Raw genomic sequence first — 54,575 nt, 5'->3', positions numbered from 1 at the left:
GGCCGAGTAGCCGTGGCCACCGTTCTGTTGCTCCGCCACGGGCGGACCACCGCCAACGCCACCGGTGAGCTCGCCGGCCGGCTGCCGGTCGAGCTCGACGAGGCCGGCCGGGGCCAGGCCCAGCGGGTCGGTGAGCGGCTGCGCAAGCTGCCGCTCGCCGCCGTGGTGACCAGCCCGCTGATCCGCTGCCGGCAGACCCTGGAGCTGGCCCTGCCGGACGTCGTGCCGGAGGTCGACGAGGGCCTGATCGAGTGCGGCTACGGCGACTGGGAGGGCCGCCCGCTCAAGGAGCTCACCGGCGAGCCGCTCTGGCCGGTCGTCCAGCAGCACCCCAGCGCGGCCGTGTTCCCCAACGGCGAGGCGATGGCGGCCATGTCGGCCCGCGCGGTCGCGACCATCCGCCGCTGGGACGCCCGGGTCACCGCCACGCACGGCCCGGAGGCGCTGTGGCTGGCGTGCAGCCACGGCGATGTGATCAAGGCCATCGTGGCCGACGCGATGGGCCTGCACCTCGACGAGTTCCAGCGCCTGGTGGCCGATCCGGCCTCGGTGAGCGTGATCCGCTACACCCCGACCCGCCCGTTCCTGGTGCGGCTCAACGACACTGCGGATCTCTCGGCGCTGATCCCGCCGAAGCCCGCGGAGGGCGCGCTGCCGGAGTCCGACGCGGCCGTGGGCGGTGGCGCGGGCGGCGGAGCATGAGCACGTTCGGTAACCGTCGTGTTACCACAGCGTGTGCGCGCTTTGCGCCCTCGGCGAACCCCGCCGGTGGGCTGAGCACTCGCGCGCGCGGGCGGATAGGGTCGAACCCATGACCCACCAGGTGCATGCCTTCGAGCCGCCCGAGCGGTTCGTCGCCGGGACGGTGGGCGAGCCGGGGGACCGGACATTCTTCCTCCAGGCCCGCGGTGGCGGCCGGGTGGTCAGCGTGGCGCTGGAGAAGGTCCAGGTGTCGCTGCTCGCCGAAAAGCTGGAGGAGCTGCTCACCGAGGCCAGCCGGCGGTTCGGCGTCGACCTGCCCGAGGCCCCCGTGCTCGCGATCAACGACAACGAGCCGCTGGACACCCCGGTCGACGAGGAGTTCCGCGTCGGCACGCTCGGTCTCGCCTTCGACGTCGACACCACCACGGTCGTCATCGAGGCGATCGAGGCCGGCGAGGGCGACGCGGAGGTCGAGCTCGACGAGGACGACGAGGACTCCGACGACGACCCGATCGCCGACGACGAGGACGACGAGCCCGACGACGACCTCGACCGGCTGCGCGTCCGGCTGACCCCCGAGGCGACCCGCGCGTTCATCGACCGCGCCCGGCGCGTGGTCGCGGCGGGCCGCCCGCCGTGCCCGCTCTGCGGCCAGCCGCTGGATCCGGCCGGCCACCTCTGCCCCCGGCACAACGGCTATCACCGGTGACGACGGAGCCGGCCAGCGTGCTCGCGGAGGACGACGCCCTCGAGCTGCTCGCCCGCGGCGAGATGGAGCTCGAGGGCCGGCTCGTCGACGCCTCGAACACCACCCTGCGCGCCGAGATCACCCTCGACGGGCTGACCCGCCGCTGCGTCTACAAGCCGGTGCAGGGCGAGCGCCCGCTATGGGACTTCCCGGACGGCACCCTCGCCGGACGTGAGGTGTCGGCGTTCCTGGTCTCGCAGGCCACCGGCTGGGGGCTGGTGCCGCCGACGATCCTGCGGGACGGGCCGCTCGGCCCCGGCGCCTGCCAGCTCTGGATCGACGAGCCGGCGGACGCCGAGTCGCTGATCGGCTTCGTCCCGGCGTACGACGTGCCCGCGGGCTGGTTCGCGGTCGCCTCGGCCCGCGACGAGGACGGCGACGCGTACGCGCTGGCCCACGCCGACGACCCGCGACTGTCCCGCCTGGCCGTGCTGGACGCGGTGATCAACAACGCCGACCGCAAGGGCGGCCACGTGCTGTACGCCCCGGACGGCCGCATCCACGGCGTCGACCACGGCGTCTGCTTCCACGTGGAGAACAAACTCCGCACCGTGCTGTGGGGCTGGACGGGCAAGCCGATCCCGGCCGACTCCGTCGAGGTCCTGACCAGGCTGGGCGAGCAGCTCAACGGCGCGCTGGGTGCGGCCCTCGAGGAGCACCTGACCCTGACCGAGGTCCAGCACGCCCGGCTGCGCGTACGCCGGCTGTTGCGCGCCGCCCGCTTTCCGAAGCCCCCGCAGGACTGGCCGGCCGTGCCCTGGCCGCCGGTCTGAGGCTTTACTCACGCCGGGCGGATTTCTGTCGGTGGCGCTGGATAGGCTCCTGACCATGGACGCATGGACCGGGCACGAGGTGCCGAAGCTGCCGGGGACCGCGACGCCGCCGGCGCTGTACGACTCGGCCCGCCGGTCGGTGCAGCCCACCACCCCCGGCGACGCCGCCACGATGTACGTCTGCGGCATCACGCCCTACGACGCGACCCACCTCGGTCACGCGGCCACGATGATCACCTTCGACCTGGTTCAGCGGGCCTGGCGCGACGCCGGCCTCGACGTGCGTTACGTGCAGAACGTCACCGACATCGACGACCCGCTGCTGGAGCGGGCCGCCCGCGACGGTGAGGACTGGGTGGTCCTGGCGATGCGCGAGACGGCCCTGTTCCGCGAGGACATGGAAGCACTGCGGATGATCCCGCCGGCGCACTACGTCGGCGCGGTCGAGTCCATCCCGGCGATCGCGGCGCACGTGCGCGAGCTGCTCGACTCCGGCGCGGCCTACCGCCTGGACGACGGCACCGGCGACGTCTACTTCACGATCGAGGCGGCCCCGCACTTCGGCTACGAGTCCAACCTGTCCCGCGAGGAGATGCTGGTGCTCTCGGCCGAGCGCGGCGGCGACCCGGAACGCCCCGGCAAGCGCGACCCGCTCGACCCGTTGCTGTGGCGCGGTGCCCGCGACGGCGAGCCGGCCTGGGACGGCGGCGACCTCGGCCCCGGCCGCCCCGGCTGGCACATCGAGTGCGCCACCATCGCCCTCGGCCTGCTCGGCGACACGATCGACGTCCAGGGCGGCGGCAACGACCTGCTCTACCCGCACCACGAATGCTCGGCCGCGCACGCCGAACGCCTCACCGGCACGGCACCGTTCGCCCGGCACTACGTGCACGCCGGCATGATCGGCCTGAACGGCGAGAAGATGTCGAAGTCCAAGGGCAACCTGGTCTTCGTCTCCCGCCTGCGCGCCGACGGCGTGGACCCGATGGCGGTCCGGGTGGGCTTGCTCGCCGAGCACTACCGCAGCGACCGCCAGTGGACCGACGACGTCCTCAAGGCAGGTCAGCAGCGCCTGGCCCGCTGGCGCGAGGCCGCGACGGTCCAGGCCGGTCCGTCGGGCGAGGGGTTGCTGGCCGCGGTCCGCGAGGCCCTGCACAACGATCTCGACACGCCGGCGGCCCTGGCCCTGGTCGACGCCTGGTCCGAGGCCGCGGTGTCCGGCGCGGGCGATGACGCGCAGGCCCCGGCACTGATGGCCCGGACGGTCGACGCACTCCTCGGCATCCGCCTCTGAGCGCGACAGTGCGGAAGCTCGCCCGCTCCGTGGCGACCGCGGAACGGGTCTCCTCGGGGGGTGACCGTCTTCCTCGGTCGTCTCTACGGCCCTGCGCACACCGATGTGTTCGATCTGCGGCAGGGCGTCGCCCTGGGGTGGCGTGAGCTGGGCGGTATGACGCAGTCCGGGGAGCTGCTCACGCTCCTGCGAGCCGAGCTGCCTTCGTTGCGCGAGCGGGTCAGCGCGTCAGGGCTGCCTGGTTCCGCAGTGGCGGTCGCGGCACTGGACGTCATCGGCGCCTTGACGGACGACCCTGAGCGCCTCGCCCCGCTCACCGCTCATGCGCTGCGGGTGGCGGCAGAGCTGGATCGGGCATCCGTGCCCGCGCCGCGAGGGCATGAGCAATCGATGGCCTACCGCAACGGCACGAAGGCCCTGGGACAGTCCTAGAGATCGAGCACGACCGGCCCGCGCGGACGCGAGGAGCAGATCAGCACGTCCCCGTCGGCCGGCGGATCGACCGGTTCGGTGGTGTAGGCGACCTCCCCGGCCAGCAGCCCCGTCTCACACGTGTGGCAGACCCCGGACCGGCACGACCACCGCACCGGCACGTCGCAGGCCTCAGCGAGCTCCAGCAGGCTGTCCCGCCCCTCGGCCCAGGGCACGGTCAGCCCGCTGCGCGCGAAAGACACCGCCGGCCCGTCCCCCGCCTGGCCTGCCGGAGGGTGCGGGGCCCGGGTGGCCACCGCGCTGATCCCGGGCGTGATCCCCGGCCCGGCCCCGAAGACCTCCGTGCTGACCCGGTCGGCTGCCACCCCCGCCTGCACCAGCGCCGCGGTCACATCGGTGAGGAAACCGGCCGGGCCACACAGGTAGGCGTCGGCGTCCACCGGCACGCCGAGCGCACGAAGGGCGTCGAGCGACAACCGGCCCGCGGTGTCGTAGTCGCGGCCCAGGTGGTCCAGCGCGGCGCGGGGACGACTGAAGAAGACGTGGGACCGGGCGTGGGGGAGAACCGCGAGCAACTCGGCCGTCTCGGTCGCGAACGGCCGGTCCGCGCCGTCCCGGGCGGCCTGCAGCCACCAGACCTCCCGCTCGGACCGCTGCGCCGCGAGCGCGTACAGCATGGCCAGCATCGGTGTCGCCCCCACGCCCCCGCTGATCAGCAGCACCGGCGTCGACGCCGGCCGCAGCACGAACGTCCCCCGCGGCGCGGCCACGTCGATCAGGTCACCGGGGTGGACCCGGGCATGCAGATAGGCACTGGCCACGCCGTGCGGCTCCTGCTTGACGCTGATCCGGTAGCCGCTGCCGTCAGGTGGCCCGGACAGTGAATAGCTGCGGACCACCGGCGGCTGCTCGTCGTCCGGTCGCAGCCGTACGGTCAGGAACTGTCCGGGCAGCGGGGCCGGGACCGGCTGCCCGTCCGGGTCCGCCAGCCGTACCGAAGCGATCGTGCTGCTCTCCGGCTCGACCGCCGTCACCCGCAGCGGCCGGAATCCGGCCCAGGCCGGCGGCGGCGCGACAGCGACGAGCCCGGCGTTGCCGGTCGTCGCCGCGGGCCGGCTCACCATCGCCCGGAAGGAGCCCTGCCAGCCGGGGCTGAGCGCGGGAATGCGCAGCGCCCGCTCGATCCGGTCGGCGGGGTGGCCGGGCAGGTACAGCAGACCGTCCACTTCGGCCACGGTCATCCGTTCCGGGCCGTCGGCGACCTTGAGGATCTCGTCGCCGGCCCGGATGTCTCCCTCCCGCAGCACCCGGAAGTAGAAGCCCGGCCGGTGGTGCTGCACGAGCAGCGCCGGCATCCGGGGGTCGTCCAGCCGGATCCCGACCCGGTAGCAGGTGACCCGCGGCTGGGTCACCTCGAACAGTGCCGTACCGATCCGATAGCGGTCACCGATGCACACCTCGTCGTCGGGCAGCCCGGCAACGGTGAGGTTCTCGCCGAACTGGCCGTAGCCGAAGTCGTCGCGGCCGAGCAGCCGCTGCCAATACCGGTACGACTCCAGCTGGTACACGAAGACAGCGCGATTCTCACCGCCGTGCCCACCGAGGTCACCCTGGCCGTCGCCGTCGATGTTCAACCGGCGCACCGTGGCCGCGCCGCCGACCGGCTGTTTCCAGATGCCGGTGTGGACCGTCCGTCCCTGCCAGAGCACGTCCTTGGGCAGACCGACGTTGACCGAGTGCAGCATCGCCACCCCGCCATCCTCCACCCGTCCCGCCCGGCAGGGAACAACAACGGACCGCGAGAATGGCGCCATGACCTCAGCGAAGCGGGGCGCCGCCTACTTCGACCAGTGGTACGCCGACATGGCCGCCTCGCCGGTCCGCGACGCCATCATCGCCCGCGCCCTGCGGCTGCCGCCGGGCCTCCACCTCACCGGCGTCCTCCCGGGCCCGGCCGTGACCACGCTGACCGAGGAGCTGGGCCTGTCCGAGGGCGGCCTGCTGCTCGACATCGCCTGTGGCCGCGGCGGCTACGGCATCGAGGTCGCCCACCGCACCGGCAGCCGCCTGATCGGAGTCGACTTCTCCGCCGAGGCGCTCAGGCAGGCGACGTCGCTGAGCACCCGGCGTCTGCCCACCGGCCGAGCCGAGTTCCGGCTCGGGACTCTGGTCGCCACCGGCCTTCCCGCGGCCGCAGCGGACGGGCTGATGTGCGTGGACGCGGTGCAGTTCGCCGAACCGCCGCCGGCCGCCCTGATCGAGTTCCGGCGACTCCTGAGGTCCGGCGGCCGGCTGGCCCTGACCTGCTGGGAGGCGGCCGACCCGGCCGATCGGCGGGTGCCCGCCCGGATCCAGGCCGTCGACCTGCGGCGCGACCTGCCCCGGGCCGGCTTCGTCGACGTGCGGGTGCGCGAGCAGCGCGACTGGCGCGAGGCCGAGCGCACGCTGTGGCAGGAGGCCGTCGCGGCGGACGGCACCGACCCGGCGGTGCGGTCGCTTCAGGAAGAGGGCCGCCGTTCGCTGGACACCTTCGACTCGCTGCGCCGTGTCCTCGCCACCGCCACCGCGCCGTGACCGGTCACCCTTGGCCGGCCCGGACCAGGCCGGACTCGTACGCGTAGACCACCGCCCGCACCCGGTCCCGCAGCCCGAGCTTCATCAGCACCCGCGCCACATGGGTCTTGACCGTGGCCTCGCCCACCCCCAGCTCCGCCGAGATCTCCGCGTTGGACATCCCCCGGGCCAGCAGCCGCAACACGTCCACCTCGCGCGGGGTCAGCTTGTCCAGTTCGGGTGCCGGCGCCGGCCCGGGACGCCCCGCGAACGCCGAGATCACCCGTGTGGTGACGGCCGGGTCGAGCAGTGCCTCACCGCCGGCCACCACCCGGATCGCGGTGATCAGGTGCTCCGGGGAGGACACCTTGAGCAGGAAGCCGCTCGCCCCGGCCTGCAGCGCCCGGTACAGGTTCTCGTCCGTGTCGAAGGTGGTCAGCACGATGATCCGGGGCGGGTGCGGTGCCGCCAGCAGGGTCCGGGTGGCGCTGAGCCCGTCCTGGCGGGGCATCGCGATGTCCATCAGCACGACGTCCGGGCGCAGGCGCCGCACCACGCTGACCGCCTCGGTGCCGTCGCTGGCCTCGCCCACCACGGTCAGATCCGGCTCGGTCTCGATGACCATGCGCAGCCCGGCCCGCAGCATCCGCTGGTCGTCCGCGATCACGACGGTGATGCTCATCGGCTCACCCGCGCCGGCACCGGCAGCCGCGCCCGTACCGAGAAGCCGCCCTCGGGGCGCGGCCCGGCCGTCAGCTCGCCGCCGAACAGCGTCACCCGCTCGCGCATCCCGATCAGCCCCTGACCCCCGCCCGACGGGGAGTGCGCCGCCTTGCCGTCGTCCTCCACCGTCAGGTGCAGCCCGTCCGTCCCGAAGTCGACCGTGACCGTCGCGCTCGCGGCGCCGGCGTGTTTGAGCACGTTGGTGAGGGCCTCCTGGACGATCCGGTACGCGGACAGATCCACCGCCGGCGGCAGCGTCACCGTCTCGCCCCCGCGCCGCACGCTGACCGCCAGCCCGGCCTCGCGTACCTGGGCCACCAGCTCGTCGAGCCGGTCCAGCCCGGCCGGCGGTGCCGTCTCGGCGGCGTCGCCGCGCAGCAGTCCCAGGGTGCGGCGCAGCTCGCCGACCGCCTCGCGCCCGGACACCTCGATACTCCGCAGCAGTTGCGGGTCGACGTCGAGCCCGGCGTCGAGGCGGCGCCGCACCACCCCGGCCTGGATGACCATGACGGTGACGCTGTGCGCCACCATGTCGTGCAGCTCGCGGGCGATCCGGACCCGTTCCTCCATGACCGCCTCGCGGGCCTGCTGTTCACGGATCGACGCGCGGACCGCGGCTGTGTCGGCCACCCGCCGGTTCTGCCACGCGACCGCCACACCGAGCGCGTAGGGCGCCAGGCTGAAGAAGAACGCGGCCATCGGGTCCGTGCGGTCGTTCTCCCAGTAGACGACGCCGGTCAGGAGAACGAAGAGCCCGGCGGCCGCGGCGCGCAGCCGGGTCCGGCGGTCCGCGTCCGGCGCCGGGAAGATCTGCCCGGCCGTGTACGCCGCGATGATCATCGCCACCAGCTGCCACAGCCGGTAGCTGACCGGCGAGTCGTCGTAGAACACCGAGCTCGCGCTGACACTGCTGGCCGCCATCGCGAGCACCGGCACCAGCCGCCGCAGCAGCACCAGAGCGGCGAACAGGGTCAGCGCGTACGGCCACCACGCGCCCGGCATCCGGACGACGTACTCCTCGACGAGGGCGAATACCGTGAAGGCCGCGGCCAGGGCGAGATCGAGCGGCCGCAGCCGCCCGGCGAGCGTCCGGAACACCCCCTGACCGTACGGGCTGAGCCCCGTCCCGGAGACCGCCTCGAGGCGGATACGCCGTCCACCTCACGGGGGACGCGCGGTCCCTCCCGGTACGGGCGACGCCGGCCCTCGCCGTTCGTAACGTCTGCCGCCGACAACCGGTGAGGACAAGGAGATTCACGATGTGGCGCAAAGCTGCCGCCGTCAGTCTGGTGACGGCGCCGATTCTGCTGGCGGTGGCGACCGCCGTCGACCCGGCTCTCGGTGCCGACCAGGGCTACGGCGTCTACCGCCAGCACCCGGCGGCGACGCAGTGGCATTCCCTGCTGCTGCACTGGGCCTGGGTGCTGTTCGTGCCCGGGCTGCTGGGCCTGCTCGCCCCGATCCGGCGCCGGGGCGCGGTCCTGGCCCGGATCGGCTGGGTCACGGTGGTGCTCGGCCTGGCCACCTTCTCGGCGCTGATGGCGTTCGACTTCTTCCTGCTCGCGCTGGAGCAGACTCTGCCGGACGCGCAGGTCGCCGCGGTGGACACCCGGTTCCAGGAGCAGTGGCCGACGGTGGCCGGCTGGCAGTGGCCCGGGCTGGTCGGCTGGGCGTTGTCCCTGCTGCTGGTGCCGATCGCCGCCGCCCGGGCACGGGTGATCAACTGGTGGACCGCGGCGGCCGCGCTGGTGGGTACGGCGCTGTACTTCGCGTTCGCCATCTCGCCCGTACCGGTGAATCTGCTCGGCCCGGTGGTGCTGATCGGCGCGTACGCGGCGGCGGCCCGGCAGTTGCTGCGGCCGCGGCCGGCGGCCGCCGAGCCGGACTCCTTCGGTGCCTCCCGCCGCCGCGTGAGCTTCGCCTGCCTGTACGCCGCGCCGGTGTTCTTCGGCGCCGGCCTGGCCACGGCCCCGGCCGGTGACTTCGTCGCGCGGCCCGGGCAGACCCAGGTCAGCGCGTTGCTGCTGCACCTGGGCTGGCTGCTGTTCGTCCCGGCGATGCTGGTCGTGGCGTCCCGCGGCCGGCGCTTCACCCGGGTCGCGGCCGGGATCACCGTGCTGGCCCTGCTCAACTTCAGCGCCCTCATGGTGGGTGACACCGCGGATCTGTCGGCGCGGCAGGTGCTCGGTGCGGGCCCGGCCGACCGGGTGGCCGACGCGCTCGGCGGCCTGTCGTTCTTCACCTTCGGCTGGGCGCTCCCGGGCATGGTGCTGAGCCTGCTCGGTCTCATGGCGGTGCCGATCGGCGCGGCGGTGGACCGGCTGACCCGGTGGTGGGTGGCGGTCCTCGCGGTCGCCGGGGTGGTGATGTTCCTCGTCGTGCCCCTGGGTCCGGCCGGGGTGACCGGGCCGCTGCTGCTGCTCGTCGCGTTCGGCCTGCTCGGCCGCGATCTGCGCCGGGCGCCCGATGCCGCCGCCGAGCCGGTCCCGGTGGTCGCCGCCGCGGCGTGAGGGCCGCCCGGCAGCCGAGGGGCTGCCGGGCGGCACCGGTCACGCGGCGTTCAGCGCCGGGTAGTCGGTGTAGCCCTCGTGGTCGCCGCCGTACGCCTTGCCGTAGTCCGGGGTGTTGAACGGCCCACCGGCGGCCAGCCGCTCCGGCAGGTCCGGGTTGGCCAGGAACAGCGCCCCGTACGAGATCAGGTCCGCGTCGCCGTTCTCGATCTGCTTGAGCGCCTCGGGCCCGGTCCAGGCCCCCGGGGTGTACGGGTTGAGGATCAGCGTCCCGTTCCAGCGCGCCCGCAGCACCGGCGTGAACTCGGTGTCCGGCCCCTCCGCCAGGTGCAGGTACGCCAGCCCCAGCGGCGCCAGCGCGTCGACGAGGGCCAGGTACGTCTCGCGGTGGTCGTCCTCGGCGATGTCGTTGAACGGGTTGGCGGGGGAGACGCGCAGCCCCAGCCGGTCCGCGCCGATCGCCGCCGCGACAGCCTCGGCCACCTCGACCGTGAGCCGGATCCGGCCCTCGACGGTGCCGCCCCAGTCGTCGTCGCGCCGGTTGGCGTTGGTGGACAGGAACTGGTGCAGCAGGTAGCCGTTGGCGCCGTGCAGCTCCACCCCGTCGAAGCCGGCCTCGATGGCATTGCGGGCCGAGGCGGTGAAGTCGGCGATCGTCGCGGCGATGCCGTCGGCATCCAGCGGCTCGGGCTCGACGAAGTCCCGCGGGCCCTCGGCGGTGTAGACCTGGCCGGCCGCCGCGACGGGGGAGGCGCCGACGGGGGTGGCGCCGTGCAGGGTCGGGTGCCCGATCCGGCCGGTGTGCATGAGCTGGGCGAAGATCAGGCCGCCGCGCTCGTGCACCGCCGCGGTGATCGGTCGCCACGCGGCCACCTGCTCGGGCGTGTGCAGGCCGGGGGTGTTCATGTACCCCTGTCCGACCGGCGAGGGCTGGGTGCCCTCGGTGATGATCAGGCCCGCGCCCGCGCGCTGGGCGTAGTACGTGGCCATGAGCTCGGTGGGGGTCGCGCCCGGCCCGTACGCCCGGCTGCGGGTCATCGGGGCCATCACCACCCGGTTGCGCGTCGTGTACCGGCCGAGCGGGGCCTCGTCGAATGCGCTGATCATGACTATCTCCTGTCCTGGACAGCTAATTTGCTGTCTAGGACAGGTAAACGCGGCGCCGCCGCGTTTATTGCCGGGCCGACGGGTGATCAGGGACACAGCTCCGCCGGTCTACGCTGAGCTGCATGGATGAGCGATCGGGGGCCCCGAGTGCCGCCGCGGGCGGGCCGATCAGCCACACCATCTTCCGGCTGGCCCGCATCCACTCGCAGCTGGCCGGCCGGCTGCTGCGCGAGGCGGGCCTGCACGCCAGTCAGGAGCTGATGCTGATGGTGCTCTGGGACGCCGGTCCGCAGCGGCAGACCGACCTCGGTGCCGAGCTCGGCATGGACTCGGCCGGCACCACGCGCGTCGTGCACCGCCTGGAGCAGGCCGGCTTCGTCCGCCGCCGGCCCGACCCGGGCGACCGCCGGGCCACGCTGGTCGAGGTCACCGCGGCCGGGGAGTCCCTGCGGACGCAGGTCGAGCGCATGTGGACGCAGCTGGAGGAGCTCACCGTGGCCGGCCTGTCGCCGGCCGAGCAGCAGGTGGCGCTGGACACGCTGTTGCGGCTGGAGCGCAACGTGCTGGAGACCGTGCCCGGCAGCCGCGCCGGTCCGGCGGCGGCCAGGCGCAGCGTCACGCGAGAGTGAGGCCCGGGTCCGGATCCGGCTCGGGTACCGGCGCCGGGATGCGGTATTCCTCGGTGAGCGTGGTCATCGGCCCCGGCCAGGTCGCCTGGGCCACCTCGATCGGCTTGCGGGTCTCGTCGAACGCCACGTGCAGCAGGTGCAGCACCGGGGTGTCCGGGCGGATCTGCAGGATCTCCGCCTCCTCGCGGCTGGGCTGCCGGGCGCTGATGGTGTCGGTCGCCGACGCGTAGCGCCGCCCGATCGCCTCCTCGGCCTCCTGGTAGAGCGGCCGGCCGAACGCCTCGGCCCGTTCCAGTGACGTCCCGGTCGCGTCGGTCACCCGGAACCATGACGCGCCGACCTCGACGGTGGCGTCGTCGGCGCGGACGAGATGCCGCCGGACCAGCATCTCCGTACCGTCGCGGACCCCGAACGCGTCCGCCACCTCGGGCGGCGCGGCCTCGCGGCCGACGCCGGCCAGCTGCTGGCGGTAGCGGGCCGCCAGGTCGGCGTGGTAGCCGCGGTGGGCTCCGTAACGGCCGCGGGAGAGCCGGTTGAGCCGGCGCCGGGTCCCGCGCACGTATGTGCCGGAGCCCGGCTTGGTGATCAGGATGCCTTCGACGCGCAGCTGGTCGACGGTGCGTTGCACGGTCTGCTTGGCCACGCCGAACATCTCGGCCATGGCGGGGATCGAGGGGAGCCGCTCACCGGGCGCCCAGTCACCGCGGCGGATGCGTTCCCGCAGCTGGGCGGCGATCTGCCGGTGCGGGAACTCGGCGGCGCCGGGATTGATCGTCATGGCGGTACCTCCAGACCCTAGGTTCCTAGGATGACTCACGCAGCGTGTGCCACGGGACAGCGACACGCGGAAAACTCGATCGACCCCGGCGGCGCGGGCATCGAGCATGGTCAGCATGCTGAGCCCCGAGATCCTCGAGTACTACGAACGCGGCGGCGAGCGGCTGCGCCTGACCGCCGGCACCGGCCGCCTGGAGTTCCTGCGCACCTGGGACGTGTTGAGCAGGGTGCTGCCACCCGCGCCGGCCCGGATCGTCGACGTCGGCGGGGCCACCGGGGTCTACGCGCGCCCGCTGGCCGAGGCCGGTCACACCGTACGGGTGATTGATCCGGTCCCGGACCACGTGGCCGCCGCGGATGCTCTGCCCGGAGTGTCCGCTGTCCTGGGTGACGCACGGGCGCTGCCCGAGCCCGACGCCGGCGCCGACGCGGTGCTGCTCTTCGGCCCGCTCTACCACCTGCCCCGGCGCGCGGACCGGATTGCGGCCTGGCGCGAGGCGGCCCGCGTCGTGCGCCCGGGCGGGGTGGTCGTCGGCGCCGTGATCAGCCGTTTCGCGTCGCTGTTCGACGGCGTGGTCAAGGGCTACTACGCCGAGCCCGAGTTCGTGTCGATCGTGCGGGGGGCGCTGGACGACGGCGTGCACCGCAACGAGGGCGGGCAGTCGCGGTGGTTCACCAGCGCGTACTTCCACCGGCCCGAGGAGCCGGCCGCCGAGGCGTCCGAGGCCGGGCTCACCGGGACGCGCACGGTGGCGGTCGAGGGCCCGGTGTGGATGACCGGTCCGCGGCTGACGGAGTTCCTGGCCGACGAGCGGCTGACCGGCATCATGCTGGACATGCTGCGCCGGGTCGAGGACGAGCCGAGCCTGTTCGGCGCGAGCAGCCACCTGCTGACCATCGCCCGCCGGGCCGCCCCCTAAGCTGTCCCCCGTGGAGGCTCTGCGGTTGATTCTGCGCTATGCGCACCTGATCGGTTTCGCGCTGCTGCTCGGCGGGGCGATCGCCCAGTTCGTCTCGGCGAAGCTGCGCATCAACCCGGCGATGCTGTGGGGTTCGATCATCCAGGTCCTCACCGGCCTGGCGCTGTCGGCGCCGCTGCGCGGTGGCGGCGACGACGAGCCCGCCCCGGCGAAGCTGGCCGTGAAGCTGGTCCTCGCGATCCTGATCTTCATCATGGTCTTCGTGCCGCGCAAGCGCACCGAGGTCAACCGCGGGCACTTCATCGGCATCATCGCCCTGACGCTGATCAACGCCGCGGTCGCCACCTTCTGGCGTTAATCCCCGGCCGGCATCAGCTCTCCAGGACGGGTGTGAGTCCGTCCAGGAGGCGTTGCAGGCCGAACTCCATCAGCCGGTCGACGTCGAACTCGAGCGCCGGGTCCGTCACGGCCCGGTGCATCAGGGGATAGCGGCCGCTGCCGAGAATGTCGCCGAGCCGGTGTTGCTGGGTGTCCAGCCACTGCGCGTCGGTCAGCCCGGTCTCCTGCTCGGCCTGGGCCTCCTCCTCGATGTTGACGGCGGTGCCGCGGATGTAGTTCGCCACCGTGACCGCCGCCAGGAAGAGCACATCGGGGGCGAGGCCGTGCCCGTCGAGGGCACGCATCGTCCACTCCGTGTGGGCCATCGCGCGCGGGGCGAGCAGCGGCCGGGTGAACGAGACCGCCTGGGCCAGCCAGGGGTGGCGCCGGTACATCGACCACTGCAGCCGGGCCAGTGCCTCGACGCAGGTGCGCCAGCCGTGGGTGCCGGGGGAGAGCTCGGGCAGGGCGTCGGCGGCGAAGACCGTGTCCATCATGAACAGCAGCAGCTCCTCCTTGCCGGACACGTGCCGGTAGAGCGACATCGTCGGCATGCCCAGCTCACCGGCGAGGCGGCGCATGGAGAGCACGCCGAGGCCCTCCGCGTCGGCGATGGCGACGGCGGTGCGCACCACCCGCTCGCGATCCGGCGGCCCGGCGGTCCCGGCCCGGTCCGACTGCGTCGGCTTCGGCCCTGCCCGGCCCGGCCCTGCCTGGCCCGGCCCTGCCTGGCCCGGCCCTCCCTGGCTCGGCGGCGGGAGGCTCGGCTGAGGGTGGGCCGGGGTGGCGACGACTGTGCCGACGCCGGGCCGGGGCTGGACCAGGCCCTGCTCGCGCAGGGTCGCGATGACCTTGGTGGCGGTCGCCATGGCGATGCCGTGATCGGCGATCAGCTGCCGGGTGGACGGGACCCGGTCGCCGGGCGCGAGCTCACCGGCGGCGATCCGGGCGGCGATCCCGGCGGCGATCCGGCGGTACGGCGGTACGGCGCCCATCACCCCTCCTCTGCACTAGTGCGCTCCACCTTAGTGCACTAGTGAGCGCCGATGAATACGGGTGCTAGCACCACTTGAGGCCATGATAGTGCGCTCGTACGGTGTACCAAGACGCCCACAGGGAGGCCCGTGATGACCGACGCCGTACGCCTCGAGACGCTGTACAAGACCTATGACGACACCGGCACCGCCGTCACCGCGCTCGACGGTGTGACGGCCTCCTTCGGCGCGGGCACGTTCACCGCGGTGATGGGCCCGTCCGGTTCCGGCAAGAGCACCCTGCTGCAGTGCGCGGCGGGTCTGGACCGTCCCACCGCCGGCCGGGTGTTCCTGGCCGGCACCGAGTTGGCGGCCGGCAAGGACACCGCGATGACCAGGTTCCGGCGTACCCGGGTCGGTTTCGTGTTCCAGGACTACAACCTGCTGCCCGCGCTGACCGTCGAGCAGAACGTGCTGCTGCCGTCCCGGCTGGCCGGCCGCCGCGCCGACCATGCCCGGGCCCGTGCGGTGCTGGACCGCCTCGGCCCGCTGGACCGCCGTGACGACCTGCCCGAGCGGCTCTCCGGTGGACAGCGGCAGCGGGTGGCGATCGCCCGGGCGCTGATCGGGGAACCGGCTGTGATCTTCGCCGACGAGCCGACCGGCGCGTTGGACCTGCGCAGTGCCCGCGAGGTGCTGACCCTGCTGCGGGCGGCGGTGCACGAGCACGGCCGTACCGTCGTGATGGTCACCCACGATCCCGTCGCGGCCGCGTACGCGGACTCGGTGCTCTTCCTGGCCGACGGCCGGCTGGCCGGCTCGCTGAGCGCGCCCACCGCCGAGGCCGTCGCGGAACGCCTGGCCCACCTCGGGGATCTGGTCGGCGCCGGTGCGGAGGCCGTCGCATGATCGCCGTCGCCCTGCGTGGCCTGCGGCACCGCCCGGGCAATTTCGTGGCCACGTTCCTGTCGGCCTTCCTCGGTGCCACCCTGCTGATGACCTTCGCGGCCATGCTCGACACGGCCGCGGACGCCGACCCGGTGAGTGCCGAGTCCCTGTCCACGACCGCGATGGTGGCGGGCGGCTGGTGCCTGATCATCGTGATCTTCGCGGTCACCTCGACGCTCAGCCTCGCGGTGCGCCGCCGCGCGGAGCAGACTGCTCTGCTGCGCCGGCTCGGCGCCACCGGTCCGCAAGTGGGCCGGATGATCGTCGGCGAGGCCGCCGCGGTGGCGGTGCTGGCGTCGGCGGTGGCCGTACCGGTCGCTCTGGTTCTGGGCCGGCTGCTGCTCACCCTGATGCAGGACACCGGCCAGGTCGCCACCGCGGTCGGCTACGCGTTCGGGCCGGTCGCGCTGGGCGTGGGCTTCGGCGTCACGCTGCTGGGCTCGGTCGTCGCGGCGGTGGCGACGGTCCGGCGGACGGCCGGACCGGCCGGCGCCCGCCCCGAGCGCCCCCGCGCCCGCCGCATCGCCGGGGTGGTGTTCCTGCTGATCGCCACGAACTGCTCGGTGCTCACCGCGACCCTGATGGATGGCAAGGGCATCGACGCGATGCAGACGGCCGGCCAGGCCGGCATCTGGGCGTCGATCGGCTTGACCCTGTTCGCGCCGGAACTGCTGCGCCTGGTCACGGCGGTGCTGGCGGGCCCGGTGAGGCTGGCCGGCGGTGCGGCGGGAGAGCTGGCGGTCCTGGGGGTACGGCAGCGCACCCGCCGGCTCGCCGGCGCGGTGATGCCGGTGGCCCTGTTCACCGGTATCGCCACCGGCACGGTCTACATGCAGGGCATCGAGGACGACGCGGCGGCGGGCACGATCCAGCCCGCGTACGCCCGGGACATCCAGACCCTGAACTACGTCGTGGTCGGCATGATCACGGTGTTCGTGGCGGTCATGCTGGTCAACACCCTGATCGCCGCGACCACGCACCGGCGCCGCGAGTTCGCCCAGCAACGACTGGCCGGCTCCACGCGGGGTCAGCTGCTGGCCATGGTCGGGCTGGAGGGCCTGCTGGTGACGGCGACCGGGGTGCTGTCGGGCTCGGCGGCGTCACTGTTCACGATCCTGCCGTTCGGCGCGGCCCGGGCCGACCGGGTGTGGCCGGACGCGACGCCGGTCGCGTACGTGGTCATCGTGGCGGTGGCGGTCGCGTTGACCGGGCTGTCGCTGCTCGGCACGACCCGCCGTACCCTCCGGGGCCCGGCCGTCGCATCGATCAGGTCCTGAGCGTCAGTTTCCCGAACGGCCTCCGCCCATGGGCGGAGGCCGTTCTCCTGTCGTGACGGTTTCATTCTTCCGGGGGACAGCAATGCTCGCGCCGCGTCGGCCGGTGACGATCCCACGGGTGGGTTCGTTGTAGGGATCGCATGCAACTTGCAGTACATTCTGGCTGCGCCGTGACTATTGTCTTGCCGATGCGAAGACCGTGCGCAGACAAATTTCTCTCAAGCGTCAGGCGTTTGGGTGGCGACAAGGCGGGATGGCATGGAAACCGTAAGGCCTGAGCCGCCCACTGTCGCCCGGCGACGGGTGCGTCTGGCGCTGCGTGACGCTCGACTGGCTATCGGCATGCGTCAGACGAGTGTCGCCGACCAGCTCGGCTGGTCGGTGTCGAAGGTCCGGCGCATCGAGAGCGGCGACGTCGCGGTTTCCCTCACCGATCTGCGTGCGCTCCTGACCATCTACGGTGTGCGCGACCCGGTGCTGATCGAGCAGCTGACCGATGCGGCGGCGGTCTCACGCCGGCAGCGCTGGTCGATGCCCGCACAGTTTCGCACCCACTTGACGCCCGGTCTGGTGGAACTGCTGCAGTACGAGCGGGAGGCAACGGCGGTCCGGGCATATCAGCCGTTCCTCTTCCCCGGCGTGCTGCAGACCCCGGCGATGGCCGGCCATCTGCTCGGCTCGGTCGACGAGTCGCTGTCCGAGCAGGCTCGCAGAGTCCGCCTCGACGTCCGCATGATGAGGGCGAGGCAGATGACCGGGTCAACCGATGCACCGACGTATTCGGTCATGGTGGACGAGAGCGTCCTCAAGCGCGTGGTAGGCGGCCCCGAGGTGCTGGCCGACCAGCTCGACGCCGTCGTGATCGCCGCCCAGCGTCCCCATGTCCACCTGCGGATCGTCGGAACGTCCGCAGGCGCGAAGCTCGGCATGCTGGGCGCATTCACCGTGCTGGAACTGCACGGCGACGCGGACGACGCCGTCCTTTACCGCGAGACCGGCACCACCGACCGGATCGTGCAGGATTCCGCAATTGTCAGCTCCTACCGGAGCGACTTCGACAATGTCTGGCCGCGTTGTTACAGCGAAGAACAGTCATTACTGCTCCTGCGCACAGAAGCCATGGCACTGCGGGCGTCGATGATCCGCCGGCCATGACCGGGGATGAGAGGTCCCGCGTGTGCGCGACCGGTGATCGCGGCGGCCGGCGCAATTCGCCGTATCCGGCGGACAGCCTGGTCCTCAGCCGCGATCAGTGGACGGCCGTCATCGCGGGAGTCCAGACCGGGGAGTCCGCCCGGCCGCAACGATGAGTGCGAGGCCGGCCACCCGCACGAACCCGCCCTGGGGGCCGTGCGGGTGGGCGACGTCTACCAGGAGCCGGCGGTCGGGCCGGCCGAGCCGCCCCGGCGGCGCAGGTACTTCTCGAACTCGGTGGCGATCTCGTCGCCGGTCAGCGGCTTGATGCCCTCGTCGCCGACGCGTTCCTCCAGCTCGCGGACGTAGTCACCGAGCTCGGTGTCCTGCTCGGCGGCGGCCCGGACGCGCTTCTCCCACTCGTCGGCCTCCTCCGCCAGGTCGGCCAGTGGCACCGGCAGGTCCAGCACGTCCTCGAGCCGGCTCAGCAGGGCGAGCGTCGCCTTCGGACACGGCGGGTTGTTCGCGTAGTGCGGCACGTGCACCCAGAACGACAGGGCGTCCACGTCCGCGCGGTCGGCCGCCTCCTGCAGCACGCCGACGATGCCGGTCGGGCCGTCGTAGCGGGTCGGGACGACCTTGTACTTCTCCGCGACCTCCTTCTCCGTCGCCGAGCCGCTGATCGGCAGGGGCCGGGTGTACGGCACGTCCGCCAGCAGGGCACCCAGCAGCACGATGCGGTTCACCTCGAGGCTGTGGCAGACCTCCAGGATCTGCTCGCAGAAGGTGCGCCAGCGCATGCTGGGCTCGATGCCGCGGATCAGCACCACGTCACGCTCGGTGCCGGGCGGGCTGGCCACGCTGAACCGGGTGGTCGGCCAGTCGATCTTGCGCGTCTCACCCTCGGTCATGGTGATCGTCGGCCTGCTGACCTGGAAGTCGTAGAACTCCTCCGGGTCGATGGTGGTGATCTCGCGGGCCTGCCAGACCTGCTCGAGGTGCTCCACCGCAGCCGTCGACGCGTCGGCCGCGTCGTTCCACCCTTCGAAGGCGGCGATCGCCACGGGGGAGCGCAGCAGGGGTAGACCGTCGAACTCTGTCACGGTGCCAACCTTTCGTACCTCACGTACGCAAAGCCTACGTGTCCGCGTCTGATCCCACCCGGCGGCCGCGCCGACCCCCGTCATCGCTTGGAGAGCCCGGTCACAGAGAGTCCATCTGTCGGACACCGATCCTCGGCGAACGGGGGATGTGCCATTAGCCTTGCAAGGTGCAGAACTCCTTCCTTGCCGCGCTGACCGATCGTGTCCTCGTCGCCGACGGAGCGATGGGCACGATGCTGCAGGCCGCCGACCTCGACGTGGACGCCGACTTCCAGGGTCTCGAGGGCTGCAACGAGATCCTGAACGTGACCCGCCCCGACGTCGTCCGCGGCGTCCACGAGGCCTACCTGGCCGCGGGGGCGGACTGCGTCGAGACCAACACCTTCGGTGCCAACCTCGGCAATCTGGGCGACTACGACATCCAGGACCGGATCCGGGAGCTGTCGCAGGCCGGTGCCGCGGTCGCCCGCGAGGCGGCCGACGCCCACTCGACCCCGGAACAGCCCCGGTACGTGCTGGGCTCGATCGGTCCCGGCACCAAGCTGCCCACCCTCGGCCACACGCACTACACCACGCTGCGTGACGCGTACCACGAGAACGCGGCCGGCCTGGTCCTGGGCGGCGCCGACGCGCTGATCATCGAGACCTGTCAGGACCTGCTGCAGACCAAGTCGGCGGTGGTCGGCGCGCACCGGGCGATGGCCGAGGTCGGGCGCAAGGTGCCGATCATCGCTCACGTGACCGTGGAGACCACCGGCACGATGCTGCTGGGCAGCGAGATCGGTGCGGCGCTGACCGCGCTGGAGCCGCTGGGCATCGACCTGATCGGACTGAACTGCGCGACCGGCCCGGCCGAGATGACCGAGCACCTGCGCTACCTGGCGCAGTCGGCGAGCGTACCGGTGTCGGTCATGCCCAATGCCGGCCTGCCGGTGCTGGCCGCCGGCGGCGCCTACTACCCGCTCACCCCCGACGAGCTGGCCGAGGCGCTGGACCGCTTCGTCCGCGAGTACGGCGTCTCGCTGGTCGGCGGCTGCTGCGGCACGACGCCCGCGCACATCGAGGCTGTCGTCAGCCGCGTCCGCGGCCTCCAGGCTGCCCCCCGCGAGCCGCAGCACGCCCCGGCCGCCGCGTCGATCTACCACGAGGTGCCGTTCCGGCAGGACGCCGGCGTGCTGATGATCGGCGAGCGCACCAACGCCAACGGCTCGAAGGCGTTCCGCGAGCCGATGCTGGCCGGCGACTGGCAGGCCTGCGTGGAGATCGCCCGCAGCCAGGCCCGCGACGGCTCGCACCTGCTCGACCTGTGCGTCGACTACGTGGGCCGCGACGGCACCCAGGACATGCGTGAGCTGGCCGGCCGCTTCGCCACCGCCTCGACCCTGCCGATCATGCTGGACTCGACCGAGCCGCAGGTCGTCGAGGCGGGCCTGGAGATGCTCGGCGGCCGCTGCGTGGTCAACTCGGTCAACTACGAGGACGGCGACGGCCCCGGCTCCCGCTACGCCCGGATGATGCCGATCGTCAAGGAGCACGGCGCGGCCGTGGTCGCCCTGACCATCGACGAGGAGGGCCAGGCCCGCGACGCCGACTGGAAGGTCCGGGTCGCGACGCGGCTCATCGACGACCTCACCGGCACGTGGGGCATGAAGCTGTCGGACATCCTGGTCGACTGCCTCACGTTCCCGATCGCCACCGGCCAGGAGGAGACCCGCCGCGACGGCCTGGAGACCATCGAGGCGATCCGGCGGATCAGCGCGCTGTACCCGGGCGTCAACTTCACCCTCGGCGTCTCCAACATCTCCTTCGGCCTCAACCCGGCCGCCCGCCAGGTGCTCAACTCGGTCTTCCTGCACGAGTGCGTACAGGCCGGGATGACCAGCGCGATCGTGCACGCCAGCAAGATCCTGCCGATGTCGAAGATCCAGGACGAGCAGCGCGAGGTCGCGCTCGACATGATCTACGACCGGCGCCGCGAGGGGTACGACCCGCTGCAGAAGTTCCTGCAGCTCTTCGAAGGCGTCGACGTCACGTCGGCCCGCGAGTCCCGGGCGCAGGAGCTGGCCGGGCTGCCGCTGGAGGAGCGCCTCAAGCGCCGCATCATCGACGGCGAGCGCAACGGCCTCGAGGACGACCTGCTGGAGGCGCTGCGGACCAAGCCGGCCCTGGCGATCGTCAACGACGTGCTGCTCGACGGCATGAAGACCGTCGGTGAGCTGTTCGGCTCCGGGCAGATGCAGCTGCCGTTCGTGCTCCAGTCGGCCGAGGTGATGAAGGCCGCGGTGGCGTTCCTCGAGCCGCACATGGAGAAGAACGAGGACGAGGAAGGCAAGGGCCGCATCGTGCTCGCCACGGTCAAGGGCGACGTGCACGACATCGGCAAGAACCTGGTCGACATCATCCTGAGCAACAACGGCTACGAGGTCGTCAACATCGGCATCAAGCAGCCGATCAACGCGATCATCGAGGCGGCCGAGCAGCACCAGGCGGACGCGATCGGCATGTCCGGCCTGCTGGTGAAGAGCACGGTCGTGATGAAGGAGAACCTGCAGGAGATGGCGTCGCGCGGCGTCGCGGCGAAGTATCCGGTCATGCTGGGCGGCGCGGCGCTGACCCGCGCGTACGTCGAGGACGACCTGCGCTCCCAGTACGAGGGTGAGGTGCACTACGCCCGGGACGCGTTCGAGGGTCTGTCGCTGATGGACAAGGTGATGACCGCCAAGCGCGGCGGCGCCCCGGTGATCGACCCGGAACGCGAGGCCGCGCTGGCCGCCCGCCGGGTCCGCCGCGAGAAGCAGCGCGCGATGGTCTCGGAGAACCTGCCGCCTCTGGACGACACCTCGGTCCGCTCCGACGTGGCCACCGACGTCGACATCCCGAAGGCGCCGTTCTTCGGCACCCGGGTGGTCAAGGGCATCCCGCTGAAGGACTACGCGTCGATGCTGGACGAGCGGGCGACGTTCCTGGGCCAGTGGGGCCTGAAGGCGGCCCGCGGCGGCAGCGGCCCGTCGTACGAAGAGCTGGTGGCGAGCGAGGGAAGGCCCCGCCTGCGCTACTGGCTGGACCGCCTGGCGGCGGATCACGTCCTGGAGGCGGCGGTCGTGTACGGCTACTTCCCGGCGTACTCGGAAGGCAACACCCTGGTGGTGCTGGACGAGAACGGCGCGGCGGAAAGGGCCCGCTTCACGTTCCCCCGCCAGCGCCAGGAAAGGCGCCTGTGCCTGGCCGACTTCTTCAAGCCCCGCGGCGCCGACGGCGAACTGGACGTGGTGGCCCTGCAACTGGTCACGGTGGGCCAGCCGATCAGCGAATACACGGCCAAGATGTTCGCCCGCGACGAGTACCGCGACTACCTGGAGGTCCACGGCCTGTCGGTCCAGCTGACCGAAGCCCTGGCCGAGTACTGGCACCGCCGCATCCGCTCAGAACTGACCCTCCCGAACGGCGCACCGGTGGGCGCGAACGACCCGACCGACCTGGCGGGCATCCTGAAGAACGACTACCGCGGCTGCCGCTACGCATTCGGCTACCCGGCCTGCCCGGACCTGGAAGACCGGGCGAAGGTGGTCGACCTGCTGGACGCGGGCCGCATCGGGGTGAAGCTGTCGGAGGAGTTCCAGCTGGAGCCCGAGCAGTCGACGGACGCGATCATCACCCACCACCCGGACGCCAACTACTTCAACGCCAAGTAGGCGGTGGCCGGGTCTGCGTGTGGCCTCCTGAGCGGCTCAGAAGTAGGAGCGCTTGCCGAGGAGTTCTGCCGCGCGCCAGATGTGCCGGGCCCTGCGTTCCGCCGTCTCGATTCTCGGCTCCGGGTCGTCGGGCAGGCCGGTGAGGATGATGCGGCTGACCAGGGCGACCAGGGGGCCTTCTCGGCCGGGCCGCTGCTCCGGGACGACCACGCCGACGTAGCCGCGGCGCAGGGTACGCGGTGCTATGACCGTCATCATCCGGTCCAGGTGGTCCTGCTGCGCGACGATCGCGACCGGCCGGTCGTCGCCGAAGAAGCCCTCGATCTCCGTACGAAGGAAGTTCGTCACCGTGTCGATGGATCGGCTCTCGGCGACGATGGATCCGCCCGGCACACCTTGCCGGATCAGCTCGGTTTTCATCATCTCTGCCTCGGGCAGCCCATCTCGATGATCGACCGGCGTCTTGTAGCCGGAGCACACGACGCGCCCGCCCGCCGGGCCGGCCACCTCGTCGAAGAGGTGATGGGCCACGGTGAGCCGGGCAAGTGCCTGATCAGGCAGCCCGAAACCGGTCGCGTCGCGGCCCCGGCCGGGCACCAGGATGTGCGCGATGTCCCGTAGCTCCGCGGTCCCGGGAAGGACCTTCAAACCCATCCCGCCAGGCTAGCGCCCGCGGTTGTACATCGCTGCCAGGCAGGCACGCAGACGATCATGCCGGAAGATGTAGTGATTGCCGTTCTTCCGCAACACGCCGGAGTCGTGACAGACCTGCAGGAACGGTGCGAAGGCCCACGGCAGCCGGTCGCGTAGGTAGAGCCACAGATGGGCGACCTTGAACGGCGCCCACTGATTCCAGAAGAACACCGCGGCCGCGACCCCGACCGGCAGCGCACTCAGGCTCCAGAAGGCACTCGGCGGGTGGAACATCGGCGCGAAGATCAGGTAGCCGCTCCCCAGGGTGACAGTGGCCAGGACCATCATGCCGATGCCGGAGCGCCGGTCGTTGTTGATCACCTTGAGCGGGTCGGCGGTGCGGGCGCCGGTGCCCGCATCCACCTTGGGCAGGGACCGCAGCACCCGTGCCGACAGCCGTCCGCCGCCGTATCCGACGGTGAGGCCGAGCAGGGCGGCCACCAGCACCCAGCCGATGAACGGCCGCATGGTCAGACCCAGCCACCAGTCGGCGGCGTTCGCCGGCCACCACACCGCGCCGGTCGCGAGATAGCAGGTCGCGGCGAGTCCGGCCCCCATGACGAGCTTGCGGGCGTGGTCCTGAACATCACCGTCTTTCTGGCCTTTGCCCGCAGTGAACAGGTAACCGATACGGGTGGGGTCGTCCGGTGCTTTCCAGCGTCCGACCGAATAGCCGCGCGCGTATCCGAAGCCGAACAGCACGCCGGTCAGCAGAAAGAGCGCGACCGCGGCGGGGGGAAACACCCCGCCGAGCAGCGCCGCGGTCACCCCGAGAAACACACTGCCGGCCAGCCCGAGGCGGTACATCGGCGCGAGCTGGCGAAGCTGCCAGAACGCGATGGCCTCGTTCGATCTACGGGAGCCGAGGAACCCGAGCCAATGCTCCACCTCCGCCGGAACGAAGCCGTCGGACGGCGCGTCGTCGCCGTCCGGTCGAGCGGCGACCCGGGTGAAGATGGCGGTGATCGTTCGTTGCAACAGATGCTGCTCGACATCGCCGGGCGTCCGCAGCTCGAGCAGATCGGTGACCCGGCCGGTGTATTCGTCCTCAACCGCATACACGGTCTTGGCCAGCCAGGCGTTCAACGGCTTCGCCAACGCCGTACGCGCGGCGGGGGCAGTGGCCAGTCCGCCGGAGAGCGCCTCCCAGTGCGGCCGGGCCAGCGGCGGCACCTTGAGCATCAGGAACCGGCCTACCTCGTCCGCGCTGACCGGGCCGAGTTCGATGACCGCGGCGTCGGGCACGGCATTGTCGAAGTACGACGAATTGGCCGGCGTCCGAACACCGGTGAGGACCGCTCGCTTGCCCGCGGTGAACTGCCGGAACGCCTCCGACGCCAGGCGTTGTGCGCTGGGGGCGATTTCGTCGAAGCCGTCGAAGATGGGGACCAGCCGCCCCTCGACGATGTCCTGGAGCGCCCTGAGGTGCTCCAGGTCGTGCAGGCCGTACTCGTCGCGCAGCATTCCGGAGATCCAGACCGCGAGCCGCTGCCGGGTCGGCATCCAGGAGCGCAGTCGGAGCAGGACGGATGGGCAGTTCTCCGCGTCCAGGCGGTGCATCAGCGAGTACGCGAGCGTCGTCTTGCCGGACTGCGAGTCACCGAAGATCACCAGCCGGCCACCACCGCAGATGTGCCGGGCCAGGTCGGTCTCTTGGGCCAGCCCCCCTTCGTTGTCGCCGAGCCGGTGCCACGGCACCCGCATCTGGCCCCAGTCGACCAGGGCCCGAAGTTCGTTGTCGGCGTAAGCACGGAACTTCTGGGTGAGCGACGCCGCGATTTCGGCTTCGTCGGGCACCCGCTGCGCCGGGGGATGGAAGTGCTGATGGATACCACCGTGGAGGATGCCCGAGATGGCGATTCCGCCGTCGCTGGCGGTCGCGTTCCCCGATTGCTCCACGGAGGACCGCGGGTCGCCCACTGTCAGCCGCGATGCTCGATGCCGGTGTTGGCCACCGATGCCGGTCCATCGGCTCGGGCGTCACCGGATCGGATGACGGTGGCCGGGCCCGCCGGCCCGCCACCGCGGACGCCGGTGTTGGCACTGCCGCCACTGGTTGCCGTCGCGTTCCCCGAGTCCTCGACCCGGTCAGCGCCTGACGGTGGCGATGCGGGCAGCAGGTGCGGACCGAAGAAGGCCACCAGCGCGACGACGACGCCGATCGTGCTGGCCAGCTTGTCAGCCTTGTCGAGGCCGACGATGGCGAAATAGACGATGAGGCCGGCCAGCGATGCGGCGAAGACGATGCGACCGGCCAGAATGATGCGACTGCGGCGGGACATGGGTACGAAGTCTACTAAGCGGCGTCAACAGAAAGTGATCATGTGACTACCGGATATTCAGGCTTCGGGTGGCCGACGACCAAGCTGCCTGGTCGCGGGTGCGTCGACGTGACGGGGGGGTACGGTCAATGATCGAGGTGGTCTTCTTCGACGTCGGCGGGACCGTTCTCGACGAGTCCCGGGAGTTCGAGACCTGGGCCGACTGGATCGGTGTGCCACGGCATACGTTCTCGGCGGTCTTCGGCGCGGTGATCGCCCGTGGACTCGACTATCGGGAGACGTTCCGGGTCTTCCGGCCCGATTTCGACGTCGAGGCCGAACGGGAGCGCCGAGCGGCAGCCGGTCGGCCTGAGTCGTTCGGCGAGGAGGATCTCTACCCCGACGCGCGGGCGTGCCTGGCCGCTCTGAAGGACCAGGGCTTGTTCGTGGGCCTGGCCGGTAATCAGCCCGCCCATCCGGCCCGACAACGACATCCGCCCGGCCGAGCGGGCCGGTCTGAAGACCTGCCTGATCCGGCGTGGTCCTTGGGGCCACATCCTCGACATGCCGGACGTGGCCGGGCAGTGCCTGTTCCGCATCGATGCGCTGGACGAGCTGCCCGGCCTGGTCGCGAAGCACCACGCGGCTTCAGTGGATGGCCTTGAGACCGATCACCCCACCGATGATCATCGTCAGGAAGACGAACTTCAGCAGTGAGGCCGGCTCCTCGCCGGTGACCATGGCGTAGGCGACGGTCAGGACAGCGCCGATCCCCACCCATACCGCGTACGCCGTGCCGATCGGCAAGGTGCGCATCGCGTACGCCAGGCCCGCCATGCTGGCGATGATCCCGACGAAGAACACCACCGACGGGCCGAGCCGGGCGAAGCCCTGGCTCCGGCCCAGGGCCGTCGCCCAGACCGCTTCGCACACACCGGAGAGCACAAGAATGAACCAGGACATGGAAGTCCTCCCGCGCGCCGTCTTGTCGCTGACCGGGTACGGCACCCTCGTCCGGGAGCTCACCTGAGCTCTGCCTCCAGCGTGACATACGCCGACGGAATGCCGCTGGAGGTGTGACAACCGAGACAGCCACCGCCTCGAACAGCGACTCTGGGACGTACTACGAGCTCAGACGACGTAGGGCTGCCACGGGAAGCGGGCTGCGAGGGTCGGGTCACCGTTGCCCGGCCGGGTTCCCGCCTGCGCCCCGTAGCCCGCCTGGATGCACCAGCCGTCCGCCCGCGTCAGCACCGCGAAGTGGTTGTCGGCCGACAGCCGCACCAGCACCCGGCGCGCCAGTTCGCCATCCGGGTCCCGCACGGGGCGTTGGCGGGCGGACGTCAGCTCGAACCGCCAAACTTCGCGGGCCGCCGTACGCAGTTGGTCGGCCCACGTAGGCCACGGTCGGCGCCGTCGGCTCGTGTTGTCGGCCGACCCCACGTAGCGGTCGTACAGGAGTTTGAGCTCCGCCGCGGCGGCCAGGTCATTCGCCGGGCGATCGCCCTCCCACACCGCAAGGTCGTATGACATGGCGCAGGACTCTACCCAGTGCCGGGGCGCGTGGCAGTACCCCGGATGTGCGGGGTTGCCGGGCTCTTCGGCCCGGTCGGGGGAAAGCGGAACCGCTCCAGCTCATCCGGGACGAATCCCGCCGCGACGATCGCGGCGGCGGTGTCCCGGCCGGTGTGGCAGCCGCCGAACAGTCGCGGCCACAGCGTCGCGTCGGCCACCCGCTGAGCCCGGCGCATCCCGGGCTGCTCCGCGGCGACGTGCTCGAAGAACCGCACCCGGCCGCCCGGGCGCAGCACCCGTTTGATCTCCGCCAGCGCGGCTGCCTGGTCCGGCACCGTGCACAACACCAGGCAGACCACCGCGGCGTCGAACCGGCCGTCCGCGCCGGGCAGCGCGTCGGCCAGGCCGTCGACCACCTGCACCGGTACGGGGGCCCGCCGCCCGGCAACCGCAGCGGCGGCTCGCAGCCGCGGCTCCGGCTCGACCGCCACCACCTCGGTCACCTCGGCCGGATAGTGCGCGAAAGTGAGCCCGTTGCCCGCCCCGACCTCCACCACCCGGCCGGACAACCCCGCGACCAGGGCCCGCCGCCGCTCGGCCATCCCGGCGCGATCCATCAGTACGCTCAGCCGGGCATAGACCCGCGCAAACACCGGATGCGACGTCACTGTGACTCCTCCAGGACGGCCGAAGACCCTCGACCAGCACGGTACGGCGGCGCGCCAGTCCCCGTGCCGGTTCCACAGGTTCATCGTCAGCACCCGGACACTGCCGACGGCACCCTCTACCGTGGATTCGTTCCCCGCCGAACGTCAGGATGAGGCCCCTTGCGCAGTGAAGTGCTGTTCCTCGGCGGCCGGGCCGGCGTCGGCAAGACCAGCGTCGGCACCGAGATCCACGTGCAGCTGTCCGCGCGGCACGTCCGGCACTGCCTGATCGAGGGCGACAACCTCGACCTGGCCTATCCGCCGCCGTGGGAGCACGGCCTGGCCGAACGCAATCTGGCCGCCATGTGGGCCAACTACCGCGTCCTGGGCTACCGGCGGCTGATCTACACCAACACGGTGAGCGTCCGCTTCGTCGACGCGCTCACGACCGCGATGGGCGATGATCCGCGGGTCACGGCCGTCCTGCTCACCGCCGACGACGGTACGGCGCGGCAGCGGCTGGCCCGGCGCGAGATCGGCACCGCGCTGCAACGCCACGTGGAACGCAGCGACCTCGCGGCGCGTGAGCTGGCGGAGCTGAGCCCGGAGTGGGTGCACCGGATCGCCACCGACGGGCGCCCGGTGGCCGACCTCGCCGGTGAGATCATCGAACTGGCCGGCTGGGCCGGCGACACCGCGAACTAGGCGCGCAGCAGCGCTTCCAGCTGCCGTACGACCTCGTCGACCGGGGCGGTCACGTCGATCTCCGCGGTCGCGGTGGCGCGCAGCAGCGGTTCCACGTGCGCCCGGTGGTCGAGGACCGCTGCGCGTTCCGCGGGGCTCTTGCCGTACGGGTTGTCGGTGCGCGCCGCGATCCGGGCCAGCAGTACTTCCGCCGGCGCGCTCAGCAGCACGACGTGGTCGAATCTCGGGTAGAACTCGCCCTGGTTGGATTTGCAGCCGGCCACGAACAGGTCTCCCGGGCCGCTGAGCAGCTCCGTCATCTCCGGCTCGCGCCAGATCCAGTCCGCCGAGCCGTCCGGCAGCGTCACCCAGCGGCTCCACCGGTCGGTGTCCGTGTCGACCGTGCGGTGCCCGAGCGCGCCGAGGGCCCGCAACGCCGTGGACTTGCCCGTACCTGACATGCCGGTGATCAGGATCTTGGCGGCGGGGCGCGGGGTCATGGGCAGAGCGTACGAGGCGCTAGCGTGAGCCGGTGACAGTGCTGAGCAGTCTCGGGTCCTTCGTCGTCGTGGTCGGGCTGCTGACGCTGACGCCGGGCATGGACACCGCGCTCATTCTGCGTACCGCTGCCGTCGGCGCCCCGCGCCGCGCCTGGGGTGTCGTTCTCGGCATCCAGAGCGGCACCCTGGTCTGGGGTGTGCTCACCTCGGCCGGCATCACGGCCCTGCTGACCGCCTCGCGGCTCGCCTACGACGTCCTGCGGTGGGCCGGCGCCTGCTATCTGATCTGGATGGGCCTCTCCATGCTGTGGGCCGCCCGCCGTCACAGGGCTGAGCCGCGGACTGCCCCGGAGGCGCCGGGGTTCCGGCGCGGGCTGCTCACCAACCTGCTGAATCCGAAAATGGGCGCGTTCTACGTCGCCCTGCTGCCGCAGTTCATCCCGCCGGACGTGGCGCCGTTCGCCTTCGGGGTGCTGCTGACCGGCCTCCACATCGTCCTGGGTACCGCCTGGTCGGCCGTCCTGGTCGGGCTCGCGCACCGGCTGCGCACCCTCCTGCGCCGGCCGGTGGCCCGTCGCGTGCTGGACCGGATCACCGGCACCGTCATCACCGCCTTCGGGCTCCGGCTCGCCCTGAGCAGCACCTGACCGGCTTGACCGAGCCGCGGCACCGGTTCGACTAGGCCGCGGCCCGCCAGACCTGGCGGGGTGCGAAGCCGTCCCGGCGCAGCCAGTGCTCGGTGTAGACGATGCGGTCGGCCGGGATCACCACGAGCGGTCCCGTCGGCGGGTCGTCCAGCGAGCGGGACCGTTCGACGTGCTCCGACTGCCAGCGCACCGCCGGCCAGAACCGCGCGAAGTCCGGGTCCGGCTCGGTCAGCACCCGCGCCTGACCGAAGATCTGCGCCCCGCGGCTGCTGGCCTGGCCCACCAGCGGCGCGAAGACGCCGACCGAGACCCGCGGGTCGGCGGCGATGTTGCGCAGCTTCGGCGAGCCGGCCGCCGCGGTGAACATCAGCGTGAAGTCCAGGTGGAAGTAGCGCACCGGGGTGGCCAGCGGCCCGGCCGGTCCCGCCGTGGCCAGCACGCACATGTTCTGCGACGACAGCAGGTTGAGCAGGCGTTCCTCGAGGCGGGGCCGGTCCAGGCGGGCGGTGGGGGCCGGGCCGGCCAGCCAGGGGTTGGTCACGGGCATGAGTGATCTTGGCAGATCAGCGGGAGCAGCGTCGAGAGGTCGTCGACCGTCAGCTCCGGCACGTGGGTGTCCGGGTCGTCGCGGTACGCCGCCGCCGACGGATAGTTGGCGTTGGTCACCAGGATCGGGCGCATCCCGGCCGTGGCGGCTCCCCAGTGTTCGCGGCTGCCGCCGTCGCCCACGTACCAGCACTGTTGCGGGAGGACGCCCAGGCGATCGGCCACTGTGGCGTACAGGCGCTGGTCGGGTTTGCGGTAGCCCTCGCGCCACGAGAAGACCGCCGCGTCGATCAGGGGTGCGAACGGGGTCGACGGCCAGCTCTCGTACAGCTCGCTGCTGCAGTCGGAGATCAGCCCCAACCGCAGGCCGCGCTCGCGCAGGGTGGCCAGCACCGCCAGGACGCCGGGCCGCGGTGTGCGGACCGTGGCCGCGCCGGCGAGTTGCACCGCCGTGGCCGCGTCGAGGGCGTCCGGTGCCGGGGTGACGCCGCAGCGCAGAGCCACGGTTTCAAGGGTGGCCCGGGTGTCGCCGAACGCGCCGGTCGCCCGCTCGCGGAAGGTGGCCCCCATCATCGTGCAGAAGGCGTCTGCCGGCACCCCGAGGGCCGCCGCGGTCGCGATGAAGGAGGACCGCCGGCCGTCCTCGGCGGACGGGTCGGTCAGCGTGCCGAAGAAGTCGAAGACGACGGCCTTCATCGCACGGCGTGCGGGGCGAGCACGGCCGCACAGCGCAGGTTGCGGTAGTGGCCGCGGTAGTCCAGGCCGTACCCGACGATCAGGCCGGCCGGCACGTCGAAGCCGACGTAGGTCGGCACGCCGAACTCCGGGGTGTCCGGCTTGCGCAGCAGCGCCGCCACCGCGATCGACGCGGGTCCGCGCTGCCGCAGGTTGGCGATCAGCCACGACATGGTCAGGCCGGTCTGGATGACCGTCTCCGCGATGATCACGTCCCGGTCGGTGATGTCCAGATCAAGATCCTTGAGCAGGCGTACGGAGCCGGAAGCGCGCTTGCTCGTGGTGTACGACCGGATCGCCATCCAGTCGATCTCCACCTGGCTCTCCAGGGCCCGGGCCAGGTCGACGGTGAACGTGGCGGCCCCGCCCAGCACCCCCACCAGCACGACCTCGCGGCCGGCGTAGTCCTTGCCGATCTCGGCGGCCAGTCCCTTCACCCGGGTGTGGATCTGGTCCTCGGTGAGCAGCACGGACTCGAGGTCGTCCGCGACGTGGTCGGCGTCCACCGTCATCCCCCTGAGAAGTCGCCGCGCCTCGCAGCCCCCCGCGAGGTCACGCCGGAATCCTGACACGCGGGGCCCCGGCCGCCAACACGCGTCCAGCCCCTGGCGCACACGCCGTTTCGCCGGCATCCGCCCTGGCCGGGCGGCAGACTGCGATCATGCGCCGGCTCCGTTTCGCCCCGGTGGCGACCTGCTACGTGATCGTCGTGGCGCTGCTCACACTCGCGGGCCGGCGGTGGTCGCCGTACGCGGATCTGGCGGTCTTCGTAGCGGTGGTGCTGACGATGCCGGCCGGTCTGCTGTCGCCGTTGCTCGCCCTCGTCCCGGACCATCTCGGCTGGTACGCCCTGCCGCTGCTGGCCGTGCTCAACGCCTTCGTGCTGCGCGGGCTGAGCCGGGTCCTGCCCCGCGACCCGATCGCCCGTGGGGTGGAGAACAGGCTGCACAGCGCGCTGGTGTCGACCCGGCTGAAGGTGACACCGATGCTGCATTCCGGCCGGCGCCGGGAACGCAGCCTGTTGCTGCGGGACGTACCGATCGCCTATCCGCAGCTGGTCGGGGTCTATCACGAGCTCTGGCGGGACTCCGGCCTGCGGGTGCGGGAGGTGCCGGAACCGCTGGCGCTGCGGGCGTACGACGGGGAGGGTTACGCGTTCTCGCTGGAGGCCGGGCCGGGCGTCTTCGGCGACGCCGTCCTGACCGTCGCCCCGCCGGCCGGCCGGCGCTGGGGGTTCGCGGCGGGACTGGTGGCGGGGGGAGTGCCGGGGGCGATCGCGGCGGTGTCCGCGGCCTATCCGGCGCTGCTGCTCACCGGCTGCGGCGCGCTGGTCGGTGGGCTCGCCTGCTTGACCGTGCCCCGGACCCGCGCGTTCGGCCGGGGGCTGCTGCTGGGCGGCGGGCCGGCGCTGGCCGTTCTCCTGCTGTATGGCACAGCGTGACGGACTCGGGCCGGTCAGGTGCATCCAGGCGCCGTTTGTCCACATTCCCGGCCTGCTTCCGCTGACCGTAATGAGACTCCTGTAATGTCCGCGCGTCCAACTATTCATGTATTCATCACGACGGTGGAGTTGTGGCATGGCACAACGGTTCACGCTGGACGAGATCCGGACCCGTACCTACAAGGATCGCGACGCCTGGTGGACCGTGTGGCTCGTCGATCCGCTGGCGTCGCGGCTGGTCTGGCTCGTGGCCCCGGTCCGCTGGATCACGCCGAACCTGCTGACCATGGGCGCGTTCCTGCTCGGCTTCGTGGCCGCGTACTGCTTCCTGCAGGGCGACTACCCGTGGCTGGTGGCCGGCGCGGTGGTCTTCCACATCAGCTTCGTGCTCGACTGCATGGACGGCAAGATCGCCCGGCTCAAGGGTACGGGCTCGGTGTTCGGCGCCTGGCTCGACTATGTCTTCGACCGGCTGCGCGTGGTCACCTGCGCGGTCGCCCTGATGGTCGGCCAGTACGCCAAGACCGACAACGTGATCTACCTGTGGCTGGCCGGCGTGGTCATCTTCCTCGACATGTTCCGCTACCTGAACGCCCTGCAGATGGGCAAGGTCAAGCAGGACATGCGGCGCAACCTCGAGGCGGCCCGTGGCGAGGGTCCCGACCGGCCGGTGTTCGTCGAGGAGACCAGCGCCCAGCAGCCCGTGGGTCCCGCCGCCGGTGCGGCGGCCCCGGTGGCCGGTGACCGGGCCGAGGCGACCCCGGTCGTCGACGTGTACGGCGAGTTCCGGGCCAAGATGGGCCCGCTGATGAAGCTCCGTAACTCGCTGGCCCGTCAGCGCATCCGGGCCCACCTGTTCAGCGGCATCGAGTTCCAGATGTTCGTGTTCATCCTCGGCCCGCTGACCAACCAGATCATCTTCTTCTCCGTGCTGTCCGCGGTGGCGCTGGCGGGCTTCGAGCTGCTGCTGATCTACAAGCTCTACAGCGCCACCAAGGTCTACACCCGCGAGCTGGCCAGGATCGGCTCGTCCGAGGCCGCCGCCCACGCGGCCGCGGTCGCCGCCGGCGCCCCGAGCGACGGCGACGAGGAAGACGACGAGCTCTCCCCGCAGCGCATCTCCGCCTGAGGGCGGGGCGTCCCACCGAGTGGCCGGTCAGCGTGGCAAGCTGACCGGCCATGAACGTATCCGCGGTGCGCACCGTCGCGCCGGCAGAGTGGCCGGAGCCCGCCTTCCGGGTCGGGCCGGCCCCGGCGCTGGGCGGCGGCGCGTGAGCGCCCGCTTCGAGGAGCTCGCCTGGCGCGAGACGCCGATCGGCGAGATCAGCCTGCGCCGCCGCCTCGACCCGCGGCTGCGCGTCGAGGTCTACGAAGTCAAGATCAACGACGAGTTTCTGATGTCCAGCCTGTTCACGGTGGCCGAGATCGAACTGGCCCGGCTCGGCCTGGCCGCGTTGCCGGGCGATGCCCACCCGGACGTGGTGGTGGGCGGGCTCGGCCTCGGCTACACCGCGCGGGCCGTCCTGGAGGACGCCCGGGTGGCGTCGCTGGTGGTCGTCGACGCGGTCGCCGAAGTGATCTCCTGGCACGAGCGCGGGCTGCTGCCCGAGGCGGCGGCGCTGGTCACCGACCCGCGCAGCCGCCTGGTCGAGGGTGACTTCTTCGCGATGGCGGCCGGGCCGGACGGCTTCGACCCCGCGGTGCCGGGCCGGCGCTTCGATGCGATCCTGCTCGACGTCGACCACAGTCCGCGGCACGTGCTGGCCCCGGCCAACGCGGCGCTCTACACCGTCGACGGGATGCGCCGGCTCGCCGCGCACCTGCGGCCCGGCGGCGTCTTCGCCCTGTGGTCCGACGACCCGCCGGACGCCGAGTTCGAGGCGGTCCTGGCCGAGGTCTTCACCTCGGCGGCGGCGCACGTGGTCTCGTTCCCGAACCCGCTCACCGGCGGAGAGTCGGCCAACACCGTATATGTGGCTACATAGCCGGGCATACTGGCGGTTGTGGACGACCACCCTCTCGAACCCGGCGAGGACGCCACGACGTTCTTCCAGCCGCGCGCCGAAGTCTTCGTGACCGTGCTGTGGGTGTGCGCCGCCGTGTGGTTCCTGTGCCGGGGCCTGTCGGTGGTGGTCCAGCTGCTGCTGGGCGACGTGCCGACGATCGGTGAGCTGGTCCGGGTCGCGGAGAGCCTGCTGGTCGTCCCGGTGGTCACCGCGAGCGTGGTCATGCTGGTGGCCTGGAACAGGCTCGGCTGGATGAAGAGCTCCGTGTACGGGCTGGAGTTCGCGGCGACCGGCCGCCGTGGCGTGCACCTGCGCTGGGCGTCGATCGCCTCGGTCGGGCTGCGGCGCTGGGGACCGTTCACGGAGTTGGTGGTGACCCCGACCGACATGGCCGCGGTGACCGAGCTGCCCGGCCCCGGCCGGCGCCCGCGGGTGCTGCGCCGCGAGTCCGGCCCGGCGTTCCTGATCGACGTGGGCCTGATGTCGCCCGGCCCCCGGACGCTGCTCGCCGAGCTGCACCGGCGCATCCCGTCCCGGGTCTGAGCCGGCGAGGGTCTTGACCTCTACGCCCCGGGATCCTATGTTTAACGCATCCGTTAATTAACGAAGGTGTTAAACGGCATGACCGACCGGCTCAGCGTCATCTTCGCGGCCCTGGCCGACCCGACCCGCCGCGCGATCCTGGCCCGGCTGGCCGAGGGCGACGCCACCGTCTCGGAGCTGGCCGAACCGTTCACGATCAGCCTCCCGGCGATCTCCCGGCACCTGAAGGTGCTGGAACAGGCCGGCCTGATCACCCGCAGCCGCTCCGCGCAGTGGCGCTCCAGCAGCCTGCAGGCCGAGCCGCTGCGCGAGGCGACCGCCTGGATGGAGCGCTACCGGCGGTTCTGGGACGTCAACTTCGCGCGCCTCGACGCGCACCTGCAGCGCATCCAGCAAGAGGAGAGAGAGCCATGAGCGACGCCACCACCCAACTGGTCCTCACCCGGATCTTCGACGCCCCGCGGGAGCTGGTCTACCGCGCGTTCACCGACCCCGACCAGCTCGCCGCGTGGTTCGGGCCGGTCGGCTGGTCGGTGCCCCGCGACAGCGTGGACATCGAGGCCAAGGTCGGCGGCCACCAGCGCTTCACGATGGTCAACGACGAGGACCCGGCCCAGAACTCGCCGGTCGACGTGACCTTCGTCGAGGTCGTCGAGAACGAGCTGCTGGTCGGCGAGGAGAACGCGGCCGACATCCCGGCGTTCGCCGGCTCGCTGATGCGGATGCGGCTGGAGTTCCACGACGAGCCCGGCGGCAGGACCCGGCTCGTGCTGACCCAGGGCCCGTACACCGAGGACTTCGTCGCGATGGCCCGCGAGGGCTGGGGCAGCTCCTTCACCAAGCTGGACCGCACGCTCGGCTAACCGGCGGTGCCGGCCAAAGTGTCGGGAGCGCCGAAGGTGACCGGGACGCCGGGGGAGTAGAGCACACTCACCGGCGGCCCGACCGGTGCGGGCAGGCCGGCCGCGGTGATCAGCTCGTCGTCGAGCTCGAGCAGCTCCGCGCGGTGCAACGGCCAGCGCGGGTGCTCGTTGGGCAGGTGCAGGCTGCGGCCCCAGGCGTGGGTGTGCAGGCCCCAGCGGGCGGTGACGAAGTGCTCCGCCGGGGACGGCTCGGTGAGCGGGGCTCCGACGCGTACCGTCATGGAGCTGGCCGCCCCGCGCGGCCCGGGCCAGCGCCGCCGGCTGGTGTAGCGCAGTACGTCGCCGTCCTTCTCCAGGCGCATCCGCGCCCACTTGTACGGCAGGCGCAGCGAGGCCTGCGCGGTCAGCACGGGCAACAGCCGCTCGGCCTCCAGGGACAGGAAGACGACGGCCCGGCGCCCTTGCGCGTCCACGCTGTACAGCCGCACGTTGGTCTCGAGGAACGTGCCCAGATACGGGATGCCGGGGCCGCGCAACGGCCCCAGCCGCACCATCCGGAAGCCGATCAGACCCACGTAACTCACGCCGTCCAGGGTGTCCGGGACGGTGCCGCGGGGCAGGAACGGCGCCACGGTCTCCGGCGGTACGGCCCAGTGCAGGAACGCGAGGTCGTGCCAGCTCTGCACCAGCAACGACCGGCGTACCGGCCGTACCGTCTCCGGGGTCACGTCCTCGATCCGCACGCTCCCCATCATGCCGGTGCCGGGCGCGGCGCCGGAGTGATCTCCGTCGCCGCGCCGGCGCCGCGTCACCTGGTGAAGCGGTTGAGGATGCCCTTCTTCACCTGGCTCGGGCGCTGCTGCTCGCCGGCGAAGGCGCTGATCACGATGAGCGCACCGGTCAGCGCCGGCACCACCCACTGCAGCGCGGACAGCTTCTTCTGGGCCCGCACCACCTCGATCGGGGTGTCCACCGTCGACTCGGTGCCGGAGGCGGCGGGCACCGCGGTGTCCTTGGCCACCTTGCGGCCGAGCAGCCGGCTGTATCCGGTCACGCCGAGCGCGGCCACGGTCAGGCCGGTCTTGGCCAGCGACATGCCGGCCACGCCCTGCTGAGCGGCCAGCCGGCCGCGGTTGCCGACCAGCTCGCCGACGCTGCCGGCCAGGTGCGCACCGATCGCGGCGGCGTTCACCGGCGTCCACTTGTTCCAGCCGGTGTTGGCGACCCGGCCGGTGCTCTCCGGGTCGGCCGTCTCGGCGGCGGCGGGGTTGAGCGCCACCGCGTTGGCCAGGGTGCCGCCGAACCAGGCGGCGAGCCCGACGTCGTGCAGGGACCGGGAAAGAGTGTCCTGAGCCAAGGTGTCCTCCAGAGTTCGCGCAGGTGGGATACCTGTGCGAGCTACCCGGGGCCGGACGGCTTACACGGCCGGTGCGCGATCAGGTCCGGATCCGGCAGTGTCCAGTGCCACACAGACTGATCCTGGCCCCCGGGTCCGCCCGTACCGTTGGGGTATCCCGGTCACGCCAGCCCCTCGGAGGACCCGCATGCCGGTACCGCGCCGCACCCGTCTGCTTCCCCTGGTCCCCATGGTGGTGGCGCTGATCGCCCTCGGCTGCGTCTCCGCACCCGACGACGCGAGCGGCCCGGGCGGTGGCCGGGCTCCCGCCCCGACCCGTACCGCCGCCGCCGGTGAGGACCCCGACGGCACGGACACCCCGGAGGAGTTCAAGGCCGACATCGGAGACGCCGAACGGGTCGCCGAGGCGTACTGGAAAGCGCAGTTCAAGGCCTCCGGGCTGGACTTCGAGCCGATCGCGCGGCTGATCCCGTACGAGCGGGAGGGTGAGGTGGCGTGCGGCGGGCAGGGCCTCGGTCTCAACAACGCGGCGTACTGCTCGGCCGGTGACTTCATCGCGTACGACATCAACTGGGCGTTCGCCGCGTTCCGCCAGATCGGTGACGCGTTCATCTTCTACCTGCTCGGCCACGAGTACGCCCACGCCATCCAGCGGCGGCTCGGCATCCGGAAGGAGTTCACCATCGAGCTGGAGCTGCAGGCGGACTGCATGGCGGGGGCGTACATCGGCGACAGCGAACGCAAGGGCTCCCTCAAGCTCGACGACGGTGACCTCGAGGAGCTGGCCCGAGGCCTGGAAGCGGTCGGCGACGACCCGGGGCAGCCGTGGTTCGCCGAGGGCGCGCACGGCTCGGCCAAGCAGCGGACCAGGTCCTTCAGCAACGGCTACCGGCGCTCCCTGGACCCCTGCGACGTGTCGTAGCGGTCACACCGGCGCCCGTGACGGCCGGCCGGCGGGGGACAATGGGCAGGACATCTGACGAACGGCTCGGGAGGCCTGCCCTGACACGCACACAACCGGCTGCGGTGCTCTTCGACATGGACGGCACGCTGGTCGACAGCGAGAAGGTCTGGGACGTCGCGCTGTACGAACTGGCCGAACACGCCGGCGGCAAGCTGTCCGAGCCGGCCCGGCTGGCGATGATCGGCAGCAGCATGGCCACCTCGATGCGGATCCTGCGCGAGGACCTGGCCCAGCCGGACCGCGACGAGGCCGCCGACGTGGCCTGGCTCGAGCACCGCGTCGAGGAGCTGTTCGCCGAGGGCCTGATCTGGCGCCCGGGAGCGCTGGAGCTGCTGCGCGCGGTCCGCGCGGCGGGACTGCCGACGGCGCTGGTCACCTCGACCGGGCGCCGGCTGGTCGAGGTCGCGCTCGACACCCTGGGCCGGGAGAATTTCGACGCCGTGGTCTGCGGCGACGAGGTGTCGGCCCCGAAGCCCGACCCGACGCCGTACCGGACGGCGGCCGAGCTGCTCGGGGTACGGATCGAGCAGTGCGTGGCGATCGAGGACTCACCGACGGGCATGGCCAGCGCCGTGGCGTCGGGGGCGGCGGTGCTGGCGGTGCCGGCCGAGCTGGAGCTGCCGCCGACCGACGGGGTGCACCTGCGCGACTCGCTGGAAGGCGTCGACCCGGCCTTCCTGGCCACACTGTTCGCCTCCGCCACCGCCTGATCCCGCCCGCCCGCGATGCGGCTCGCCCGCCCGCGATGCGGCTCGCCCGCCCGCGATGCGGCTCGCCCGCCCGCGATGCGGCTCGCCGCGCGAGCCCGCGCCGGGTTCGGCGCGGGCTCGGCGGTCGTGCTCAGTCGTGGGCGATCGCGCCCAGGACGTTGAGGCGGGCGGCGCGGATCGCCGGCAGGACCGCGGCGATCACCCCGACCAGGGCGGCCAGCACCAGGTAGGTGCCCATCCGGCCCCACGGCAGCACCAGCTCGGTGATGCCGTCGCTCTTCAGCGCGCGGGTCACCGCCGTACCCATGCCGGCGCCGACGACCACGCCCAGCAGCGCGCCGAAGACGGAGATCACCACCGCCTCGACCGTCACCATTCGCATCGTCTGGGCCCGGCCCAGGCCGACCGCCCGCAGCAGCCCCAGCTCACGGGTGCGTTCCAGCACCGACAGGGCCAGGGTGTTGATCACGCCGAGCACCGCGATCAGGATGGCCAGCGCCAGCAGGATCTGGATCATCGTGATCAGGGTGTCGAAGGTGGCCGCCTGCTCGTCCACGAACGCCTGCGCGTCCTGCGCCGACACCTCGGGGCTGTCCGCCAGCAGCGCCTTGACCTGGGGCAGCACCTGGCTGACGGCGACGCCGTCGGCGAGGCGCACGAAGCCCATGGTCGGCTGCGTGATGCCGAAGTCCTTGGCCGTGGCGACCGGCAGCACGTAGTCACCCGGCATGCTGTCCTCCGGGTAGGTGGCCACGATCGTGTACTGGCGGGGATCACCGCGCGCCGGCTGGAGCGTGACCTTGGTGCCGACCTGCCAGCCGTAGTCCTGCGCCTCCTCCACGCTGACGGCCAGCTGGTCGTCGCGCAAGGTGTCCGGCATCCCGACCGCGGTGTTGCCGAACGCGTCCTTGAGCGCGGTCACGTTGTCGGTGGCGTTGACGTAGTGGTTCTCGCCGTCGATCGTGACCTGGTCGTTCCAGAGGCCGGCGACCGCCCGTACCCCCGGGATCTTGGCCGTGTCGCGCAGCACCGCCGGGTCGTAGGTCGGCGGCCGCGGGCCGTTCTGGTCCCCGCTGATGATCACCTCGGCCTTGAGGATCGTCGCGGCCTCGGCCTTGAGGCTGCTCTTGGCCGAGTCCATCACCACGGTGACGCCGGTGACCAGCGCGATGCCGACCATCAGCGCGGCCGCGGTGATCGCGGTGCGCCGCGGGTTGCGGCCCGAGTTGAGCCGGCCCAGGCGCCCCGGCAGCGACCAGGAGAAGAGCCGGCCGATGCCGGACACCACCGGGCGGCTGATCAGCGGCGTGAGCAGCGCGATGCCGATGAACGAGACCAGCACGCCGGTCAGGATGGTCCAGAGGGTGGCGTCGCCCATGTCGGCGAACAGGCCCAGACCCAGAGCGGTCGCCCCGGCCGCGGTCACCAGGCCGCCGGCCACGCTGACCTTGGTGAGCGGCCGGTCCGGCGTCGCCACGTCCTGCATGGCCGCGACCGGCGCGATCCGCGACGCCCGCAGCGCGGGCAGGACCGCGGCGACCACGGTCACCACGACCCCGACCACGAACGAGCTGATGATCGCGGCGGCCGGCACACCCACGGTGCCGAGCTGCATACCCCCACCGACGAACGAATTGAACAGGTACGCCAGCAGCGCGCCGACCCCGACACCGGCCGCCAGGCCGAGCACCGAGGCGATCAGGCCGATCACCACCGCCTCGACCAGCACCGAGCCGATCATCTGACGGCGGCTCGCGCCCAGCGCCCGCATCAGCGCCAGCTCCCGGGTGCGCTGCGCGACGATGATCGAGAACGTGTTGAGGATCAGGAAGATGCCGACGAACAGCGCCACGCCGGCGAAGCCGAGCAGGATGTTGGTGAAGAAGCCCAGCCCGGCCTGCAGGTCGGCGGCGGTGTCGGCGGCGAGCTGGTCACCGGTCTTGGTGACGTAGCCGGCGCCGAGGGTGGCCGAGATCCGGTCGCGCAGCGCTTCCGGCGTCACGCCCGGCTCCGCCTGCACCCGGATGGAGCTGTAGACCCCGGTCTTGCCCAGCATCAGCTTCTGGGCCACCGGTTCGGTGAAGGCCACCTCCTGCACGCCGCCGAGGCTGTCCCGGTTGCCGCTGTAGCCGTAGATGCCGACCAGCGTGAACTCTTTCCTCGGTTCCAGGGTGAGCACGCCGACCCGGTCGCCGACCTTGATGCCGGCGGCCTTGGCCACGGTCGCGTTCACCACGAACTCGTCGTCGGCGGTGGGCCCGCGGCCCTCGCGCAGCTGGAGCAGGTCGTCCGGGCCGGTCCAGGCCGAGCCGATGCGCGGCGGGCCGACCGAGGTGAGGACCTTGCCGTCGCTGCCGATCACCCGGGCGCCGTCGGCGTCGACGAGCCCGGTCGCGTTCTTCACCCCGGGCACGCCCCGCACCTGGGCCAGGGCGGACGCGGGCAGCGGGGTGACGACCTCCTCGCCCTCGAACTCGGAGACCTCGACCTTGGGCTTGGCCGTGACGCCGACGTCGGTGGTGGAGTACGCGCTGGCGAACAGCGAGTCGAACGACTTGCTCAGGGTGTCGGTGACCACGAACGCGCCGGCCACGAACATGACGCCGAGCACGACGGCGAGCCCGGAGAGGATGAGCCGCAGCTTGCGGGCGAGCAGGCTCTTCAGGGTCGCGCGCAGCATCAGAGCATCACCGGTTCGGCGTGCGTGTCGAGGCGCTTCATCATGTCCAGGACGGTCTCCGGGGTCGGGCCGGTGAGCTCGTCGACGATCGCGCCGTCGGCCAGGAACACCACCCGGTCGGCGTAGCTGGCGGCGACCGGGTCGTGGGTGACCATCACGATGGTCTGGTTGTGCTCACGCACGCTGGCCCGCAGGAACGACAGCACCTCGGCGCCGGACCGTGAGTCCAGGTTGCCGGTGGGCTCGTCGGCGAAGATGACGTCGGGCCGGCCGATCAGGGCCCGGGCGCACGCGACGCGCTGCTGCTGGCCGCCGGAGAGCTGGCTGGGCCGGTGGCTGAGCCGGTCCCGCAGCCCGACGGTGTCGATGACGATGTCCCACCACTGCGGGTCGGGCTTGCGTCCGGCGATGTCCAGCGGCAGCCGGATGTTCTCCTGCGCGCTCAGCGTCGGCAGCAGGTTGAACTGCTGGAAGATGAAGCCGACCCGGTCGCGGCGCAGCCGGGTGAGGGCCTTGTCGCCCATGCCGGTGATCTTGGTGCCGCCGACGTGCACCTCACCGCGGTCGACCGTGTCCAGCCCGGCCAGGCAGTGCATGAGGGTCGACTTGCCGCTGCCGGACGGGCCCATGATGGCCGTGAACCTGCCGCGTTCGAACTCGGCGCTCACGCCGCGCAGCGCGACGACCCGCGCCTCGCCGGTGCCGTAGACCTTCCAGACCTCGCCGGCCCGTGCGGCCGCCGGTTCGCGGGAATCCGTGCTTGTCACTGTGCCCCCAGGAGAACGTGCTCGATGTTGTCCGGCTCAGTCTTCCGGCGCGAGCGGCCCGAAGCGTCCGCCCAGCGGCGTAGCCCGACGCGGAGATTTCGGTGGGGGTGCCACCCAGGCAACGCTCAGGGTTACCCCCTGGCGTCATGGTGACGGTTGACAGACGTCATTAATGACGTCATATTGATGTCATGGACTTGACGCCGTACCTCGAATCGCTCCGCAGCGACCTCAGCGCCGCCGCGGCCCCGGGTGGTCCGGAGACCACCCGGGCGGCGGACCTGCTCGGCCACGCCCTGGAGGCGTCGGCCCGGCTGGCGCTGCTGCAGGCGCTGTCGGACGCGGCGGCGGAGATCACCACCCGCCTGCACGGACCGGTGGTGGACGTCCGCCTCCGCGGCCGCGACGCGGACCTGGTGGTTACCGAGCCGGCGCCGGAACCCGACCTCGACGAACAGCCGGCCCCGGCGCCGCCGCCGGATGGCGGTGACCTCGCCCGGTTGACCCTGCGCATGCCGGAAGCACTCAAGACCCACGTCGAGCAGTCCGCGGCCGCCGAGGGCATCTCGGTCAACGCCTGGCTCGTGCGCGCGGTGACCGCGGCGGCCGGCAACACTCCGGCCCAGCCGCCGCGCCGGGGCCGCCCCGGCAAGCGCATCACCGGCTTCGCCCAAGCCTGACCTGCTGTTTCCACTGAAGGGAAAAGACCATGTACGAGTTCGACCGCTCCACCCCCGTGACGGTGTCCCTGCGCGTGCAGCGGGGCACGGCGGAACTGGTGGCCGAGAACAGGCCCGACATCCAGGTGCAGATCGACCCGGAGGACGGTGCCGAGGACCGCTTCACGGTGGCGTTGGAAGGCGACACGCTGGTCGTGCACGGGCCGGAGTCGACGTGGGACTGGCGCCGTACCCCGAAGGTCCGGGTTCTGGTCCGGGTGCCGCTGGACAGCGCGCTGGCGGCCAAGTCGGCGTCGGCCGGCGTCCGCGCGACCGGCCGCTGGTCGAGCGCGCAAGTGAACGCGGCGTCGGCGGATGTGTTCGTGGACGACGTGACCGGGGACGCGTCGCTGAAGGCGTCCAGTGGTGACGTGGCCGTCAACCGGGTCGGTGGTTCCCTGCGGATCAGCAGCGCGAGCGGTGCTCTGCGGGTGGGTGACGTCAACGGTGACGTCAAAGCCGACGCGGCGAGCGGCGACCTGGTGCTGCGCAGCGTCGGCGGGTCGCTGCAGGCCACCACGGCCTCGGGCGACGTCGAGGTGGGCGTGGTCAGCCGGGGCAAGACCCGGGTGGGTACGGCATCGGGCGATGTCTCGGTCGGGGTGGCCGCGGGCACCGGGGTCTGGCTCGATCTGAACACGGCCTCGGGATCGACCACGAGCGATCTCACGCTGGGCGGCCAGCCGGCTGAGGGTGGACGCGAGGCGACGTTGGAGCTGCGGGTCCGGACCGCCAGCGGGGACATCGACGTGCACCGGGCGATGGGCGACCTGCGCACCGCCGCCTGACCGGCTCCGTGGGATGCGGGCGGCCCCCCGGGTCCTGACGCGCCGGATGCGGACGGCCCTCGGCGGTCAGCCGCCGGGGCGGACCAGGCCGGTTTCGTAGGCCAGGACGACGGCCTGGACGCGGTCGCGGAGGCCGAGCTTCGTCAACATGTGGCCCACGTGGGTCTTCACCGTCGTCTCGCTGACCGTGAGGGCCCGGGCGATCTCCGCATTCGAGTGGCCCTTGGCCACGTGGGCGAGCACCTCACGCTCCCGGTCGGTCAGCGTCTTGAGCGCGGGCGCGGCCGCCGTCGTGGCCGGCGCGGGCAGAGCCTCGGCCAGGCGGGCGAGCAGCCGGGCAAGAATCGCCGGCGCCACCACGGCGCCCCCGGTCGCGACGGTACGGACGGCAGCGACCAGCTCAGCCGGCGGCACGTCCTTGCACAGGTAACCCATCGCTCCGGCCGCCACCGCCCCGGTGACCTGCTCGTCGGCGTCGTGCGTGGTGAGGATCAGCACCCGGACCGGCAGCCCGGACTCGACGATCGCACGCGTCACGGCCAGGCCGTCCAGCCGGGGCAAGCGGAGATCCATGAGCACGACATCGGGCAGCAGGCGCCGCGAGAGATCGACGGCTTCGAGCCCGTCACCGGCCTCACCGACAACCGTGACGCCGCCACTGGAGGCGAAGGCCATCCGCAGGCCGGATCGCAGCATCGGCTGATCGTCGACGAGCAGGACCCGCACCGGCCGCCCGTTCGCCAGGGCCGGAGCCGTGCCGTTGACCCCCGTCACCGCTTCTGCCTCTCCGCTCGGCCGGCCTTGATGCTTGGGCCGCTCTGCTCGGGACCGTGGCCGGCCCCGCGCTCACCCTAGGGGATCGTGCGGTGATCACTGCCCTGACGTGTCGTCCTTCGGACGCGCCGGCCATGGGGTGGGCTCGGGGGTAGCTCTGCGGTGACGGAACGCTCGGGGGAGCTGCCGGTGACGCAAGACGGACCGGGCGGGGCCGGGTCGCGACGGGCGAGTCCGGGCCGCGTTGGGCCGGGGCAGGGCCGCGTTGGGCGGGGCCGAGCCGCGACGGGCGGGCCTGGGCCGCGTTGGGCGGGGCCGAGCCGCGACGGGCGGGCCTGGGCCGCGTTGGGCGAGGGTCGGGCTGCGTTGGGCGGGGCCGAGCCGCGACGGGCGGGCCTGGGCCGCGTTGGGCGGGGTCGGGCTGCGTTGGGCGGGGTCGGGCTGCGTTGGGCGGGGCTGGGCCGCGCTGGGCGGGCCGGACCACGACGGGCGGGACCGGTGAGCGAAGCGCACTGGGCGGCAGCGCCGCGGTCCAGGGGTCAGGACTGGCGGGGGACCGGCAGCGTGATGGTGTCGTCCTCCGCTTCGGGCGCGGCGACCGGTTCCGGCTCGGGCTCCGGGTAGGGCGGCGGGGTGCCGCCGAACTCCGGGCAGAACGCCTGGTGGCTGCACCAGCCGCACAGCTTGCTGGGCTTCGGGCGGAAATCCTTGTCCTGCTTGGCCCGCTCGATCGCCTGGGACAGCGCCACCAGGGTGCGTTCGAAGCGTTCCAGCTCCGCCGCGTCCGGGCTGTAGTCGCAGATCTCGGCGTCCTTCAGGTAGAGCAGGCGCAGCACCCGTGGCACCACGCCCCGGGTGCGCCACAGCACCAGGGCGTAGAACTTCAGCTGGAACAGCGCCCGGCCCTCGAAGGCCTCGCGTGGTGCGCCGCCGGTCTTGTAGTCGACCACGCGCAGGTCGCCGGTCGGGGAGATGTCGAGCCGGTCGATGTAGCCGCGGATCAGCAGTTCGTCGTCGACCAGGGTCGACACGAGGCTTTCGCGTTCGGCGGGCTCCAGGCGCTGGGGGTCCTCGACCGCGAAGTAGCCGGCCAGCAGGTCGCCCGCGCCCGCGAGGAACGCCGCGATCCGCTCCGCCTCCCCGGCGGCCTCCAGCCCGGGCAGCGTTTCACCGGGCGCGGCCATCGGCCCGGCATCGCCGTCGGCCGCGCCGCCGGAAGCAGCGCCGTCGGAAGCAGCGCCGTCGGAAGCAGCGCCGCCGGAGACAGCGCCGCCGGAGACAGCGCCGCCGGAGACAGCGCCGCCGGAAACAGCGCCGGCGGATGTCGGGGCGTTGACGGCTTCGGCGAAGAGAGCTTCCAGTGCCGGCTCCTGCTCCCGCAGCCGCGCCCACGAAGGTGCCACCAGAGCCGCCGCGGCCGCCGGCGTCCGCTCGGCGGCCGGCATGTCGAACAAGCTCTCCAGCACCGCGTGCACCAGCGTGCCGCGCACCTGGTCCGGCGTCGGTTTCTCCGGCAGCCGGTCGATCGTGCGGAACCGGAACAGCAGCGGGCAGGTCTTGAAATCGGCGGCCCGCGACGGCGACAACGACGGCCCCGTGTGGCGCTCCCCACGGCCGGCAGCGGAGCCGGGCTGCGGCTGCGGATCCGCGGAAGGGGACAAAACCGTTTCTGCCGTCATGGGAGTAAGGCTAGGGGAGGGGTACGACGAAACCGCCGCGGCAGGGACCTCTCAGGCGCGGTCCGTAGCATCGACGTGTGGACGACGGCGCGCAGCAGACCCGCCCCGCCCGGCGGCCGGGCCGGGTGGTCGGGCGGGTGCTGGGCATCCCGGTCTTCCTCAACCCCTCCATGCTGCTGCTCGCGGTGCTGGTCACCGTCGTGTACGGCGGATACGTGGAGGCCGAGCTCGGACTCGTCGCGCCGTACGCGTACGCGATCGGTTTCGGGTTTGTGGTCTGTCTGCTCGGGTCCGTCCTCCTGCATGAGCTCGGCCACGCCCTGACCGCCCGCCGGTACGGGATCGGTGTGCGCGGGATCACGCTGGAGCTGCTCGGCGGTTACACGGAGATGGACCGTGACGCTCCTTCGCCGCGGGTCGACGCGCTGGTCTCGCTGGCCGGCCCGGCCGTCTCCCTGGTGCTCGGCGCCGCCGCCACGGCCGCCGCGTTCGCGCTGCCCGACCGGACCGTCGCCGGTGAGATCGCCTTCCAGCTCGCCGTCAGCAACGTCCTCGTGGCGATCTTCAATGTGCTGCCGGGCCTGCCCCTCGACGGTGGGCGGGCGCTGCGGGCGGGGCTGTGGGCACTGCTCAAGGACCGGAACAGAGCCACCGAGTTCGCTGCCTGGGCCGGGCGGGGCATCGCCCTGCTCACCGCCATGGCCGTGCTCACCCTGTACTGGCTGAACCTGCTGACCGTTTTCGGACTGTTGTTCATCCTCCTGGTGGTCTTCACGTTGTGGCAGGGCGCCGGTCAGTCGATCCGGCTCGCGCGGATGACGCGGCGGTTCCCCCTCGTCGACCTGCGGACCCTCGCGCGGCCGCTTTTCGCCGTACCGTCGGGGACGCCGCTGGCCGAGGCCCAGCGCCGGGCCGGCGCCGCCGACCGGGCCGGGGACGCCCTGGCCGTCGCCGATGCCGGCGGCCGGCTGGTCGCGCTGGTGGACGCCGCCGGGGCCGCTGCCGTGCCCGCCGAGCGACGGCCCTGGGTGGCGGTCGACACCGTCGCGCGTGACCTCGGCCGGGTGCCCGCTCTGCCGCTCGGGCTGACCGGCGAGCAGGTGGTCCGGGCGGTCCAGGCCCACCCGGGTGCGCAGTACGTCGTCACCTCCGGGGAGGATGTCGTCGGCGTGCTGCACGTCGCGGACCTGGCCCAGTTGCTGGAGCCGCGCCGCGCGGGCCGCCGGCCAGCACCGAGATAGCCAGTCCGCGGAAGATGAGAGAGCGATCTGTGACCGTGCAAGACAGCACCAGAGTCGTCGACGAGCCCGTGCCCGCCCACCGCGGGCCGTTCCGGGAGGGCGACCGTGTGCAGCTCACGGATCCCAAGAACCGGATGCACACGATCGTGCTGGAGCACGGCAAGGAGTTCCACACCCACCGCGGCGCCCTGGCGCACGACGCGCTGATCGGTCTGCCGGACGGCAGTGTCGTGGTCTCCGCCGGCGGCACCGCCTACCTCGCGCTGCGCCCGCTGCTCGCCGACTACGTGCTCTCCATGCCGCGCGGCGCGCAGGTCATCTATCCCAAGGACGCCGCGCAGATCGTCGCCATGGCCGACATCTTCCCGGGTGCCAAGGTCATGGAGGCCGGCGTCGGGTCGGGCGCGCTGACGTGCTCGCTGCTGCGGGCCGTGGGCAGCAGCGGTGAGCTGCACTCGTACGAGCTGCGTGACGACTTCGCGGCGATCGCGCGCAAGAACGTCGAGGCGTTCTTCGGTGGTCCGCACCCCGCGTGGCACCTGCACTCCGGCGATGTCGCGCAGGCCGAGGGGACCGGTTTCGACCGGATCGTCCTGGACATGCTGACCCCCTGGGAAGCCCTCGACATGGTCGAGCGGGCGCTGATCCCCGGCGGCGTCTTCATCGGGTACGTGGCCACGACCCCGCAGCTGTCGGAGCTGGTCGAGGCGTTGCGTGAGCGGGGCGGCTGGACCGAGCCCCGGGCCTGGGAGTCGCTGGTGCGCGACTGGCACGCCGAGGGCCTCGCCGTGCGCCCGGACCATCGGATGATCGCGCACACCGCGTTCCTGGTCTCGGCCCGCAAGCTGGCCCCCGGCGTGACGGCGCCGCCGCGGCGCCGCAAGCCGAGCAAGGGTGCCGAGGCGTACGCCCTGCGCAGGGCCGCTCAGGCGGCGCTGGCGGCCGAACGCGCGGAGACGGATGACGATACCGGGGTGTGACGGACCGGGACGGATCCGGTAGTTTCCGTCGCGGGTTTCGATGGGTTCTCAGAGCGGAGGGAACGGGTGGGCGCGATGAGTTCTCCGCCGTTCGGTGGCAGCAACGAGATGCCGGCGGTTTTTCCCGACTGGTCGCCGTACGAGGACCTGGACTCGGCCGCCCGGGCCTACCTGCGCGACCCCGAGGTGGCGCTCGACGCCCTGTTCGGGGTGCTGCGCGGGGCCTCGGTGCTCTGTTTCACGCTGGAGCGCTTCGTCAACGAGGTCAACGGCGTCTGGCAGGAGGTCGTCATCTGTGACGGCAGCCGGCTGGTGCTGTGGCACGGCGAGGACGTGGCGCCCGGCGACGGGCCGGTCGGCTCGATGACGTCGTCGCTGCGGGTGGTGCCGCTGTCGACCGTCACCGAGGTGGGCTGCCGCCGGCGGCTCACCCGGACGTCGACCGGGCAGGCCCGGGTCGACAGCATCGACGTCTATCTGCTGCTGAGCTCCGTGGACGACGCGGTGCCGCCGCCCGGTATGGCCGAGGAGGAGGGCCGGGCCGCGTTGCGGCACGACGCGCTGCGCTTCGGCAAGACCCTCGACGACGGCGGTCCTGGGCAGATTGCCCGTTTGGAGGAATTCTCCCGGGTTGTCGCATCTTTGGTCGGTCGCCCGACGCTGTGACATTTCCCGCTCCGCCGGGCCCATCGTGAGCGGGCCCGGCGGGATGGTGGAAAACGATCAGTCGGCGTCCGGGCCGGCGATCTCCACGTCGTCGCGCGAGCGCACCACGTGGATGCAATCGCCCGGGCACTCCTTGGCCGCGTCGATCACCTCGAGGTGCAGCCGGGCCGGCACCCCGGTGCGCACTCCGGGGCTCTGCAGCAGCTCACCGGCGCTGTCCTTGACGTACGCGAGGCCGTCGATGTCGAACTCGAACACCTCGGGTGCGTACTGCACGCACAACCCGTCACCGGTGCACAGGTCCTGATCCACCCAGACCTCGAGCTCGTCTGTGTCGGTCTGTGTCGACACCGCTCACCTCCCCCAACTAGCCCGCTCCGACGGTACCCGAACCCCCTGACCACCCGGTGCACCCCACGGGCCCGATCGATCAAGGTTCAGTGACGAGGGTGTTGCATGGGTCGAAATCCGGCCCGTAGCGGCTAGTGTTATCCCCAAGACGTTCGAGCCCCCGGGGAGGTGGGACGTGGCACGTAGCGACGAGGCGTCAGGCGCCGCACGTTGGGAGAAAGAGGCCAACGATCTCTCCAGCCAGGTTGCGTTCCTGCAAGAAGAACTCGCTCTGGTACGGCGGAAGTTGACCGAGAGCCCCCGACACGTCCGGCAGCTCGAGGAACGGCTCGCGGCAACGCAGTCGCAGCTGGCCCGGCTGACCGAGAACAACGACCGGCTCGTGGCGACCCTCAAGGAAGCCCGATCCCAGATCGTCACTCTCAAAGAAGAGATTGACCGGCTCGCCCAGCCGCCCAGCGGCTACGGCGTATTCCTGGCCGCCCACGAGGACGGCACCGTCGATGTCTTCACCGGGGGCCGCAAGCTGCGGGTGGCTGTCTCACCGTCGCTCGTGGTGGAGGATCTCAAGCGCGGGCAGGAAGTCCTGCTCAACGACGCGCTCAACGTGGTCGACGCGTTCGGTTACGAACGGGTCGGCGAGGTCGTCCTCCTCAAGGAGGTCCTCGAGAACCCCGCCGGCGGCCCGGGCGACCGGGCGCTGGTCATCTCGCACGCCGACGAGGAGCGGATCGTCCACCTGGCCGACTCGCTGCAGGTCGCCAAGCTGCGGGCAGGCGACTCGCTCATGATCGAGCCGCGCTCGGCGTACGCGTACGAGCGCATCCCGAAGAGCGAGGTCGAGGAGCTCGTCCTCGAGGAAGTGCCGGACGTCGACTACACCGACATCGGTGGTCTGCACTCGCAGATCGAGCAGATCCGCGACGCGGTGGAGCTGCCGTTCCTGCACGCGGACCTGTTCCGGGAGCACCAGCTGCGCCCGCCGAAGGGCATCCTGCTCTACGGCCCGCCCGGCTGCGGCAAGACCCTGATCGCCAAGGCGGTCGCCAACTCGCTCGCGAAGAAGATCGCCGAGCGCCGCGGCGAGGAGAAGCACACCAGCTACTTCCTCAACATCAAGGGTCCCGAGCTGCTCAACAAGTACGTGGGTGAGACCGAGCGGCACATCCGCCTGGTCTTCCAGCGGGCCCGGGAGAAGGCCGGCGAAGGCACGCCGGTCATCGTGTTCTTCGACGAGATGGACTCGATCTTCCGTACCCGTGGCTCCGGCGTCTCCTCCGACGTGGAGAACACCATCGTCCCGCAGCTGCTCAGCGAGATCGACGGCGTCGAGGGCCTGGAGAACGTCATCGTCATCGGCGCCTCCAACCGGGAAGACATGATCGACCCGGCGATCCTGCGCCCCGGCCGCCTCGATGTGAAGATCAAGATCGAGCGTCCGGACGCGGAGGCGGCCAAGGACATCTTCGCCAAGTACATCCTCAGCGGCCTGCCGCTGAGCGAGGACGACCTCAACGAGCACGGCGGCGACCGCGATGTCACCGTCGCCGCGATGATCGAGGCCGTCGTCCTCCGGATGTACACGGAGACCGAGGAGAACCGCTTCCTGGAGGTCACCTACGCCAACGGTGACAAGGAAGTCCTCTACTTCAAGGACTTCAACTCCGGCGCGATGATCCAGAACATCGTCGACCGTGGCAAGAAGATGGCGATCAAGGAGTTCCTCACCTCCGGCAAGAAGGGCCTGCGACTGCAGCACCTGCTCGACAGCTGCGTCGACGAGTTCCGGGAGAACGAGGACCTGCCCAACACCACCAACCCCGACGACTGGGCCCGCATCTCCGGCAAGAAGGGCGAGCGGATCGTCTACATCCGTACGCTCGTCTCCGGCGGCAAGGGCGCAGAGGCCGGCCGCTCCATCGAGACGGCCAGCAACACCGGTCAGTACCTGTAGGAAGCCGAGCAACGCCCGACGCGGGCGGGGAGGCGCTACGACGCGCCCCCTCGTCCGCGTTGTGCATCTCTACCCTGCGTGTTCTGGTGCGCACGTGCGGGTGCGAGTACGGACAGAGAAGCGTCTAGGCTCGATACATGGGCAACGGCAGCACAGTGGCGGGTGGGGTGGCAGCATGAGCGTTCGACGAATCATGGGTACCGAGGTCGAGTACGGCATTTCGGTGCCCGGGCAGCCCGGCGCCAACCCGATGGTCACCTCCTCGCAGGTGGTCAACGCCTACGGAGCCCGCCCGGAGCTCAACCGCGGCGGCCGCGCCCGGTGGGACTACGAAGAGGAGTCGCCGCTGCGCGACGCCCGCGGCTTCACCTACTCGGGTGCCGCGTACGATCCGGCCGACGCGCTCGCCGACGAGGACCTCGGCCTGGCCAACGTGATACTGACCAACGGCGCCCGCCTCTACGTCGACCACGCCCACCCGGAGTACAGCACCCCGGAATGCACCAACCCGCTGGACATCGTCCGCTGGGACAAGGCCGGCGAGCGGGTCATGGCCGAGGCGTCCCGGCGCGCCGCCACGATCCCCGGCACCCACCGCATCCAGCTCTACAAGAACAACACCGACAACAAAGGCGCCTCGTACGGTTCGCACGAGAACTACCTCATGCGCCGCCAGACGCCGTTCGCCGACATCGTCGCCCACCTGACGCCGTTCTTCGTCACCCGGCAGATCTTCTGCGGCGCCGGCCGCGTCGGCATCGGCCAGGACGGCAGCGGCTCCGGTTTCCAGATCTCCTCGCGCGCCGACTTCTTCGAGGTCGAGGTCGGCCTGGAGACCACGCTGAAGCGGCCCATCATCAACACCCGCGACGAGCCGCACTCGGACGCGGACAAGTACCGCCGGCTGCACGTGATCATCGGCGACGCCAACCTCTCCGAGATCTCCACCTACCTCAAGGTCGGCACGACCGCTCTGATCCTCAACATGATCGAGGAGAAGGTGTTCACCGGCGAGCTCGGCATTGCCGACCCCGTCTCCGAGCTCAAGGCGGTCAGCCACGACCCGTCGCTCAAGCACCTCATGCGCCTGCGCGACGGCCGCAAGCTCACGGCGCTGGACCTGCAGTGGGCCTACTACGAGCGCGCCAAGGCGTTCTGCGACGAGCGCTACGGCTCGGACACGGACGAGCAGACCGCGGACGTCCTGCAGCGCTGGGAGGACGTCCTCGACCAGCTCGGCCGCGACCCCATGCAGCTCTCCGACCAGCTCGACTGGGTGGCCAAGCTGCGTCTGCTGGAGGGCTACCGCGAGCGCGAGAACCTCACCTGGTCCTCGCCCAAGCTGCAGCTGGTCGACCTGCAGTACTCCGACGTCCGGACCGAGAAGGGCCTGTACCACCGCCTGGTCGCCCGCGGCTCGATGAAGACGCTGCTGGACGACGACGAGACCCGCCGCGCGATGGTGGAACCGCCCGAGGACACCCGGGCCTACTTCCGCGGCCAGTGCCTGGCCCGGTACGCGTCCGAAGTGGTCGCGGCCAGCTGGGACTCGGTGATCTTCGATGTGGGCCGCGAATCGCTCGTGCGCGTCCCGATGATGGAGCCCGAACGGGGCACCAGGAAGCACGTCGGCGCCCTGTTCGACAAGTGCGACACCGCGAAGGACCTGCTCGAGGTGATCACGAGCCGTTGACGGGGAAACGCCCGTGTGCCGACGGGCGTTTCTGTCGGACCCGCGAGGTAAGTTTTTCCCAACCCGAAGCGGTTGGGTCATGAAGGGGGACAGCCATGGCAACGCGAGACACCGGCGGTCAGTCGCAGTCCGGCAAGGGCAAGCGCGACGAGGAGATCGAGGACGTCACCACCGAGGCCAACCCTGAGGTTGCCGAACGCCACGCCGAGATCACCGAGGACGTCGACGACCTGCTCGACGAGATCGACTCCGTCCTCGAAGAAAACGCCGAGGAATTCGTCCGCGGCTATGTACAAAAAGGCGGTCAATGAGCAATATGTCCGATTCGAGGGAGTCGGACAGCGTGCTCTGTCCCCAGTGCCGGCGGGATTCCGCCGCGCTCTGAATTCCATTCCGGCCGCCGACGGCCCGATGGTCGGCGACGGCGTGGGATCTCCGCGCAGCGGCAAGCGCCAGTGGTCACCACACCTGCGCCGGCGCTACGGCGTCGGTCAGGTGGAGTTCGACGAGATGGTTGCCGAGCAAGGGGGCGTCTGCGCGATCCGCGGCGCCTCTGATCCCCAACACGTCGATCACGATCACCGCACCGGCTGGGTTCGCGGGATACTGTGCTTCAACTGCAACGGCGGCCTGGGGCAGTTCCGGGACAACCCGGTGTTCCTCGCCGAAGCTATTACGTATCTGAAAGGAACCACGTGGCAGCGGGTTTTGATCCATCCGGGCGTCTTCCAGATGTGTTCACCAATGCGGGGACGTCCTCCTTCACGCAGTTCCTGAGCCAAGCGGCCCCCGAGCTGCTGCCGGGTCGCCGGCCGCTGCCGCCGGGGATGGCCGCCGACATCGCGCCGCACGGCACGACCATCGTCGCCATCGCCACCGCCGAGGGCGTCGTGATGGCCGGCGACCGGCGCGCCACCATGGGCAACCTCATCGCCAGCCGGGACATCGAGAAGGTGCACCCGGCCGACGCGTACTCGCTGATCGGCATCGCCGGCACGGCCGGTATCGGCATCGAGCTGATGCGCATCTTCCAGGTCGAGCTGGAGCACTACGAGAAGATCGAGGGCGCCATGCTGTCCCTCGACGGCAAGGCCAACCGCCTCGCCGCCATGGTGCGCGGCAATCTCGGTGCGGCCATGCAGGGCCTGGCCGTGGTGCCGCTGTTCGCGGGCTTCGACCTGTCCCCGTCCGACCCGTCGAAGGTCGGGCGCATCTTCAGCTTCGACGTCGCGGGCGGCCTCTACGAGGAGACCGGCTACGACGCCATCGGCTCCGGTTCGCTGTTCGCCAAGTCGGCGCTGAAGAAGCGTTACCGTCCCGGCGTCAGCACCCAGGACGCGATCCGCCTCGCGGTCGAGGCGCTCTACGACGCCGCCGACGACGACACCGCGACCGGCGGCCCCGACCTGACCCGCAAGATCTACCCGGTGGTGATGACCGCGACGGCGGACAGCACCCACCGGCTGACCGAGGCCGAGATCAACGCGGTGGCCGAGC

The 54,575-nt window shown here is 71.6% G+C and carries 59 protein-coding genes, 1 pseudogene and 1 riboswitch (2 of these 61 cut by a window edge); of the genes and pseudogenes, 36 read left to right on the top strand and 24 right to left on the bottom strand.

Features of this window, described 5'->3' with window-relative positions; all coding sequences use genetic code 11:
- The 6 genes from AB0C12_RS04260 to AB0C12_RS04235 all read left to right on the top strand — a co-directional run.
- A protein-coding gene (locus AB0C12_RS04260) for an LLM class F420-dependent oxidoreductase (protein ID WP_360543985.1) crosses the window boundary here: on the top strand, positions 1-10 show its final stretch. 1,043 nt of this gene lie to the left of the window's left edge; 10 of the gene's 1,053 nt are visible here — the last part of the coding sequence; its start codon lies off the left edge, out of view; the stop codon is at positions 8-10.
- Between the two features lie 2 nt (positions 11-12).
- Positions 13-702: a histidine phosphatase family protein gene (locus tag AB0C12_RS04255; protein ID WP_360543983.1), complete on the top strand. Its 690-nt coding sequence runs from the start codon at positions 13-15 to the stop codon at positions 700-702.
- 109 nt (positions 703-811) lie between these two features.
- Positions 812-1,411, top strand: coding sequence for a DUF3090 domain-containing protein (locus tag AB0C12_RS04250; protein ID WP_360543981.1), 600 nt, complete (start codon positions 812-814; stop codon positions 1,409-1,411).
- Positions 1,412-1,428: 17 nt separating this feature from the next.
- Entirely contained in the window at positions 1,429-2,223 is a 795-nt protein-coding gene (locus AB0C12_RS04245) for an SCO1664 family protein (RefSeq protein WP_360544930.1), read from the top strand.
- Positions 2,224-2,278: 55 nt separating this feature from the next.
- The gene (gene mshC, locus AB0C12_RS04240) at positions 2,279-3,517 is read left to right on the top strand and encodes a cysteine--1-D-myo-inosityl 2-amino-2-deoxy-alpha-D-glucopyranoside ligase (protein ID WP_360543980.1); all 1,239 of its coding nucleotides are present in this window, start codon (positions 2,279-2,281) and stop codon (positions 3,515-3,517) included.
- A gap of 60 nt (positions 3,518-3,577) precedes the next feature.
- Positions 3,578-3,949, top strand: coding sequence for a hypothetical protein (locus AB0C12_RS04235; RefSeq protein WP_360543978.1), 372 nt, complete (start codon positions 3,578-3,580; stop codon positions 3,947-3,949).
- Here the strand turns inward: AB0C12_RS04235 and AB0C12_RS04230 are convergent.
- The gene (locus AB0C12_RS04230; protein WP_360544928.1) at positions 3,946-5,694 is read right to left on the bottom strand and encodes an MOSC and FAD-binding oxidoreductase domain-containing protein; all 1,749 of its coding nucleotides are present in this window, start codon (positions 5,692-5,694) and stop codon (positions 3,946-3,948) included. The genes AB0C12_RS04235 and AB0C12_RS04230 overlap by 4 nt on opposite strands.
- Positions 5,695-5,761: 67 nt before the next feature.
- Between AB0C12_RS04230 and AB0C12_RS04225 the strand changes: the two genes are divergently transcribed.
- A complete protein-coding gene (locus AB0C12_RS04225; protein WP_360543977.1) occupies positions 5,762-6,523 on the top strand; it encodes a class I SAM-dependent methyltransferase in 762 nt (253 codons plus the stop codon).
- A gap of 4 nt (positions 6,524-6,527) precedes the next feature.
- Here the strand turns inward: AB0C12_RS04225 and AB0C12_RS04220 are convergent, their stop codons facing one another.
- On the bottom strand, positions 6,528-7,184 hold the full coding sequence (locus tag AB0C12_RS04220) for a response regulator transcription factor (protein WP_360543975.1): 657 nt from the start codon (positions 7,182-7,184) through the stop codon (positions 6,528-6,530).
- A complete protein-coding gene (locus AB0C12_RS04215) occupies positions 7,181-8,323 on the bottom strand; it encodes a sensor histidine kinase (protein ID WP_360543973.1) in 1,143 nt (380 codons plus the stop codon). The genes AB0C12_RS04220 and AB0C12_RS04215 overlap by 4 nt, the downstream gene beginning before the upstream one ends.
- 161 nt (positions 8,324-8,484) lie before the next feature.
- Here AB0C12_RS04215 and AB0C12_RS04210 point away from each other — a divergent pair, with 161 nt between their 5' ends.
- Positions 8,485-9,735 carry a hypothetical protein gene (locus AB0C12_RS04210; protein WP_360543971.1) on the top strand — a complete coding sequence of 417 codons (1,251 nt, stop codon included), beginning with the start codon at positions 8,485-8,487 and terminating at the stop codon, positions 9,733-9,735.
- A gap of 39 nt (positions 9,736-9,774) precedes the next feature.
- Here AB0C12_RS04210 and AB0C12_RS04205 read toward each other — a convergent pair whose 3' ends face one another.
- Positions 9,775-10,842 carry an alkene reductase gene (locus AB0C12_RS04205; RefSeq protein ID WP_360543969.1) on the bottom strand — a complete coding sequence of 356 codons (1,068 nt, stop codon included), beginning with the start codon at positions 10,840-10,842 and terminating at the stop codon, positions 9,775-9,777.
- Positions 10,843-10,964: 122 nt separating this feature from the next.
- On the opposite strand from AB0C12_RS04205, the gene AB0C12_RS04200 reads away from it, so the two are divergent.
- Positions 10,965-11,471, top strand: coding sequence for a MarR family winged helix-turn-helix transcriptional regulator (locus AB0C12_RS04200; protein ID WP_360543967.1), 507 nt, complete (start codon positions 10,965-10,967; stop codon positions 11,469-11,471).
- Here the strand turns inward: AB0C12_RS04200 and AB0C12_RS04195 are convergent.
- A complete protein-coding gene (locus tag AB0C12_RS04195) occupies positions 11,458-12,249 on the bottom strand; it encodes a GntR family transcriptional regulator (protein WP_360543965.1) in 792 nt (263 codons plus the stop codon). The genes AB0C12_RS04200 and AB0C12_RS04195 overlap by 14 nt on opposite strands.
- Before the next feature lie 115 nt (positions 12,250-12,364).
- Here AB0C12_RS04195 and AB0C12_RS04190 point away from each other — a divergent pair, with 115 nt between their 5' ends.
- Together AB0C12_RS04190 and AB0C12_RS04185 are read left to right on the top strand one after the other, a co-directional pair.
- Entirely contained in the window at positions 12,365-13,168 is an 804-nt protein-coding gene (locus AB0C12_RS04190) for a class I SAM-dependent methyltransferase (protein WP_360543963.1), read from the top strand.
- Positions 13,169-13,178: 10 nt separating this feature from the next.
- Entirely contained in the window at positions 13,179-13,526 is a 348-nt protein-coding gene (locus tag AB0C12_RS04185) for a hypothetical protein (RefSeq protein WP_360543961.1), read from the top strand.
- A gap of 13 nt (positions 13,527-13,539) precedes the next feature.
- On the opposite strand, the gene AB0C12_RS04180 is transcribed toward AB0C12_RS04185, so the two are convergent.
- Positions 13,540-14,541, bottom strand: a complete 1,002-nt coding sequence (locus tag AB0C12_RS04180; RefSeq protein WP_360543959.1) for a TetR/AcrR family transcriptional regulator C-terminal domain-containing protein — start codon at positions 14,539-14,541, stop codon at positions 13,540-13,542.
- A 132-nt stretch (positions 14,542-14,673) separates the two neighbouring features.
- Here AB0C12_RS04180 and AB0C12_RS04175 point away from each other — a divergent pair, with 132 nt between their 5' ends.
- The 3 genes from AB0C12_RS04175 (at position 14,674) to AB0C12_RS04165 (ending at position 17,900) form a co-directional block, all read left to right on the top strand.
- Positions 14,674-15,429, top strand: a complete 756-nt coding sequence (locus AB0C12_RS04175) for an ABC transporter ATP-binding protein (RefSeq protein WP_360543957.1) — start codon at positions 14,674-14,676, stop codon at positions 15,427-15,429.
- Positions 15,426-16,745 carry an FtsX-like permease family protein gene (locus AB0C12_RS04170; protein ID WP_360543955.1) on the top strand — a complete coding sequence of 440 codons (1,320 nt, stop codon included), beginning with the start codon at positions 15,426-15,428 and terminating at the stop codon, positions 16,743-16,745. Before AB0C12_RS04175 ends, AB0C12_RS04170 begins: the two co-directional genes overlap by 4 nt.
- Positions 16,746-17,048: 303 nt before the next feature.
- Positions 17,049-17,900 (top strand): helix-turn-helix transcriptional regulator, encoded by an 852-nt coding sequence (locus AB0C12_RS04165; RefSeq protein WP_360543953.1) that lies wholly within the window; start codon positions 17,049-17,051, stop codon positions 17,898-17,900.
- Positions 17,901-18,112: 212 nt separating this feature from the next.
- Here the strand turns inward: AB0C12_RS04165 and AB0C12_RS04160 are convergent, their stop codons facing one another.
- A complete protein-coding gene (locus AB0C12_RS04160) occupies positions 18,113-18,982 on the bottom strand; it encodes a PAC2 family protein (protein ID WP_360543951.1) in 870 nt (289 codons plus the stop codon).
- Positions 18,983-19,149: 167 nt separating this feature from the next.
- On the opposite strand from AB0C12_RS04160, the gene metH reads away from it, so the two are divergent.
- Complete coding sequence (gene metH, locus AB0C12_RS04155; protein WP_360543949.1) at positions 19,150-22,674, top strand: methionine synthase; 3,525 nt, start codon at positions 19,150-19,152, stop codon at positions 22,672-22,674.
- A 36-nt stretch (positions 22,675-22,710) separates the two neighbouring features.
- Here metH and AB0C12_RS04150 read toward each other — a convergent pair whose 3' ends face one another.
- From AB0C12_RS04150 to AB0C12_RS04140, 3 genes are read right to left on the bottom strand one after another with little or no spacing between them, the layout of a single operon-like run.
- Complete coding sequence (locus AB0C12_RS04150; RefSeq protein ID WP_360543947.1) at positions 22,711-23,328, bottom strand: YdcF family protein; 618 nt, start codon at positions 23,326-23,328, stop codon at positions 22,711-22,713.
- Between the two features lie 9 nt (positions 23,329-23,337).
- Positions 23,338-25,287 carry an ATP-binding protein gene (locus AB0C12_RS04145; protein WP_360543945.1) on the bottom strand — a complete coding sequence of 650 codons (1,950 nt, stop codon included), beginning with the start codon at positions 25,285-25,287 and terminating at the stop codon, positions 23,338-23,340.
- A 2-nt stretch (positions 25,288-25,289) separates the two neighbouring features.
- Entirely contained in the window at positions 25,290-25,649 is a 360-nt protein-coding gene (locus tag AB0C12_RS04140; RefSeq protein ID WP_360543943.1) for a hypothetical protein, read from the bottom strand.
- Between the two features lie 128 nt (positions 25,650-25,777).
- On the opposite strand from AB0C12_RS04140, the pseudogene AB0C12_RS04135 reads away from it, so the two are divergent.
- Positions 25,778-26,345 (top strand): annotated as a pseudogene (locus AB0C12_RS04135) (haloacid dehalogenase).
- On the opposite strand, the gene AB0C12_RS04130 reads toward AB0C12_RS04135, so the two are convergent.
- The 3 genes from AB0C12_RS04130 to AB0C12_RS04120 form a co-directional block, all read right to left on the bottom strand.
- Positions 26,277-26,591 carry a multidrug efflux SMR transporter gene (locus AB0C12_RS04130; protein WP_360543941.1) on the bottom strand — a complete coding sequence of 105 codons (315 nt, stop codon included), beginning with the start codon at positions 26,589-26,591 and terminating at the stop codon, positions 26,277-26,279. The pseudogene AB0C12_RS04135 and the gene AB0C12_RS04130 sit on opposite strands and share 69 nt — an antisense overlap.
- An 11-nt stretch (positions 26,592-26,602) precedes the next feature.
- Positions 26,603-26,665, bottom strand: a riboswitch (guanidine-III (ykkC-III) riboswitch).
- A gap of 94 nt (positions 26,666-26,759) precedes the next feature.
- Positions 26,760-27,161: a hypothetical protein gene (locus tag AB0C12_RS04125; protein WP_360543939.1), complete on the bottom strand. Its 402-nt coding sequence runs from the start codon at positions 27,159-27,161 to the stop codon at positions 26,760-26,762.
- Between the two features lie 11 nt (positions 27,162-27,172).
- A complete protein-coding gene (locus tag AB0C12_RS04120; RefSeq protein ID WP_360543937.1) occupies positions 27,173-27,811 on the bottom strand; it encodes a methyltransferase domain-containing protein in 639 nt (212 codons plus the stop codon).
- A gap of 159 nt (positions 27,812-27,970) precedes the next feature.
- On the opposite strand from AB0C12_RS04120, the gene AB0C12_RS04115 reads away from it, so the two are divergent.
- Positions 27,971-28,495, top strand: a complete 525-nt coding sequence (locus AB0C12_RS04115; protein ID WP_360543935.1) for a hypothetical protein — start codon at positions 27,971-27,973, stop codon at positions 28,493-28,495.
- Here the strand turns inward: AB0C12_RS04115 and AB0C12_RS04110 are convergent.
- Positions 28,492-28,974: an AAA family ATPase gene (locus AB0C12_RS04110; protein ID WP_360543933.1), complete on the bottom strand. Its 483-nt coding sequence runs from the start codon at positions 28,972-28,974 to the stop codon at positions 28,492-28,494. The genes AB0C12_RS04115 and AB0C12_RS04110 overlap by 4 nt on opposite strands.
- Positions 28,975-29,006: 32 nt before the next feature.
- Between AB0C12_RS04110 and AB0C12_RS04105 the strand changes: the two genes are divergently transcribed.
- A complete protein-coding gene (locus tag AB0C12_RS04105) occupies positions 29,007-29,621 on the top strand; it encodes a LysE family translocator (RefSeq protein ID WP_360543931.1) in 615 nt (204 codons plus the stop codon).
- Positions 29,622-29,652: 31 nt separating this feature from the next.
- Here the strand turns inward: AB0C12_RS04105 and AB0C12_RS04100 are convergent, their stop codons facing one another.
- The 3 genes from AB0C12_RS04100 to hpt are packed head-to-tail and all read right to left on the bottom strand — an operon-like array spanning position 29,653 to position 31,414.
- A complete protein-coding gene (locus AB0C12_RS04100) occupies positions 29,653-30,168 on the bottom strand; it encodes a pyridoxamine 5'-phosphate oxidase family protein (protein WP_360543929.1) in 516 nt (171 codons plus the stop codon).
- Positions 30,159-30,863 (bottom strand): HAD family hydrolase, encoded by a 705-nt coding sequence (locus tag AB0C12_RS04095; protein ID WP_360543928.1) that lies wholly within the window; start codon positions 30,861-30,863, stop codon positions 30,159-30,161. The genes AB0C12_RS04100 and AB0C12_RS04095 overlap by 10 nt, the downstream gene beginning before the upstream one ends.
- Positions 30,860-31,414 (bottom strand): hypoxanthine phosphoribosyltransferase, encoded by a 555-nt coding sequence (hpt, locus tag AB0C12_RS04090; protein WP_360543926.1) that lies wholly within the window; start codon positions 31,412-31,414, stop codon positions 30,860-30,862. The genes AB0C12_RS04095 and hpt overlap by 4 nt, the downstream gene beginning before the upstream one ends.
- Positions 31,415-31,563: 149 nt before the next feature.
- Between hpt and AB0C12_RS04085 the strand changes: the two genes are divergently transcribed.
- The 6 genes from AB0C12_RS04085 to AB0C12_RS04060 all read left to right on the top strand — a co-directional run bounded on the left by AB0C12_RS04085 (position 31,564) and on the right by AB0C12_RS04060 (position 35,755).
- The gene (locus tag AB0C12_RS04085; protein ID WP_360543924.1) at positions 31,564-32,343 is read left to right on the top strand and encodes a hypothetical protein; all 780 of its coding nucleotides are present in this window, start codon (positions 31,564-31,566) and stop codon (positions 32,341-32,343) included.
- A 136-nt stretch (positions 32,344-32,479) separates the two neighbouring features.
- Positions 32,480-33,472 (top strand): CDP-alcohol phosphatidyltransferase family protein, encoded by a 993-nt coding sequence (locus AB0C12_RS04080; RefSeq protein WP_360543922.1) that lies wholly within the window; start codon positions 32,480-32,482, stop codon positions 33,470-33,472.
- Positions 33,473-33,614: 142 nt separating this feature from the next.
- Positions 33,615-34,328 (top strand): spermidine synthase, encoded by a 714-nt coding sequence (locus AB0C12_RS04075; protein ID WP_360543920.1) that lies wholly within the window; start codon positions 33,615-33,617, stop codon positions 34,326-34,328.
- An 18-nt stretch (positions 34,329-34,346) separates the two neighbouring features.
- Positions 34,347-34,892 carry a hypothetical protein gene (locus AB0C12_RS04070; RefSeq protein WP_360543918.1) on the top strand — a complete coding sequence of 182 codons (546 nt, stop codon included), beginning with the start codon at positions 34,347-34,349 and terminating at the stop codon, positions 34,890-34,892.
- A gap of 78 nt (positions 34,893-34,970) precedes the next feature.
- Positions 34,971-35,306 carry a metalloregulator ArsR/SmtB family transcription factor gene (locus AB0C12_RS04065; protein WP_360543916.1) on the top strand — a complete coding sequence of 112 codons (336 nt, stop codon included), beginning with the start codon at positions 34,971-34,973 and terminating at the stop codon, positions 35,304-35,306.
- Entirely contained in the window at positions 35,303-35,755 is a 453-nt protein-coding gene (locus AB0C12_RS04060) for an SRPBCC domain-containing protein (protein WP_360543914.1), read from the top strand. The genes AB0C12_RS04065 and AB0C12_RS04060 overlap by 4 nt, the downstream gene beginning before the upstream one ends.
- Here the strand turns inward: AB0C12_RS04060 and AB0C12_RS04055 are convergent.
- Together AB0C12_RS04055 and AB0C12_RS04050 are read right to left on the bottom strand one after the other, a co-directional pair.
- Positions 35,752-36,498 carry a DUF2071 domain-containing protein gene (locus tag AB0C12_RS04055; RefSeq protein WP_360543912.1) on the bottom strand — a complete coding sequence of 249 codons (747 nt, stop codon included), beginning with the start codon at positions 36,496-36,498 and terminating at the stop codon, positions 35,752-35,754. The two genes, AB0C12_RS04060 and AB0C12_RS04055, sit on opposite strands and share 4 nt — an antisense overlap.
- Before the next feature lie 65 nt (positions 36,499-36,563).
- The gene (locus tag AB0C12_RS04050; protein WP_360543910.1) at positions 36,564-37,112 is read right to left on the bottom strand and encodes a hypothetical protein; all 549 of its coding nucleotides are present in this window, start codon (positions 37,110-37,112) and stop codon (positions 36,564-36,566) included.
- 187 nt (positions 37,113-37,299) lie between these two features.
- On the opposite strand from AB0C12_RS04050, the gene AB0C12_RS04045 reads away from it, so the two are divergent.
- Together AB0C12_RS04045 and AB0C12_RS04040 are read left to right on the top strand one after the other, a co-directional pair.
- Positions 37,300-38,034 (top strand): neutral zinc metallopeptidase, encoded by a 735-nt coding sequence (locus AB0C12_RS04045; RefSeq protein ID WP_360543908.1) that lies wholly within the window; start codon positions 37,300-37,302, stop codon positions 38,032-38,034.
- 104 nt (positions 38,035-38,138) lie between these two features.
- Positions 38,139-38,786 (top strand): HAD family phosphatase, encoded by a 648-nt coding sequence (locus AB0C12_RS04040; RefSeq protein ID WP_360543906.1) that lies wholly within the window; start codon positions 38,139-38,141, stop codon positions 38,784-38,786.
- A gap of 130 nt (positions 38,787-38,916) precedes the next feature.
- On the opposite strand, the gene AB0C12_RS04035 is transcribed toward AB0C12_RS04040, so the two are convergent.
- Positions 38,917-41,466 carry an ABC transporter permease gene (locus tag AB0C12_RS04035; protein WP_360543904.1) on the bottom strand — a complete coding sequence of 850 codons (2,550 nt, stop codon included), beginning with the start codon at positions 41,464-41,466 and terminating at the stop codon, positions 38,917-38,919.
- Complete coding sequence (locus AB0C12_RS04030; protein WP_360543902.1) at positions 41,466-42,233, bottom strand: ABC transporter ATP-binding protein; 768 nt, start codon at positions 42,231-42,233, stop codon at positions 41,466-41,468. The genes AB0C12_RS04035 and AB0C12_RS04030 overlap by 1 nt, the downstream gene beginning before the upstream one ends.
- A 191-nt stretch (positions 42,234-42,424) precedes the next feature.
- Here AB0C12_RS04030 and AB0C12_RS04025 point away from each other — a divergent pair, with 191 nt between their 5' ends.
- Both AB0C12_RS04025 and AB0C12_RS04020 read left to right on the top strand, forming a co-directional pair.
- Positions 42,425-42,913: a hypothetical protein gene (locus AB0C12_RS04025; RefSeq protein ID WP_360543900.1), complete on the top strand. Its 489-nt coding sequence runs from the start codon at positions 42,425-42,427 to the stop codon at positions 42,911-42,913.
- 29 nt (positions 42,914-42,942) lie between these two features.
- Positions 42,943-43,740, top strand: a complete 798-nt coding sequence (locus AB0C12_RS04020) for a DUF4097 family beta strand repeat-containing protein (protein WP_360543898.1) — start codon at positions 42,943-42,945, stop codon at positions 43,738-43,740.
- 66 nt (positions 43,741-43,806) lie between these two features.
- On the opposite strand, the gene AB0C12_RS04015 is transcribed toward AB0C12_RS04020, so the two are convergent.
- Positions 43,807-44,514, bottom strand: a complete 708-nt coding sequence (locus AB0C12_RS04015; protein ID WP_360543896.1) for a response regulator transcription factor — start codon at positions 44,512-44,514, stop codon at positions 43,807-43,809.
- Positions 44,515-45,053: 539 nt separating this feature from the next.
- Positions 45,054-46,193 carry a PD-(D/E)XK nuclease family protein gene (locus AB0C12_RS04010; protein WP_360543894.1) on the bottom strand — a complete coding sequence of 380 codons (1,140 nt, stop codon included), beginning with the start codon at positions 46,191-46,193 and terminating at the stop codon, positions 45,054-45,056.
- Between the two features lie 170 nt (positions 46,194-46,363).
- On the opposite strand from AB0C12_RS04010, the gene AB0C12_RS04005 reads away from it, so the two are divergent.
- The 3 genes from AB0C12_RS04005 to AB0C12_RS03995 all read left to right on the top strand — a co-directional run bounded on the left by AB0C12_RS04005 (position 46,364) and on the right by AB0C12_RS03995 (position 49,080).
- On the top strand, positions 46,364-47,434 hold the full coding sequence (locus AB0C12_RS04005; RefSeq protein WP_360544926.1) for a M50 family metallopeptidase: 1,071 nt from the start codon (positions 46,364-46,366) through the stop codon (positions 47,432-47,434).
- Between the two features lie 29 nt (positions 47,435-47,463).
- Positions 47,464-48,414, top strand: coding sequence for a tRNA (adenine-N1)-methyltransferase (locus tag AB0C12_RS04000; protein ID WP_360543892.1), 951 nt, complete (start codon positions 47,464-47,466; stop codon positions 48,412-48,414).
- Positions 48,415-48,489: 75 nt separating this feature from the next.
- Positions 48,490-49,080 (top strand): hypothetical protein, encoded by a 591-nt coding sequence (locus AB0C12_RS03995; protein WP_212989208.1) that lies wholly within the window; start codon positions 48,490-48,492, stop codon positions 49,078-49,080.
- A gap of 57 nt (positions 49,081-49,137) precedes the next feature.
- On the opposite strand, the gene AB0C12_RS03990 is transcribed toward AB0C12_RS03995, so the two are convergent.
- Complete coding sequence (locus AB0C12_RS03990; protein WP_212989209.1) at positions 49,138-49,431, bottom strand: ferredoxin; 294 nt, start codon at positions 49,429-49,431, stop codon at positions 49,138-49,140.
- A 175-nt stretch (positions 49,432-49,606) separates the two neighbouring features.
- Between AB0C12_RS03990 and arc the strand changes: the two genes are divergently transcribed.
- From arc to prcB, 5 genes are all read left to right on the top strand, one after another.
- A complete protein-coding gene (gene arc / locus AB0C12_RS03985; RefSeq protein WP_360543889.1) occupies positions 49,607-51,385 on the top strand; it encodes a proteasome ATPase in 1,779 nt (592 codons plus the stop codon).
- Between the two features lie 175 nt (positions 51,386-51,560).
- Positions 51,561-53,078: a depupylase/deamidase Dop gene (gene dop / locus AB0C12_RS03980; RefSeq protein ID WP_360543887.1), complete on the top strand. Its 1,518-nt coding sequence runs from the start codon at positions 51,561-51,563 to the stop codon at positions 53,076-53,078.
- A 95-nt stretch (positions 53,079-53,173) separates the two neighbouring features.
- Positions 53,174-53,389, top strand: a complete 216-nt coding sequence (locus tag AB0C12_RS03975) for a ubiquitin-like protein Pup (protein WP_106124861.1) — start codon at positions 53,174-53,176, stop codon at positions 53,387-53,389.
- Entirely contained in the window at positions 53,367-53,855 is a 489-nt protein-coding gene (locus AB0C12_RS03970; protein ID WP_360543885.1) for an endonuclease VII domain-containing protein, read from the top strand. The genes AB0C12_RS03975 and AB0C12_RS03970 overlap by 23 nt, the downstream gene beginning before the upstream one ends.
- Positions 53,774-54,575: the 5' portion of a proteasome subunit beta gene (gene prcB, locus AB0C12_RS03965; protein WP_212989211.1), read on the top strand. The gene runs 38 nt beyond the window's last position; only the first 802 of its 840 coding nucleotides appear in the window; it begins with the start codon at positions 53,774-53,776; the stop codon falls past the right edge of the window. The genes AB0C12_RS03970 and prcB overlap by 82 nt, the downstream gene beginning before the upstream one ends.

The organism is Actinoplanes sp. NPDC048967 (assembly GCF_040649415.1).
Lineage (GTDB): Bacteria > Actinomycetota > Actinomycetes > Mycobacteriales > Micromonosporaceae > Actinoplanes.
The sequence above is the reverse complement of the archived record's forward strand: the minus strand, read 5'-3'. Positions and strand labels throughout refer to the sequence as shown.

Excerpts from the sequence above, each read along its gene's own strand:
- AB0C12_RS04250 (WP_360543981.1), top strand. The coding sequence starts at position 812 with ATGACCCACCAGGTGCATGCCTTCGAGCCGCCCGAGCGGTTCGTCGCC.
- mshC (WP_360543980.1), top strand. The coding sequence starts at position 2,279 with ATGGACGCATGGACCGGGCACGAGGTGCCGAAGCTGCCGGGGACCGCG.
- AB0C12_RS04230 (WP_360544928.1), bottom strand. The coding sequence starts at position 5,694 with ATGCTGCACTCGGTCAACGTCGGTCTGCCCAAGGACGTGCTCTGGCAG.
- AB0C12_RS04225 (WP_360543977.1), top strand. The coding sequence starts at position 5,762 with ATGACCTCAGCGAAGCGGGGCGCCGCCTACTTCGACCAGTGGTACGCC.
- AB0C12_RS04220 (WP_360543975.1), bottom strand. The coding sequence starts at position 7,184 with ATGAGCATCACCGTCGTGATCGCGGACGACCAGCGGATGCTGCGGGCC.
- AB0C12_RS04210 (WP_360543971.1), top strand. The coding sequence starts at position 8,485 with ATGTGGCGCAAAGCTGCCGCCGTCAGTCTGGTGACGGCGCCGATTCTG.
- AB0C12_RS04205 (WP_360543969.1), bottom strand. The coding sequence starts at position 10,842 with ATGATCAGCGCATTCGACGAGGCCCCGCTCGGCCGGTACACGACGCGC.
- AB0C12_RS04200 (WP_360543967.1), top strand. The coding sequence starts at position 10,965 with ATGGATGAGCGATCGGGGGCCCCGAGTGCCGCCGCGGGCGGGCCGATC.
- AB0C12_RS04195 (WP_360543965.1), bottom strand. The coding sequence starts at position 12,249 with ATGACGATCAATCCCGGCGCCGCCGAGTTCCCGCACCGGCAGATCGCC.
- AB0C12_RS04190 (WP_360543963.1), top strand. The coding sequence starts at position 12,365 with ATGCTGAGCCCCGAGATCCTCGAGTACTACGAACGCGGCGGCGAGCGG.
- AB0C12_RS04180 (WP_360543959.1), bottom strand. The coding sequence starts at position 14,541 with ATGGGCGCCGTACCGCCGTACCGCCGGATCGCCGCCGGGATCGCCGCC.
- AB0C12_RS04175 (WP_360543957.1), top strand. The coding sequence starts at position 14,674 with ATGACCGACGCCGTACGCCTCGAGACGCTGTACAAGACCTATGACGAC.
- AB0C12_RS04170 (WP_360543955.1), top strand. The coding sequence starts at position 15,426 with ATGATCGCCGTCGCCCTGCGTGGCCTGCGGCACCGCCCGGGCAATTTC.
- AB0C12_RS04150 (WP_360543947.1), bottom strand. The coding sequence starts at position 23,328 with ATGGGTTTGAAGGTCCTTCCCGGGACCGCGGAGCTACGGGACATCGCG.
- AB0C12_RS04140 (WP_360543943.1), bottom strand. The coding sequence starts at position 25,649 with ATGTCCCGCCGCAGTCGCATCATTCTGGCCGGTCGCATCGTCTTCGCC.
- AB0C12_RS04130 (WP_360543941.1), bottom strand. The coding sequence starts at position 26,591 with ATGTCCTGGTTCATTCTTGTGCTCTCCGGTGTGTGCGAAGCGGTCTGG.
- AB0C12_RS04125 (WP_360543939.1), bottom strand. The coding sequence starts at position 27,161 with ATGTCATACGACCTTGCGGTGTGGGAGGGCGATCGCCCGGCGAATGAC.
- AB0C12_RS04110 (WP_360543933.1), bottom strand. The coding sequence starts at position 28,974 with ATGACCCCGCGCCCCGCCGCCAAGATCCTGATCACCGGCATGTCAGGT.
- AB0C12_RS04100 (WP_360543929.1), bottom strand. The coding sequence starts at position 30,168 with ATGCCCGTGACCAACCCCTGGCTGGCCGGCCCGGCCCCCACCGCCCGC.
- AB0C12_RS04095 (WP_360543928.1), bottom strand. The coding sequence starts at position 30,863 with ATGAAGGCCGTCGTCTTCGACTTCTTCGGCACGCTGACCGACCCGTCC.
- hpt (WP_360543926.1), bottom strand. The coding sequence starts at position 31,414 with ATGACGGTGGACGCCGACCACGTCGCGGACGACCTCGAGTCCGTGCTG.
- AB0C12_RS04085 (WP_360543924.1), top strand. The coding sequence starts at position 31,564 with ATGCGCCGGCTCCGTTTCGCCCCGGTGGCGACCTGCTACGTGATCGTC.
- AB0C12_RS04080 (WP_360543922.1), top strand. The coding sequence starts at position 32,480 with ATGGCACAACGGTTCACGCTGGACGAGATCCGGACCCGTACCTACAAG.
- AB0C12_RS04065 (WP_360543916.1), top strand. The coding sequence starts at position 34,971 with ATGACCGACCGGCTCAGCGTCATCTTCGCGGCCCTGGCCGACCCGACC.
- AB0C12_RS04060 (WP_360543914.1), top strand. The coding sequence starts at position 35,303 with ATGAGCGACGCCACCACCCAACTGGTCCTCACCCGGATCTTCGACGCC.
- AB0C12_RS04045 (WP_360543908.1), top strand. The coding sequence starts at position 37,300 with ATGCCGGTACCGCGCCGCACCCGTCTGCTTCCCCTGGTCCCCATGGTG.
- AB0C12_RS04035 (WP_360543904.1), bottom strand. The coding sequence starts at position 41,466 with ATGCTGCGCGCGACCCTGAAGAGCCTGCTCGCCCGCAAGCTGCGGCTC.
- AB0C12_RS04025 (WP_360543900.1), top strand. The coding sequence starts at position 42,425 with ATGGACTTGACGCCGTACCTCGAATCGCTCCGCAGCGACCTCAGCGCC.
- AB0C12_RS04020 (WP_360543898.1), top strand. The coding sequence starts at position 42,943 with ATGTACGAGTTCGACCGCTCCACCCCCGTGACGGTGTCCCTGCGCGTG.
- AB0C12_RS04010 (WP_360543894.1), bottom strand. The coding sequence starts at position 46,193 with ATGACGGCAGAAACGGTTTTGTCCCCTTCCGCGGATCCGCAGCCGCAG.
- AB0C12_RS04005 (WP_360544926.1), top strand. The coding sequence starts at position 46,364 with ATGCTGCTGCTCGCGGTGCTGGTCACCGTCGTGTACGGCGGATACGTG.
- AB0C12_RS03995 (WP_212989208.1), top strand. The coding sequence starts at position 48,490 with ATGAGTTCTCCGCCGTTCGGTGGCAGCAACGAGATGCCGGCGGTTTTT.
- dop (WP_360543887.1), top strand. The coding sequence starts at position 51,561 with ATGAGCGTTCGACGAATCATGGGTACCGAGGTCGAGTACGGCATTTCG.
- AB0C12_RS03975 (WP_106124861.1), top strand. The coding sequence starts at position 53,174 with ATGGCAACGCGAGACACCGGCGGTCAGTCGCAGTCCGGCAAGGGCAAG.
- AB0C12_RS03970 (WP_360543885.1), top strand. The coding sequence starts at position 53,367 with ATGTACAAAAAGGCGGTCAATGAGCAATATGTCCGATTCGAGGGAGTC.